44 protein-coding genes and 1 tRNA gene are annotated in these 49,721 nt (G+C 58.8%); 27 read left to right on the top strand and 18 right to left on the bottom strand.

The features are described from left to right. Positions 1 to 329: 329 nt before the first annotated feature. The 5 genes from HMPREF3039_RS09665 to HMPREF3039_RS09645 form a co-directional block, all read right to left on the bottom strand. Positions 330 to 788, bottom strand: a complete 459-nt coding sequence (locus HMPREF3039_RS09665) for an ExbD/TolR family protein (protein ID WP_067570962.1) — start codon at positions 786 to 788, stop codon at positions 330 to 332. A 12-nt stretch (positions 789 to 800) separates the two neighbouring features. Further along, entirely contained in the window at positions 801 to 1,307 is a 507-nt protein-coding gene (locus tag HMPREF3039_RS09660; protein WP_067570964.1) for an ExbD/TolR family protein, read from the bottom strand. 80 nt (positions 1,308 to 1,387) lie between these two features. Next, positions 1,388 to 2,176, bottom strand: coding sequence for a MotA/TolQ/ExbB proton channel family protein (locus HMPREF3039_RS09655; RefSeq protein WP_067570966.1), 789 nt, complete (start codon positions 2,174 to 2,176; stop codon positions 1,388 to 1,390). 92 nt (positions 2,177 to 2,268) lie between these two features. Beyond that, positions 2,269 to 2,907 (bottom strand): endonuclease III domain-containing protein, encoded by a 639-nt coding sequence (gene nth, locus HMPREF3039_RS09650; RefSeq protein ID WP_067571049.1) that lies wholly within the window; start codon positions 2,905 to 2,907, stop codon positions 2,269 to 2,271. 98 nt (positions 2,908 to 3,005) lie between these two features. Then, positions 3,006 to 3,680, bottom strand: coding sequence for a 3D domain-containing protein (locus HMPREF3039_RS09645; protein WP_082770104.1), 675 nt, complete (start codon positions 3,678 to 3,680; stop codon positions 3,006 to 3,008). 518 nt (positions 3,681 to 4,198) lie between these two features. On the opposite strand from HMPREF3039_RS09645, the gene HMPREF3039_RS09640 reads away from it, so the two are divergent. From HMPREF3039_RS09640 to HMPREF3039_RS09630, 3 genes are all read left to right on the top strand, one after another. Further along, positions 4,199 to 5,170 (top strand): uracil-DNA glycosylase, encoded by a 972-nt coding sequence (locus HMPREF3039_RS09640; RefSeq protein WP_067570970.1) that lies wholly within the window; start codon positions 4,199 to 4,201, stop codon positions 5,168 to 5,170. Positions 5,171 to 5,173: 3 nt separating this feature from the next. Next, positions 5,174 to 5,959: a beta/alpha barrel domain-containing protein gene (locus HMPREF3039_RS09635; protein WP_067570972.1), complete on the top strand. Its 786-nt coding sequence runs from the start codon at positions 5,174 to 5,176 to the stop codon at positions 5,957 to 5,959. 153 nt (positions 5,960 to 6,112) lie between these two features. Then, positions 6,113 to 8,368 carry a copper-transporting P-type ATPase gene (locus HMPREF3039_RS09630; RefSeq protein WP_067571051.1) on the top strand — a complete coding sequence of 752 codons (2,256 nt, stop codon included), beginning with the start codon at positions 6,113 to 6,115 and terminating at the stop codon, positions 8,366 to 8,368. Here the strand turns inward: HMPREF3039_RS09630 and HMPREF3039_RS13360 are convergent. The 5 genes from HMPREF3039_RS13360 to rpsN all read right to left on the bottom strand — a co-directional run bounded on the left by HMPREF3039_RS13360 (position 8,363) and on the right by rpsN (position 11,458). Continuing rightward, entirely contained in the window at positions 8,363 to 8,788 is a 426-nt protein-coding gene (locus HMPREF3039_RS13360; RefSeq protein ID WP_197457133.1) for a YraN family protein, read from the bottom strand. The genes HMPREF3039_RS09630 and HMPREF3039_RS13360 overlap by 6 nt on opposite strands. Then, a complete protein-coding gene (locus HMPREF3039_RS09620) occupies positions 8,748 to 9,386 on the bottom strand; it encodes a ribonuclease HII (protein ID WP_067570974.1) in 639 nt (212 codons plus the stop codon). Before HMPREF3039_RS09620 ends, HMPREF3039_RS13360 begins: the two co-directional genes overlap by 41 nt. A 4-nt stretch (positions 9,387 to 9,390) precedes the next feature. After that, the gene (locus HMPREF3039_RS09615) at positions 9,391 to 10,803 is read right to left on the bottom strand and encodes a hemolysin family protein (RefSeq protein WP_082770103.1); all 1,413 of its coding nucleotides are present in this window, start codon (positions 10,801 to 10,803) and stop codon (positions 9,391 to 9,393) included. Between the two features lie 53 nt (positions 10,804 to 10,856). After that, complete coding sequence (locus HMPREF3039_RS09610; protein WP_067570978.1) at positions 10,857 to 11,117, bottom strand: FmdB family zinc ribbon protein; 261 nt, start codon at positions 11,115 to 11,117, stop codon at positions 10,857 to 10,859. A gap of 71 nt (positions 11,118 to 11,188) precedes the next feature. Continuing rightward, positions 11,189 to 11,458 carry a 30S ribosomal protein S14 gene (gene rpsN / locus HMPREF3039_RS09605; protein WP_067570980.1) on the bottom strand — a complete coding sequence of 90 codons (270 nt, stop codon included), beginning with the start codon at positions 11,456 to 11,458 and terminating at the stop codon, positions 11,189 to 11,191. A gap of 449 nt (positions 11,459 to 11,907) precedes the next feature. Here rpsN and HMPREF3039_RS09595 point away from each other — a divergent pair, with 449 nt between their 5' ends. The 9 genes from HMPREF3039_RS09595 (at position 11,908) to HMPREF3039_RS09550 (ending at position 22,810) form a co-directional block, all read left to right on the top strand. After that, positions 11,908 to 13,200, top strand: coding sequence for an argininosuccinate synthase (locus HMPREF3039_RS09595; protein ID WP_067570984.1), 1,293 nt, complete (start codon positions 11,908 to 11,910; stop codon positions 13,198 to 13,200). 92 nt (positions 13,201 to 13,292) lie between these two features. Beyond that, positions 13,293 to 14,861, top strand: a complete 1,569-nt coding sequence (locus tag HMPREF3039_RS09590) for a sulfatase-like hydrolase/transferase (RefSeq protein ID WP_067570987.1) — start codon at positions 13,293 to 13,295, stop codon at positions 14,859 to 14,861. Between the two features lie 83 nt (positions 14,862 to 14,944). Continuing rightward, positions 14,945 to 16,183 carry an RsmB/NOP family class I SAM-dependent RNA methyltransferase gene (locus tag HMPREF3039_RS09585; protein ID WP_067570989.1) on the top strand — a complete coding sequence of 413 codons (1,239 nt, stop codon included), beginning with the start codon at positions 14,945 to 14,947 and terminating at the stop codon, positions 16,181 to 16,183. A 52-nt stretch (positions 16,184 to 16,235) separates the two neighbouring features. Further along, positions 16,236 to 17,000, top strand: coding sequence for a triose-phosphate isomerase (gene tpiA, locus HMPREF3039_RS09580; RefSeq protein WP_067570991.1), 765 nt, complete (start codon positions 16,236 to 16,238; stop codon positions 16,998 to 17,000). 507 nt (positions 17,001 to 17,507) lie between these two features. Then, entirely contained in the window at positions 17,508 to 18,191 is a 684-nt protein-coding gene (locus tag HMPREF3039_RS09570) for a type II secretion system protein (protein ID WP_067982024.1), read from the top strand. A 162-nt stretch (positions 18,192 to 18,353) separates the two neighbouring features. After that, positions 18,354 to 18,926, top strand: coding sequence for a hypothetical protein (locus tag HMPREF3039_RS09565; RefSeq protein WP_147549687.1), 573 nt, complete (start codon positions 18,354 to 18,356; stop codon positions 18,924 to 18,926). A gap of 286 nt (positions 18,927 to 19,212) precedes the next feature. After that, positions 19,213 to 20,799, top strand: coding sequence for a sulfatase-like hydrolase/transferase (locus tag HMPREF3039_RS09560; RefSeq protein ID WP_231863901.1), 1,587 nt, complete (start codon positions 19,213 to 19,215; stop codon positions 20,797 to 20,799). Between the two features lie 692 nt (positions 20,800 to 21,491). Next, positions 21,492 to 21,644, top strand: coding sequence for a hypothetical protein (locus HMPREF3039_RS13860; protein ID WP_156469850.1), 153 nt, complete (start codon positions 21,492 to 21,494; stop codon positions 21,642 to 21,644). A 263-nt stretch (positions 21,645 to 21,907) separates the two neighbouring features. Beyond that, the gene (locus HMPREF3039_RS09550; RefSeq protein ID WP_067571003.1) at positions 21,908 to 22,810 is read left to right on the top strand and encodes a hypothetical protein; all 903 of its coding nucleotides are present in this window, start codon (positions 21,908 to 21,910) and stop codon (positions 22,808 to 22,810) included. A gap of 130 nt (positions 22,811 to 22,940) precedes the next feature. On the opposite strand, the gene HMPREF3039_RS09545 is transcribed toward HMPREF3039_RS09550, so the two are convergent. The 4 genes from HMPREF3039_RS09545 to HMPREF3039_RS09530 all read right to left on the bottom strand — a co-directional run bounded on the left by HMPREF3039_RS09545 (position 22,941) and on the right by HMPREF3039_RS09530 (position 24,657). After that, positions 22,941 to 23,016 (bottom strand) — tRNA-Lys (locus HMPREF3039_RS09545). Positions 23,017 to 23,103: 87 nt separating this feature from the next. Next, the gene (locus tag HMPREF3039_RS09540; protein WP_067571005.1) at positions 23,104 to 23,526 is read right to left on the bottom strand and encodes an acyl-CoA thioesterase; all 423 of its coding nucleotides are present in this window, start codon (positions 23,524 to 23,526) and stop codon (positions 23,104 to 23,106) included. 47 nt (positions 23,527 to 23,573) lie between these two features. After that, the gene (locus tag HMPREF3039_RS09535; protein ID WP_067571007.1) at positions 23,574 to 24,323 is read right to left on the bottom strand and encodes a ComF family protein; all 750 of its coding nucleotides are present in this window, start codon (positions 24,321 to 24,323) and stop codon (positions 23,574 to 23,576) included. Positions 24,324 to 24,357: 34 nt separating this feature from the next. Then, positions 24,358 to 24,657 (bottom strand): hypothetical protein, encoded by a 300-nt coding sequence (locus HMPREF3039_RS09530; RefSeq protein ID WP_067571009.1) that lies wholly within the window; start codon positions 24,655 to 24,657, stop codon positions 24,358 to 24,360. Positions 24,658 to 24,744: 87 nt separating this feature from the next. Between HMPREF3039_RS09530 and mazG the strand changes: the two genes are divergently transcribed. Next, complete coding sequence (mazG, locus tag HMPREF3039_RS09525) at positions 24,745 to 25,554, top strand: nucleoside triphosphate pyrophosphohydrolase (protein ID WP_067571055.1); 810 nt, start codon at positions 24,745 to 24,747, stop codon at positions 25,552 to 25,554. A 117-nt stretch (positions 25,555 to 25,671) separates the two neighbouring features. Here mazG and HMPREF3039_RS09520 read toward each other — a convergent pair whose 3' ends face one another. Next, positions 25,672 to 32,205, bottom strand: a complete 6,534-nt coding sequence (locus HMPREF3039_RS09520; RefSeq protein WP_197457896.1) for an autotransporter-associated beta strand repeat-containing protein — start codon at positions 32,203 to 32,205, stop codon at positions 25,672 to 25,674. A gap of 488 nt (positions 32,206 to 32,693) precedes the next feature. Between HMPREF3039_RS09520 and HMPREF3039_RS13855 the strand changes: the two genes are divergently transcribed. Then, complete coding sequence (locus tag HMPREF3039_RS13855) at positions 32,694 to 33,044, top strand: hypothetical protein (protein ID WP_147549681.1); 351 nt, start codon at positions 32,694 to 32,696, stop codon at positions 33,042 to 33,044. Positions 33,045 to 33,133: 89 nt separating this feature from the next. On the opposite strand, the gene HMPREF3039_RS09510 is transcribed toward HMPREF3039_RS13855, so the two are convergent. Further along, positions 33,134 to 33,463 carry a hypothetical protein gene (locus HMPREF3039_RS09510; RefSeq protein ID WP_067571014.1) on the bottom strand — a complete coding sequence of 110 codons (330 nt, stop codon included), beginning with the start codon at positions 33,461 to 33,463 and terminating at the stop codon, positions 33,134 to 33,136. Positions 33,464 to 33,588: 125 nt separating this feature from the next. On the opposite strand from HMPREF3039_RS09510, the gene HMPREF3039_RS09505 reads away from it, so the two are divergent. From HMPREF3039_RS09505 to HMPREF3039_RS13355, 11 genes are all read left to right on the top strand, one after another. After that, a complete protein-coding gene (locus HMPREF3039_RS09505) occupies positions 33,589 to 34,647 on the top strand; it encodes a ribonuclease D (protein ID WP_067571016.1) in 1,059 nt (352 codons plus the stop codon). Positions 34,648 to 34,851: 204 nt separating this feature from the next. Next, the gene (locus HMPREF3039_RS09500; RefSeq protein WP_067571018.1) at positions 34,852 to 36,159 is read left to right on the top strand and encodes a carbohydrate porin; all 1,308 of its coding nucleotides are present in this window, start codon (positions 34,852 to 34,854) and stop codon (positions 36,157 to 36,159) included. Between the two features lie 42 nt (positions 36,160 to 36,201). Then, entirely contained in the window at positions 36,202 to 36,585 is a 384-nt protein-coding gene (locus HMPREF3039_RS09495; protein ID WP_067571020.1) for a hypothetical protein, read from the top strand. A gap of 88 nt (positions 36,586 to 36,673) precedes the next feature. Further along, the gene (locus tag HMPREF3039_RS09490; protein WP_167506738.1) at positions 36,674 to 37,423 is read left to right on the top strand and encodes a zinc ribbon domain-containing protein; all 750 of its coding nucleotides are present in this window, start codon (positions 36,674 to 36,676) and stop codon (positions 37,421 to 37,423) included. A 30-nt stretch (positions 37,424 to 37,453) separates the two neighbouring features. Then, entirely contained in the window at positions 37,454 to 38,659 is a 1,206-nt protein-coding gene (gene lpxK / locus HMPREF3039_RS09485) for a tetraacyldisaccharide 4'-kinase (RefSeq protein WP_067571024.1), read from the top strand. A gap of 107 nt (positions 38,660 to 38,766) precedes the next feature. Next, positions 38,767 to 43,194 (top strand): M16 family metallopeptidase, encoded by a 4,428-nt coding sequence (locus tag HMPREF3039_RS09480; protein ID WP_067571026.1) that lies wholly within the window; start codon positions 38,767 to 38,769, stop codon positions 43,192 to 43,194. Between the two features lie 128 nt (positions 43,195 to 43,322). Beyond that, entirely contained in the window at positions 43,323 to 43,856 is a 534-nt protein-coding gene (locus HMPREF3039_RS09475; protein WP_067571028.1) for an NfeD family protein, read from the top strand. Between the two features lie 33 nt (positions 43,857 to 43,889). Continuing rightward, positions 43,890 to 45,395 (top strand): flotillin family protein, encoded by a 1,506-nt coding sequence (locus tag HMPREF3039_RS09470; protein ID WP_067571030.1) that lies wholly within the window; start codon positions 43,890 to 43,892, stop codon positions 45,393 to 45,395. 7 nt (positions 45,396 to 45,402) lie between these two features. After that, positions 45,403 to 46,005 carry a DUF4126 domain-containing protein gene (locus HMPREF3039_RS09465; protein ID WP_067952098.1) on the top strand — a complete coding sequence of 201 codons (603 nt, stop codon included), beginning with the start codon at positions 45,403 to 45,405 and terminating at the stop codon, positions 46,003 to 46,005. Positions 46,006 to 46,054: 49 nt separating this feature from the next. Continuing rightward, positions 46,055 to 46,177, top strand: coding sequence for a hypothetical protein (locus HMPREF3039_RS14510; protein ID WP_269447935.1), 123 nt, complete (start codon positions 46,055 to 46,057; stop codon positions 46,175 to 46,177). A 36-nt stretch (positions 46,178 to 46,213) separates the two neighbouring features. Next, positions 46,214 to 46,363, top strand: coding sequence for an entericidin (locus HMPREF3039_RS13355; protein WP_082770100.1), 150 nt, complete (start codon positions 46,214 to 46,216; stop codon positions 46,361 to 46,363). 159 nt (positions 46,364 to 46,522) lie between these two features. Here HMPREF3039_RS13355 and HMPREF3039_RS13350 read toward each other — a convergent pair whose 3' ends face one another. Next, positions 46,523 to 46,669, bottom strand: a complete 147-nt coding sequence (locus tag HMPREF3039_RS13350) for an entericidin (RefSeq protein ID WP_231863900.1) — start codon at positions 46,667 to 46,669, stop codon at positions 46,523 to 46,525. A gap of 204 nt (positions 46,670 to 46,873) precedes the next feature. On the opposite strand from HMPREF3039_RS13350, the gene HMPREF3039_RS09460 reads away from it, so the two are divergent. Beyond that, positions 46,874 to 47,755 carry a diaminopimelate dehydrogenase gene (locus tag HMPREF3039_RS09460; protein WP_067571032.1) on the top strand — a complete coding sequence of 294 codons (882 nt, stop codon included), beginning with the start codon at positions 46,874 to 46,876 and terminating at the stop codon, positions 47,753 to 47,755. 266 nt (positions 47,756 to 48,021) lie between these two features. On the opposite strand, the gene HMPREF3039_RS09455 is transcribed toward HMPREF3039_RS09460, so the two are convergent. Further along, positions 48,022 to 48,774: a L,D-transpeptidase family protein gene (locus HMPREF3039_RS09455; protein ID WP_067571033.1), complete on the bottom strand. Its 753-nt coding sequence runs from the start codon at positions 48,772 to 48,774 to the stop codon at positions 48,022 to 48,024. A 227-nt stretch (positions 48,775 to 49,001) separates the two neighbouring features. Here HMPREF3039_RS09455 and HMPREF3039_RS09450 point away from each other — a divergent pair, with 227 nt between their 5' ends. After that, a complete protein-coding gene (locus tag HMPREF3039_RS09450) occupies positions 49,002 to 49,571 on the top strand; it encodes a YdeI/OmpD-associated family protein (protein ID WP_067571035.1) in 570 nt (189 codons plus the stop codon). Positions 49,572 to 49,721 lie beyond the last annotated feature (150 nt).

The raw sequence follows: 49,721 nt of genomic DNA, 5'->3' as shown, positions 1-49,721 counted from the left end.
AAAAGCATGAAATATGCCTGCCTGTAATGGATTGTTTTATTCTAACAAGATAGGGCAAAGTCTAAAGCAGAAAGTCCGTCTTTTAGTCATCCGCACAAGAAGCCGCATGCGCTCCGCGGCTATTTATTCCCTCCTCCCTGCCGGACTTCTGCGGTACCCCCCCAAAGGACCTTACGGAAAATCTCCCGCCCGTTCCGGAGTATGAGGACCGGAACGTGAGGAAGAAGGGGATAAACGGTCCTTCCCGGCATCGGGCCTTCCGCTCCATAAAAAAGCTCCCGGAAACCACGAAGGCCCGGGAGCTGAAAAATCAGTCAGGGATTCCGCCTTTAATCGTCCTTGAGGTCGGTCAGGGCCACCGTTGTGATCCCGGCTTCCGTCAAGGCGTTCATGACGTCAATGACGCGCTGGTGGGGAACTTCGCCCTCCACCCACAACTGAACGACGGGCTTGGTGCCCACGGCGCTGGCTTCCTGCTTCTTGGCTTCCAGCTGCTGCACGAGCGTCGACAGGTTGTGGTTGTTCATGTCATTGTCGATCATCAGGCTGTTGTCCTTGCCCCAGTAAATGGTACCGTCCTTGATGATGCGGATCAGAGCGGGTTCGATCTGGGCGGCCGTATCGCTCGGAGCGCTGCCGGGCATGGACATGTCCAGCTTGCGTTCCTGAATCAGGGAGGTCGCCACGATGAAGTAAATCAGCAGAAGGAAGCACACGTCGATCAGGGACGAGATATCCAGCTTGGGATCTTCATCCTCAATCGCTTCTAATTTCTTGTGTCTGGCCATGATGCGTGATGGTTAGTCTTCCCGGCTTGCGGGGGCGGAGTTCTTGGCGGGCAGCACGGCAAAGACCACTTTGGTCACTCCGCATTCCGCCGCCACGCGAATAACTTCGCGGGAGCCTTTGAACAGGGCCTTCTGGTCGCCGCGCAGATAAAGACGCGTTTCAAAATCCTGCTTGTCCTTGAAGCGTTCCGCAAGGTTCTTGATGTATTCCTTCAATTCTTCCGGAGAATTGAGTGGGGCGCTGACATCGGAAGCCCAGCGCACGTCATTGCTCATGCCGTCGGGCCGCTTGCCTTCCCCTTCCCCGTACACATTCACCACGATACAGCCGTTGGCGGACTTCACTTCGCCGGAACTGGTGGCCGTAGGCATCTGAATGTTCTTATCCTTTTTAACGGTAATGGCCGTAGCGTTCACCACGAAGAAGATCAACAGGAGGAACACCATGTCAATCATGGGGGACATATCCATTTCCCCGGTTTCTTCACTGGAAGCTATATTGGCTTTTTTCTTCCCCATAAGCTAATTTCGTTAAGATTCTCCGGCCCGTCTCCGCCTGGGGCGGAAGTTTCCGGGCCGGACCATAGGCTCGCCTGCGATCAGGCCAAGCCTTCGGGAATGCGGGCAAGCTGGGCTTCAGCGTTCACCACGTTGATGGAGGTATTCACCATTTCCTGCAGCGTTCCCACGCATTCGGCAACATGGGCGTTGGCAATGCCCTTCTGGAAGAAGAAGAATGGCGTGGCTATAATGGCGTTGATCAGCCCCCAGAACGTCGTCAGCAGGGCCACGGAAATGTCACCGGCAAGCTGGGTGGGGTCCGCCTGGCCCGCAGTGGCCAGCGTACCGAACGCACCCACCATCCCCTGCACCGTACCAAAGAGGCCGAGCATCGGAGAAATCTGCGCGCAAAGGGCAAGCATGTTGATCCACTTGAACACGGAACGGCTTTCATTGGCCGTAAAGTCGGCAATGGCGTCTTCGATGGCGTCCTTGCCAAGGTCTTCCGGACGGGTGGCGTCCACGTTCGGCAGGGCGTAGGCAACCAGGCGGCCCAGATAGGTGGGGCTGCCGGCAGCCACCTCAATGGCGGAGCGGATGCGGCATTCGGCCATCAGTTGAAGAAGGGTGACTTTCAGGTCTTCCGGGCAGAACTTGTCCTTTTTCAGGGCAACCATGTTGTAAATCACCAGGAAGACGATGAAGGCTTCCACCAGCATGATCGGAATCATGGTCCAACCACCGGCGATGATCCACTTGTCAAGCATGGTCTTTTCCTGCGGGCCGGCGGCTGCCGCATCCTGGGCAAAAGCCGACGTGGAAAATGCAGCCATCAGCACAGTAGCGAATGCAGCGAAACGGAAACCCAGTCTAAAAAGGTTCTTCATAATGTAAGTTATATGGTTGTTCGAAAAGATACTGGTGTATTAAAGCACGCAAATTCAGACTTGCAAGCATTCATTTTGGACTCTGTCAAAATTCAAACATCTGTAAACCCCTCCGTCCGGTTCAGCCGGCTGCAGATGGGACAGCTCCCTCCGCACCCTCTGGCGGGGCAGTATTCCCGGCCGTACAGCACGATGCGCAAATGGAGGTCCCCCCATGTGTTTTCAGGGTAAAGAGCTTTCAGATCGCGCTCCACGGCCTCCACCGTTTTCCCGCTGCTCAGCCCCCACAGGCGCGACAGGCGGAAGATGTGGGTATCCACCGGAAACGCCGGAACGCCGAACGCCTGCGCCATGACAACGGAAGCCGTCTTATGACCCACGCCGGGCAGTGATTCCAGCGCCTGGAAGTCGCAGGGGACCTGTCCGCCGTACTGCTCCGCCAGAATCCTGCTCAGGTTCACGATGGCGGAAGCCTTCCTCTCCGAAAGGCCGCAGGGGCGCACGATTTCACGCACGGCCTCCACATCCTGCCGGGCCATTTCCTCCGGCGTGGAAGCCAGGGCAAACAGGGCCGGAGTAACCAGGTTCACGCGCTTGTCCGTACACTGCGCGGACAAAAGAACGGCAACCAGCAGGGTATAGGGGTCATGGTGGGTAAGGGGAATGGGCGGATTTTCATACAGCCTCATCAATTCCTCCTGCACGACGGAGGCCCGTTCTTTCTTGTCCATGCCGCCAGAATACCATTCCGCGAACGCAGCGGAAAACAAAAAAACGCTCCGCCATCCATCGGGACGGCGGAGCGGCATGAAAGCGTTTTTGCGCGGAATTACTTGTCGGCCTTGGCGTACAGGCCCTTGGACACGCGGTGCTGAAGGGCGGCGTACATGGTGCGGCAGTGCTTGTAGCCCCGGCGGCTGCTGAGGACTTCCAGGCTGTTGGCCGGGTCTCCCCAGCGCACGATGGTCAGTTCCACGTAGCGGCGTCCCCAATCCTTCATCAGCTTTTTGCTGGGCTGGTAAATGTCAATGGTGCCCGTGCCCACCAGAGCGCTGCCGTAGTCGTCAACAACGTAGAGGTAGGGCTGGCCCTTGATGCGGAACGTGGTCCCCAGCGGATAGACGGACCAGTCCGCCGCCGCGCTGCGCACGGAAGACGTGTACTTCAGGGACGTGCCCACCGCATTGCGGGGGCCGTACGCCAAATGGTCGCGTTCGGAATGCGTGTAAGCCGTCGTGCGCACTACGCGGGTACGCTGGGACGGATGGTAAAACGGCATCTTGTGCTTGTCGCGCCCCAGTTTGGGCAGGCTGGAAGAGGGCATCGCCGAGCGGCTGGGCGCCAGAGGCTGAACAAATCCCGGCGATTTTTCACTTACGCGGGCCAGGACAAGAGTATCACTATCGGATTTCCCCGTGCCGGTGACGGCACCGTTTGTCGCACAGCTGCTGACAAACATCGCCATAACGGCGCAAGACAGGGTGGCAATTATTCGTAGATTCATGTGGTACGTGGTTAAAGCGCCACACACGCGGCAATCACGCCTGAAAAAAACCTTCTGGCCGCGTGCGGTGCCGACAAAAATCGGCAACGGCGGCTCTTGGTTACGAAATAATTTCAGCCTTGGCAAACTTTTTTTCTATACCACCTCTTGTAAACACAAAAAAATCCTTACCGCAACACATTAAAAATCAACAATATAAAAAACATGCCGCATTTTTGTCATATCATGACAAATAATATACTTCACGAATTCTCTTTTTCTATCATAGTACGACACACTTTTTTATTTTACATTAAATCCTTTTACAGTGAATGCGTTATTTACACAAAAAGCATTCAACCCTTCAAAAGTTTCCATAAAAAAGTTCAAGGGGGAAAGAGGCGGGAACTCCTGCATTGCTTAAAAACAGTGAACGAAATGCTGTATTCCCTTCCTGCAAATTCCCCTTCCGGCGAAGCGGCCGCATACCCAATGGGCTGTTGCATCCACAGGGAAATAGACTACAATTCCGGCCAAACATGTCCGCCGGCCTGCCCCAACACCTCACCCTTGACTATCTGCGCTCTTTGTTATCCAGGGGCGTGGAGCACGCGCCCGTGACGGAAGAGGCCCGGAAAGTCCTGAGGCAGTGGGTGATTGAGGCGCGCCGGCTGGCCCGGGGAGACATTCCCGCCTCCGCTCCGCCCGTTTCCGGAACGGAACATCCCCATCCTGCCGACATTCCGGAGAACTCCCAACCCGCTTCCGTGGATGAAATCTCCTTCGGCAACGAACTCAGAGCCATCCTCAACGGCGTGCATCCCGGAGGGACGGAAGAGGAACCCGCCGTTCCGCGCCACGTGGCCTTTGACCTGGAAGGGGAAACGGAAGAAGAAAAACTTGCCTCCCTCCGCGAACTGGTGTTGCACTGGCCCCCGCTCAAAAACCTGAATTCCCTGCGGGACACCCCCGTCTTTTCCTCCGGCAATCCCCGGGCGGACATCATGATGGTGACGGACGCTCCCGGACTGTATGAAGAAAAGCTGGGCAGGCCCCTGGCGGGACCGTCCGGGGAAAAGCTGGACGCCATGCTCCAGGCCATGGGCCTTACCCGTTCGGACATTTACCTGACCCACCTGGTCAAATTCCGTCCCTCCCTGCCCCGGCAGCTCACCAACAACCGCCCCCCCACCGACCGGGAAATAGAAATTTCCCGCCCCATCCTCCGGGAGGAAATCATGCTGGTGCGTCCGAAAGTGGTCGTCGCCCTGGGCGCCATCGCCGCCAGGGGAATCCTCCAATCCGGGGAAACGCCGCTTTCCGCGCTGCGGGGAACCTTCCACACGGCTTTCGACACACCCGTGCGCGTCACCTACAACCCCAGCTACCTGCTGCGGACGGAAGATATTTCGGAAAAGCGAAAGGTCTGGGAAGACATGCTGTGCGTCATGGAACGGGCGGGGCTCCCCATCTCCGACAAACAGCGTTCCTATTTCCTACCCAGAAAGTAACATATGGATTATTTAAACGCCATTCTGGAGCGCAAACGCGCCGACTTGAAAAAAATCCTTCCCCTGGAAGGCAAATTGCGGGCCTCCGCCATCCTGAGGAACGACTATGCGGGATTCAGGACCGCCGTGGACCTGGGCGAAGACCGCCTCTCCGTCATTCCGGAAATCTCCCGGGCCTATCCCGAGCAGGGGCTCCCGCATATGGACATGGACATCAGGCGCCAGTACTCCATGTTCGTGCAGGGCGGCGCGCAAGGCGTCTCCATAGCGGTGGAACCGCAGGTGTACGGCGGGTCCTGGGACATGGTATCCGCGATTTCCAAAATAAGTTCCATTCCCGTCATGGCGCGCGACGTCTTCATTCACCCGGTTCAAATCTGCCAAGCCATCGTCACCGGGGCGGACGCCGTCAACCTTCTCGTGGCGGCCGTTCCGGAAAAGGAGCTGGAACCCCTGTACCGCATGGCCACCGGCCTGGGGCTGGACGTGATGATGGAAGTCCATACCCTGAAAGAGCTTGAAGCCGCCATGGATATGGAAGCCGACTTCGTCTGCATCAACAATGCGGACCCGCACACCCTTCAGGCCAATCCGGCAGTCACGGAAAGGCTGATTGAAGAACTCCCCGCCTCCGTCACCGTTCTTTCCGCCGGCGGAATCCGCACCGTGGAAGACGCCCGCCGGATGCTGGATGCCGGTGCGAACGGAGTCATTCTCCAGGACGAACTGGCGCACCTGGACATTCCCCAGGAATTCATGGAAGCCATCCTGGCCCTGAGGGCGGAATAGCCCTTCCGGCCCTTTCCTGCACTATATATAATATAGTGTGGCGGATTCATGCCCGTTCTGGAAAAACCGCGGGCATGGATCCTTTTCGTTATCCCAATCATGCCCCATTTGAAACGGAACGGGACCGCGTCCTGTCTCACTTTTCGTATGGACATGACGAACTGCTCACATTGCCGGCATGATTCCGGCAAAAACGAGGCCCCGGAACAGGCTCTTACCCATTCTTCCTCACCCCACGGGAGCATGAATATGAAGGGAATGGACATGCCTCATTCCTCCCCTGGCCCTGCGGACCCAGGCCCCTCCCCTTCCGGCGCCGTTTACACCTGCCCCATGCATCCCCAAATCCGGCAGAACCATCCCGGTTCGTGCCCCATCTGCGGCATGACGCTTGAACCCGTTCTTCCTTCCGCCGCCCCGCAGGACAACAGGGAACTGGACGACTTCCGCAGGCGCTTCTACATTTCCCTCCCGCTGGTGATCGTGCTCTTTGCCATTTCCATGGGCGGCCACATCGCCGCATGGCTGAATCCGGGGGTGCAGAACTGGGTGGAACTGCTGCTGGCCGCCCCCGTAGTCCTGTGGGCGGGCAAGCCTCTGCTGATCCGTGGCTGGGAATCCGTTAAAACGCGCAATCCCAATATGTGGACGCTGATCGGAGCCGGAACTTCCGTCGCCTTCCTATACAGTCTGGCGGCTACGGTCGTGCCCGGATGGTTTCCCGCGGTCTTCGCCCGCGACGGCCACGTACCCGTGTATTATGAAGCGGCGGCCATCATCATCTCCCTGAGCCTGCTCGGGCAGGTCCTGGAATTGAAGGCCAGGTCCCGCACGGCGGAAGCCATCAGGTCGCTGATGAACCTGGCCCCCTCCACGGCGCACCTCGTGCTGCCCAACGGCGTGGAGAGCGACATTCCCCTGAAGGAAGTCCAGCCCGGCGACGTGCTGAGGGTGAAACCGGGAGAAAAGATTCCCGTGGACGGCATCCTGAAGGACGGAGGGAGCGATGTGGACGAATCCATGCTCACGGGGGAACCCATTCCCGTCACCCACGTTCCCGGAGACACCTTGATCGGCGCCACGCTGAACACCACGGGCACCTTCACCATGACGGCTCGGGAAGTGGGGGACGGCACCGTACTGGCACGCATCGTCAGCCTGGTGGCCCAGGCCCAGAGGACGAAGGCCCCCATGCAGCGGCTGGCGGACAAGGTGGCGCGCTACTTTGTCCTTGCCGTGGCGGCGGTCGCCATACTCACATTCTTCGTCTGGGGATTCTGGGGACCGCAGCCGAGCTGGCCGCACGGGCTGGTGAACGCCGTGGCCGTCCTGATTGTGGCATGCCCGTGCGCACTGGGACTGGCTACCCCCATGTCCATGATGGTGGCCTCCGGAAAGGCGGCCTCCCTGGGCATCCTGTTCCGGGACGCGGCTTCCCTGGAAACCATGCACAAGGTGGACACCCTGGTCATGGACAAAACCGGAACCCTCACGGAAGGCAGCCCCTCCCTCGTCAACGTCACCACGGCAGGCGGCATGAATATGGACAAGCTGCTTGCCCAATGTGCCTCCCTGGAACAAGGCAGCGAACATCCCATTGCGCGCGCCTTCGTCCAGAGGGCGCGGGATGAAAAACTCCCCTTGGACTCCGTTGCGGACTTCCAGTCCTTCCCCGGCGGGGGTGTGGCCGGAACCATCCAGGGCAGCAAGGTATCCCTGGGTACCGGGGACATGATGCAGAAACAGGGCGTGGACATCTCCTCCCTGGCTCCGTGGGTGGATGAACAGCGCCGGCAGGGCCGCGTGACCGTTTTTGCCGCGCTGGACGGACAGGCGGCGGGGGCGTTCTCCCTGGCGGACAAAATCCGCGACAACACGCGCAGGGCTCTTGCGGACCTGAAGGCGCGCGGAATCCGCATCATCATCGCCTCCGGAGACGCGCCGGCAACGGTGGAAGCCGTGGCGCAGGAACTGGAAATTCCCGAATACCACGGAGGCATGTCCCCGGCGGACAAGCAATCCCTGGTCTCCAGCCTCAAAAAGCAGGGAAGCGTGGTTGCCATGGCCGGCGACGGCGTGAACGATGCCCCCGCGCTGGCGGAGGCGGACGTGGGCATCGCCATGGGAACGGGATCGGACGTAGCCATGCAGAGCTGCGGCGTCACGCTGGTGAAGGGGAACCTGCTGGTCATCTCCAAGGCCTTCGCCCTTTCCACCGCCACCGTGAACAACATGAAGTCCAACCTGGGCTTTGCCTTCATATACAACGCACTGGGCATCCCCATAGCCGCGGGCGCCCTTTATCCCTTCTGGGGCATCCTGCTCTCCCCGGTCATTGCGGCGGCGGCCATGTGCCTGAGTTCCGTTTCCGTCATTCTCAACGCCCTGCGCCTGCGGCATTTTTCATGACGCCGCCAAGTCCCGCTCTCCAAACGCTCCGCAAAGGCGCGTGATTTCCGGAACTTCACCTTCCCGGTACAGCACTTCCACAATATCGTAGCGGAAGGGAACCGTGTCCGGAAGCTGGCGCAGCCATTCAGCCGCTCCCTGGCGGATCAGGGCGCGCTTGCGGGCATTCACGGCCCGGCGCGCTCCCCCGTAGCCGCCATGCGTGCGCGTCTTCACCTCCACAAAGACAAGACAGGCTCCGTCACGGCACACCAAATCAATTTCACCTCCGCGGACGGGACGCCAGTTCCTCCGTAAAACGGAACAGCCAGCCGCGCGCAGGAAGGAGGCCGCAGCCAGCTCCCCGTAAGCGCCCAGCCAGTCCGTCCCACGCCCCTCCCTATTCAGGCAGGGACAATTCCATCTGTGAAACAGGCGCAAACGAGCGGCGATGCAGCGGACAAGGCCCATGCTTCCGCAGGGCCTCCATGTGAACCTTGGTGCCATACCCCTTGTGTTTTGCAAAACCGTACTGCGGAAACTCGGCGTCCGCCTCCGTCATCATCCGGTCCCGCGTTACCTTGGCCAGCACGCTGGCGGCGGCGATGGACAGGCTTCTGCCGTCCCCCTTCACAATGGCGCGGTGCGGCACGGGCAGTCCCTTCACGGGGAGGCCGTCCACCAGGCAGAAATCCGGCCGCAGGGAAAGCCCCTCCACGGCACGGGCCATCGCCAGATGAGTGGCGCGCAGAATATTGAGCCGGTCGATCTCCTCCGTGGAGGCACTGCCCACGGAGCAATGCACGTCCGCACGTTCCAGCAGGGCGGCAAACAGGGCCTCCCGTTTGGCGGCGGTAAGCTGCTTGGAATCGTTCAGGCCGGGAAGGCCTTCCAGATGCTCCGGCAGAATCACGGCGCCGGCCACCACGGGACCGGCCAGCGGGCCGCGTCCGGCCTCGTCCACCCCGGCCACGTGCAGAAAGCCGGAAGCCCGCGCCTCCGTTTCAAAGCTCATGTCCGGGTGTGATCTTTCCGCCATGGGATTATTTCTCCTCCTGTTCCTCCGGCAGCCTGGTCAGCAGAATCTGCGTGATCCTTCTGCCGTCCGATCCCGTCACCACAGCCCGGTAACGGCCTATCTTCAATTCCTCCCCTTCCTCCGGAATATGCCCCAGCTGGCTGATCATGTAGCCGCCCAGCGTGGTCACGCCCGGACAATCCAGGTCCATTTCCGGCAGGTAGTCCGCCAGGTCAAACAGGGTGACGGCGCCGTTCACGGCATAAGTATCCTTGCCCGTCTTGACGAATTCCCGCATTTCCTCCCGGTCAAACTCGTCCTGAATGTCATCGCCCACGATCTGTTCCAGAATGTCGTCCAGGAACACGAGGCCGATGGAATCCCCGAACTCGTCCACCACCAGGGCAAAATGGGCGTGCTCCTTCAAAAAGAAAGTCAGCAGGCTGTCCAGGGGCATCGTATCCGGCACCACGCGCAATTCCCGCTTCACGCTCATCAGGTCCGGATTATCCTGGCCCACGAGCTTGAGCAGGTCCTTCACGTGCACCCACCCCTTCACCTCGTCCAGATGGTCTCCTTCCACCAGCGGAAAGCGGGTATGCCATGATTCCCGCGCCAGGGCCCAGTTCTCCTCAAAGGGAGCCGTCAGGTCCATGACGTCCACTTCGGAACGCGGCGTCATGACGTCCTTCACGCACATATCGTTCAATTCAAGGGCGTTCTTGGAGATTTCCGCCTCCTGCCGGGTCAGTTCGCGGGAGCGTTCGCTCTCCTCCACCAGGTACATCAGTTCATCCGTGCTGTGCACGGTGCACGCCGCCGCGCCGGGATCAATTCCGAGCAGGTATTTCATGATAAACCGGGCGATTCCGTTGGTCAGGCCGAGAATGCCCGTATATTTGAACACCCCATAAAAGGAATACAGCAGGGGGGCCACCGCCATGACAGACTTGCCGGGATGCCGGACCGCCATGCACTTAGGAAGAAATTCCCCCAGAACCACATGGCAGCAGGCAAAGAAAAGGAAGGTGAGAACCAGGGCCGCCCAGTAAACGGGTGCGGAGGCTTCCAGGCCCAGGGAGTACAGAAAGGGTGCCGTCAGCTCCGCCACGAACGGAGCGCCCAAAAAGCCCAGGGCCAGGGAGGAAAGCGTGATGCCTATCTGGCAGGCGGACAAATACAGGTCCAGGTGCCTGACCGCCTTTTTAGCGAGGACCAGCTTCCTCCTCGTCCGCGCCGTGGCGCCTTCCTCAGCGTGCAGCTGGCTTTCGCGGACTTTCATCAGGGCGAACTCGCTCGCCACGAAAAACGCATTCAATAATAAGAAAAGGACAAGGCCGGCCACTGCCAGCGCTATCCCACCCAGCGCCGGTTCAATAACCGGCACTTCAGCGGCCCCGGAGGCCGCAAGAATACTCAGAGGGTCTGGATCACTCATTCCGTTGGATTTAAAATACGGGAAAAACCGTTCTCATGCACACGCTTTGTACGTCACAATTTTTCATAAACACCCTTGTCCCGTTTTTCCAGCACGGTAAAGCCGGCGGCCTTGGCGTCGGAAACGGACAGGGGCTTGGTGATTTCCGGGACGTTCACCCGGCTGATCACCTTGCGCACCGGGTGCTTGCATACCAGGCACTTTTCGAGCGGCGCACGGTCCACGGGCCTCCGCAATTCGAAACCGCGGCGGCACACCGGACAGGACTGTCCGGGATCGTCGGGGTGTTCGGAAATGTACTCGTATATGGGCATAGCAAAACGCTAGGCTAAATAAAAATCAGCCTAGCGTCAAAATCTTTGTAAGGCTGCAACCTTTTCCCCTCTTACCAGCTGGACTTGGTCACACCGGGGATCATGCCGGCGTTGGCCAGTTCGCGGAAGGAAATACGGGAAAGCTTGAAGCGGCGGATGAATGCACGGCGGCGGCCCGAAACAAGGCAGCGGTTGACCATACGGGTCGGGCTTGCATTGCGGGGCAACATGGTTAAACCGATATAATCCTTCTCAGCCTTCAATTGCTCGCGCAGCTCTGCGTAGCGCTTGACGGTGTCAGCCTTTTTCTTGTCTCTTGCTATCCAGCTCTTCTTAGCCATAAGTTCGGCGGAATAAGTAGAGGCCCCACGGTGAAAAATCAAGCGCTTTTTTTCAATTTCATCAAATTCAAGCTGTTTTCAATGTCATCCGGCCTTTTCCCGTCCATGCATCTATGACCCTGAATGCCTGCTTCTTCCATAAACGTACCGCGTAACACGCCGGCGGGGAACCCCTTCCGGGAAAGGACTCCCGGAATTGCTTAACACTTCCTAACCATCTCCGGAACTCCCGCTTCCCCGCCCTTCCGGGAAACCTTCCTTCTTCTTCTTTTCTCTTCCTGTTCCCTCCCCGGCCCCACCCTGGCGGACCAGGGCAAAAACTCCGCCCATCCCCTCCCGCCCCTTCCGGAAGGGAATATTGAAAAAAGGACGCCGTACAAGACGATTTTGTCCTTTCCACCGGAAAGGGAATGGGGCATCATGGCGGCGCACACTAATCACTGACGTACATGAAAATCGTAGTTGCATACTCTGGCGGCCTTGACACCTCCGTTCTTCTGAAGTGGCTCAAGGAAAAGTACAATGCCGAAATCATCGCATACTGCGCGGACGTAGGCCAGGCCGAAGAACTTGACGGCCTGGAAGAAAAAGCCCTTGCGACGGGCGCCTCCAAATGTTTCATCGGCGACCTCAAGGAAGATTTCGCCACCAATTACATCTTCCCGATGATGCAGGCCAACGCCCTGTACGAAGGCCGCTACCTGCTGGGCACCTCCATAGCGCGCCCCTGCATCTCCAAGGACATGGTGGACCTGGCCATCCGGGAAGGAGCGGACGCCATCGCCCACGGCGCCACCGGCAAGGGCAACGACCAGGTGCGCTTTGAACTGGCCGTGAACGCCCTGGCACCCAACATCAAGGTCATCGCCCCGTGGCGCGACCCCGAATTCCGCAAGCAGTTCCCGGGCCGCACGGAAATGATCGCCTATGCGGAATCCCACGGCATTCCGATCCGCCAGTCCCTGAAAAAACCGTACTCCATGGACCGCAACCTGCTTCACATCTCCTTTGAAGCGGGCATGCTGGAAGACACCTGGTACGACGGCACCACCCCGGCCGACCGTGAAATGTACAAGCTTTCCGTCTCTCCGGAAGACGCCCCGGACCAGGCCGAATACATCCAGCTCCTCTATGAAAAGGGCGACGTGGTCGGCATTCAGTACGACGGACTCGCCGGCCTGCTGAAAGAACTGGACGTCACCCCCCGCGGCGAACGCGACGGCTACACCCTGCTCAGCCCGCTGGGCGTCATGTACGTGCTCAACGCCCTGGGCGGCAAGCACGGCATCGGCCGTGTGGACATTGTGGAAAACCGCTTTGTGGGCATGAAAAGCCGCGGCATTTATGAAACGCCCGGCGGCACCATCCTGCTGGCGGCCCACCGCGACATTGAGACCATCACCATGGACCGCGAAGTGCAGAAAGTGCGCGACTCCCTCATTCCGGAATACGCCACGCTGGTGTACAACGGCTTCTGGTTCGCGCCGGAACGCGAGGCCATCCAGGCCCTGGTCACCAAATCCCAGGAAACCGTCAACGGCGAAGTGCGCCTGAAACTCTACAAGGGCAACGTCATGTACGCCGGACGCCGTTCTCCGCAGTCCCTGTACTCCGAAGAAATCGCCACCATGGAAGGCGGTCACGAAGAACTGTACAACCAGGACGACGCCGAAGGCTTCATCCACCTCAACGGACTGCGCCTGAAGCAATTCAGCCGCGTCAACAAACCTTACGGGCACTAAAGCCCCCGGCATCTTGCCAGCCGCCTGGAAAAGCATTTTTCCGGGCGGCTTTTTATTTATTGATAGAGGAAATTGTCCCTGCCGTACTATTCATGATGCACACTTTCCTGCGACTCTTCCTGCAGACGGCCCTTTTGATGACCGCCGGCCTATCCCAGGCAGCCGTAACCCCGCCCAAACCCAACATCATCCTCATTTATGCGGACGACATGGGCATGGGGCTGCTGGGATGCTACGGCGAGAGCCTCGTCAAAACACCCAACATCGACCGTCTTGCCGAACAGGGCATCATGTTCACCAGGTGCTACAGCAGCCAGTACTGCTGCCCGGCGCGCGCCTCCCTGCTCATGGGCGTGCATGACAGCCACTCCAAATCCTACTCGGAAACTCCCGGCGGCCTGGTCATCACGGCGGAAAAACAAGGCTGGAGCAATGAGGAATTTGAACAAAAGGCCGCCCAGAGGGCAGGCATCAAGCCCACCCCGCAGGAAGTATTCCTCCCGGAAATGCTGAAAAAGGCCGGCTACGTCACAGCCCAGTTCGGAAAACTGGACTGGGGCTTCACCACCTGGCACGGGGAATTGCAGCGCCACGGCTGGGACCACTACGTAGGCTACATGGACCATGTGCGCGCCCACGGCTACTATCCCTCCTTCCTCTGGAAAAACGGAGAACGCCTGCCGCTGGAAGGAAACACGCACGCCGATGCGGGAAAAACTCCGGAAAACTACTCCCAGGGTGCTACGGAAAAACGCCGCGGCAACCGTGAGGGCAAAGTCACCTACGCCCCGGACGTCATGCTGCGGGAAACCCTCAAATTCATGGAGGAAAACCGCAAAAAGCCCATGTTCATCTTCTTCTCCACCAACCTTCCCCACGGACCGGTGGACATCCCCCCCGCGGAAAACGTCTATGCCGGGAACCCTGAAATACGCAAGGCCTACGCCAACGCCTCCGGCGGCAACAAGGAATGCGGCGCGGCGGCGGAGGAATACGCCTCCATGGTGGACAAGCTGGACAGGCAGGTGGGGGCCATCGTCGCCCAGGTGCACAAGCTGGGCCTGGAGAAACGCACCATGATCATCTTCGCTTCCGACAACGGGCATGAAATCTACTACCGCACGGACAAGGGCCGCGGCCGCGGCCTCGACTACCACGGCGGGATAGTGGATAAAAACGGGGAACTGCTGGACGTCTTCCGCGGCAACCGCGGGAAAGTGGGCCTGAAAAATGCCATGGTCAACTTGGCGGGACTCAAATGGACCAACCACGAAGGAGGCATCCGCGTTCCCATGATCGTTTCCTGGCCGGGAACCCTCCCGCACGGAAAAGTCTGCCACAGCCTGGTGGCCAATTACGACCACATGGCCACCTTTGCCGACCTGGCCGGAGTCCGCATGCCTGAGGGCAAGGATGCCGTCTCCTACAAAAACATGCTGCTGGGCAAACCGGGCAAATTGAGGGACTACATCGTCATCGACCACACGGTCATCACCGGAGACGGCTGGAAACTGACCATGAAAAACGGCCAGTGGCTCCTGTTCCAGATCAGCAGGGACCCGGAAGAAAGGAACAATCTGGCGGAAAAACAGCCAAAACAACTGGAACGGCTCCAGGCCATTTACAAAAAGGAAGTGGGCAGTCCGCGGAAAGACAGGTAATAGGGAGAAATCTCCGCGGCTTTCCATTCCTTTCCGCTTTTTTGCTGGTTGAAACTTCCCCATTCCGCAGGTAGAGTGCCCCGGTGAACAGCAACCTCTCCAACTCGCGCCAGGCCGCCCTGGCCTGCCTGACGCGCTGGCATGAAGGCCGCGCCTTTGCGGAAACCCTGGTGGACCGGGAATGTTCGCGGCTCTCCCTGTCCCCGGCGGACAGGCATCTGGTCCAGGCCCTGGTCTTCGGCGTTCTGCGCAACCAGAGCTGGCTGGACCACGTGATCGGCACGTTGCGCCAGGGCAGGCTGGACATGAACGTGCGGCTCATTCTCCAACTGGGACTGTGCCAGCTCTTTCTGCTGGGCATGGCGGACCATGCCGCCGTGTATGAAACCGTCAATCTGGCGCCGTCCCGCCTGCGGGGGCTGGTCAACGCCATTCTGCGCAATGCGCTGCGGAAGGAAAAAGCCATTCTGGCGGAACGGGAAAAACTCCCCCTCCACATCCTTTATTCCACCCCGCGATGGCTTGTGGAAAAATGGACGGCCCAGTTCGGGCCGGAAGCCGCCCGGAAGCTCCTTCAATGGAACAACACCACGCCGCGGCTCTACGTGCGCGCCAATTCCCTCATTCCCTTGAATGGCCCCCCGGAGGGCCTCGTCCCGCTCGGCGGCGCTCCCGGCTGGTTCTCCGTGGAAGGCCTCCTGCCGCTGAAAGACATCAACTCCGGCGCCCTGTACGTAGCGGACCCCTCCACCCGCTACGCCATCGACCTGCTGGCGCCGCAGCCGGATGAGGAAATCCTGGACGCCTGCGCCGCCCCCGGAGGAAAATCCGCAGCCATCATCGCCGCCACCGGAGGAAAAGCGCGCCTCACCGCCACGGATCTTCACGAACACCGTCTGCCTGTCCTGCGGGAAAATCTGGCAAGGTACGGTTCCCCCTCCGTGACCACGGCCCAGGCGGACTGGGCCCAGCCCTGCCCTCCGGAATGGGAAAAGCGTTTCGACGCCGTGCTGCTGGACGTTCCCTGCTCCAACACGGGCGTCATCCAGCGGCGCGTGGACGTACGCTGGCGCCTGAATCCGGAGGAAATCCGGCGGCTGGCCGCCCTCCAGCGGACCATTCTGGAAAACGCCTCCCGCGCCGTCAGACCGGGAGGAAGGCTTGTTTATTCCACCTGTTCCATTGACGCGGAGGAAGACGGACTGCTGGTCCGGGAATTTCTGAAGGACCACCCGGAATGGACCCTGAAGGAAGAAAAACTCGTCCTTCCGCAGGAGGAAAAATCGGACGGAGCATATGCGGCCCTCTTGATCTGTGCTTGACCTCGGCCCCGATTTGTCAACAATGCCTGCTCCTGATTAATTCATTCCATTTATGTCCCGCAAACCAATTATTGCCGCCAACTGGAAGATGAACATCGGCCCCGCTGAAGGCGCCCAATTCATCGAAAGCTTCAAAACCATCCTCAAGGGGAAGGACGTCGCCTGCGACACCGTGATCGTTCCCCCCTTCACCACCATCCCCTCCGTGCTGAACGCCCTGGGCGGCTGCGGATGCATCGCCATCGGCGCCCAGAACGTGTCCCAGTATGACAACGGAGCCTACACCGGTGAAATCTCCACCAGCATGCTCCAGGAGCTGGGCCTCAAGTACGTGGTGCTCGGCCACAGCGAACGCCGCCAGTACTTCGGTGAAACGGACGCCATCATCAACGCCAAGATCAAGAAGGCCATCGCCGCCGGAATCACCCCGATCTTTTGCATCGGAGAAACCAAGGACGAACGCCTGGGAGGCATTCTGGAACCCGTGCTGGAAATCCAGCTCAAGGGCGGTCTCAAGGACCTGACGCCGGAAGAAGTCGCCAACCTGGTCATTGCCTATGAACCCGTCTGGGCCATCGGCACCGGCCTGACCGCCACTTCCAAGGAAGCCCAGGAAGCGCACGCCTTCATCCGCAAGGTCGTTGCGGACGTCTTCGGCGCGGACACCGCCGCCAGGGTACGCATCCAGTACGGCGGTTCGGTGAAGCCGGAAAACGTGGAAGAACTCATGGCCCAGCCGGACATCGACGGCGCCCTGGTGGGCGGCGCGTCCCTGAAGCCGGAATCCTTCGCCGCGCTGGTCACAGCCGCCAAATAAGCGGCGTCGCACCATTCCTTTTTACCACCAGGCCGGTCCCTCCGGGGGCCGGCCTTTTCCGTTTCCGGGGAACATGCCCCCGCCGTCTCCGTCCCGGATGCACGGTTTGGCAAAAGGCTCCTGAGCGGCGCGGTGCCCATGCCTTACACGGGCAGAATGCACCGGCCTCCCTGCGGACAGGCACGTTCCTGGGGAGGGACGGGAACCACGTCTTTCCGGAAAAAAGGCGTTCCTCATCGTCATCGCGGCCCATAAAAAGGCGGAATCACGGCGGCGGCGCTGGCGGGGGCCTGAGGCATCCGCTCCGTGAAGCCGGTATCCCGCCTTTCCCTGTGTCATATCCGGGGACGGGTTCCCGGTAATATCCGTCGGAATATTTCATAAGACACTCACATGCCATCAGGACAGCCGCCCATGCCGCCGATTGGAAACAGGCGCGGCTTTTCACCGGCGGAAACAGTTTCTGGCTTTTCAAGCGGCGGCAATCATGTACAATGGCAGGAAATCATGAAAGCCCGCTCATTTACCTCACGCAGCAAAGGTTTCACGCTCATTGAAGTTCTCGTGGTCATCGCCATCCTCGCCCTGCTGTCGGGCATTTCCTACACGGTATATTCCCACGCCACGGAAACGGCGGCACGGACGCGCTGCACGGACAACCTTCACAGGCTGAGCGACTTGGGCAAGGAATTCGCGGCCCAGAACGGGGGCAAGCTTCCCTCCAGCGGCATGAAGGACAGCCTCCTGAGCGCCAAGGCCTGCCGCAACTGGTGGGACGCCCTGGCCCCCATCGTCAACGCCGGCCAGCCGGACCTGATCCCCCTCACGGACAAGGAGCCCCACATGCTCCCGGACACCTTCCGCTGCAAGAATGACAAGCACCTTACTCACTTCAACTCCAGCGACCCCAACCAGCCCGCCGGACCGGACACCGTCTCCTATACCAGCTGGCTGGACAACCGGAAGGGCCGCCCCATGAACGTAGCCCGCGGCCAGGCCCTGAGGAACAAGCCGTGGCTCAGCGACGGCAACCCCATTGACGGCCGCAGCGTCATCACCTCGCAGGACTTTGATGAAATCGTGGTTCCTGCTCTGGAACGCCACCAGGGAGCTATCATGGTACTTTACGCAGACGGAAAAATAGCGCCCGTTGAGGACCCCACGTTTGAAAAAGTCACCAAGGACTCGTAAGAAACTCTTCTCCCCTCCCGGAAGGCCCGTTCTGCGGTCCGGAAGCCGGAAAGTGATGGAATTTTCTTCCTTCTCCCGCTGATTCGCCTTTACGAATACGGGATAATCATTAAGGTTAGCGTTCAGATGAACCCGTATACCCCCTTTGAGCATCCGTATGAAATGATACCGTTGCATGTGGCGGGGTACATCCTGGGTTCCGTTCTGCTGCTCGGCCATCTGTTCGCCCTGGTGAAAAGACAGCAAACGCAGGCGTTCCTGCTGGCTTCTCCGCGCAACCATCTGCTCGCCCAGATTCTGCTGGCGGTGGGCCTGTTCTGGTTCTTCCTGCTGGTGGCTCCCCAGGGACTGGGAATCCTGAGTTCCCTCCGCGTGGATCTGGCGGAATTCGAGGGCATCCGGTGGCTGCTCCAGCTTGCGTGCCCCGTCTTTCTGGTTCTGATGATCACCCAGGTGAAAAACCTTCTCTTCCCGCGGGCTCTCGGCCTCTTCGGGCTGATGGTGGCCTCCCCCCTCCTCTTTGCCGCCTATCTGAAAGATCCGGTCACGCGCCTGCTCATCCCCGTCTGGTGCTACATCGTTATCTTCCTCTCCCTCCTCTGGATAGGAAAACCCTATCTCTACCGGGACATGGTCAACAAAATCTGTTCCAAACCCTCCTGGTGGACTCCCCTTTGCCTGGGCGGCATGGCCTATGGAGCCGCCATCCTGCTCTGCGCCATTCTGTGGTGGTAGTACGGACTGAATCCTGACGCCGGATCCGGCACTTTTCACCGCCGGAATCCTCATGGTTCCCGCGGAAAACAAGATTCCGGGGAAAGCGGGCTGATGACCGGGAACGGCGGCAACACCCTTCGGAAAAAAGGAAAAACGGAATATCCGGCATACTCTCATACAGCCATGCCATGGACAGCAAACGCCCTGCATGTTTTTCCCGTTCCGGCGCACCGCCGGCATGCTCCGGCTGTTCCTTCTCGAGCCGCTTAAAGAAGGCTGGCAGAAAATGCTTTTATTCTCTCACATGATTTCCTATACCTCCCTTATGCGCTGTTCAATCCGGCTTATCTCCTGCCTGGCAATAGCCTTTGCTTCCCTGCAAGCCGGCCACGCCGCCCGGCCCAACATTGTCCTCATCCTGGCCGACGACATGGGCTGGTCCGATCTGGGCTGCTACGGTTCTGAAATACCCACCCCCAGCATCGACTCCCTCGCCAGGCAGGGCATGCAGGCCACAAGGTGCTACACGGCTTCCCGCTGCTCCCCCTCCCGCGCCTCCATCATGACCGGGTGCGAGCCCCACAAGGTGGACGTGGGCCTGCTGGATGACGACAGCGGCCGCCCCGGCTACCGGGGACGCCTGAAGCCGGACATTCCCACCCTGCCGGAACTGCTGAAAAAAGCCGGCTACCGCACCTACCTGTCCGGAAAATGGCATCTGGGGAAAGTCCGGGGGACCTACCCCTGGGACCGCGGCTTCGACCGCTACCGCGGCCTTCTGGGCGGCGCGGCGGACTATTACAGGCCCATGCCGGACCGTCCCTTCGGAGAAGACGGCAGACTGCTCAAGCCGGAAGACCTGCCCGATGACTTCTACATGACGGAGGACATCACCAAGACCGCCCTGGCATACATTGACGATGCCGCCAGGGCCAAGGCTCCCTTCTTCCTTTATGTGGCCTACACGGCTCCGCATACACCCCTCCAGGCCCCCAGGGGGGAAATAGAAAAAATGCTGCCCCTGTATGAAGGCAAATCTCCCGGCTCCATTGCCGCCAAACGGCTGGAAAACCAGAAACGCCTGGGCATCGTCCCCCCTTCCGCCAAGCTGGGGATGCACAACAAATTCAATCCGGCCGGCTATGAAAAAACTTCTGCGGAACGCAAGGAATACATAGCCGAATGCATGGCCACCTACGCCGCGCAAATCTCCATCATGGACCGGGGCGTCGGGAAAATTCTGGAATCCCTGGACCGCCACCATCTCAGCGGTAACACAATCGTCATGTTCCTGTCGGACAACGGAGCGACGGCGGAAATGCCGCAAAACAACAAAAACAAAAAAACCGCGCTGCCCATCGGCCCGCTGGGGGAAGTCGGCTGCCGGGACGGCTACGGCCCCATGTGGGCGGCCGTATCCAACACGCCCTACCGCCAGTACAAGATTGAAACCTTTGACGGCGGTCTCTCCGCCCCCTTCATCATCCGCTATCCCAAGGTCCTGCGTTCCGGAACACGCTATCACTCCCCGTTCCTGCTCCAGGACATCGCCCCCACCTGCCTCACCTGGGCCAAACTGCCCGTCCCCGGCCACATGGACGGCAAGCCGCTCAACTCCTATTGGTCCAAACCCGCTTCCATTCCGCCGGAAAAGGTATGGGACAGCATTCCCAACACCTGCCCTCCCCGCACCATCTTCTGGGAGCACCAGAGAAACCGCGCCGCCCTGACGGACAAATTCAAGCTGGTGGCTCCCAACCGGGGTCCCTGGCAGGTTTACGATATCAGGGACAGGACGGAACAGAACAATCTGGCTCCCCGACACAAGGCTCTGGTGGAACAACTCTCCGGGCAGTACAGGAAGTGGGCGCAGGAAACGCATGCCGAATAATCCCCCCACTCCCGCAAGTCAGGAAAAACCTGCCAGGACCGGAACACCTCCTTTCTCCGGCCTCCCCGGTTGAAACGCCTCTTGCGGGAAAATCGTGATTGATCCGGAGCTATCCCCCTTTCGGACAGTCCTTACTGGAAACTCTCCGGAAACCGTTTCTCCGGACACCCGGAATACATCCAGAGGAAGTTCCCGTTAAAAAAAGGCATTATTAAACAAGTCTCCGGGGCTTCCTCCATTCACCGGAAAACGCAGAGACGGGCTTTCCCAAAAGCGCGGTTCCTCCGGGAAAAACACCGCCCCCGTTTGAACGTTCATGCAAGCGTTATCTTCCCCGGAACAACAGATGTACAGGACTCCAAGGAAGAAGAAACAGCGCAAAAATACCTTTCTCGTTACTTTATCAAAATAAAAATTCACGGAATAGTGAATAATTTGCAGAAAACGAAATTTATTCGCGGTTCCATGAAAAGCAGCCCATTCCTCCTTGCAAGACGGTGTGCACCTCTGTCTTTATTCTCCCGACTTTTCGGGAGATACTGTCCACCTGACAAGATTTCCTCACTGGCCGGAGACATGAAAAAAGAAAGGAAAAAAGCACATGCCGGATCAGTAATTCCTCCGTGATGTTATCATCCCTTATATTTTCATTCTCAATAATTCTCACAAAAAGCCCCCTTGGACCGGAATTCATGAAAAAACTGCTGTTCCGTCAAGTGTGCATCGCGCAGTTTCCCTTGGCAAACAGCCTGCCGATCTTCTTCCCTTCCCTTGCAAAAGTTGCAAGGATGAGACCTGTTTTTACCGCTGCGTTTCCAAAACCGACAATTCTTCCTTTTTTCTAACAATTATTGAAACTACAGAAGCATTCCGTTTCAAGATGACATAGTATTAGAATACTTCTAAATTAAGAAAAACTCATTGATTATAAATACAGTTTAATTAAACTTTCATGAGTCTTCTTTCAGATGAATGCTTCATTCTTCATATTCAAATCTTAAATTATTTTTACAATATGGAATATTTTTGAAATATAAGCACCAAAGATTTTTTTAAATGTATTTTGTGCAGAATGCCCCCCTGAATTTCCTCTCTCCTGCATGTCGCCATGTCTAAAGAAACCAATAACTCTTTCCTCAAAAAAGCGAACATATTCCAGCCCATTCTGGTGGTCTTCATCTCCATCGTCGGCGGCACGCCGATAGAAAACGGCCATACCGGGAAAATCATTATTCTCATCATTCTGGGTCTTGCTTTCATCGTCTGGCATGTGGAATGCCAGCTCATGCTCAATAAAAAAGGGGATGAAGAAGAACAGTCCTGTATCCGCAAACGCCAGACTGCGGCCCTCTATGAAAAGGCATGTACCGCCCTCAGCAAAGAATATGAAAACTTTGCCAACAAATTGGACGGCTCACGGGAGATGCCCTGGGACTTCAGCCAGGGGAGCGGGTTCCTGTGCTCCACGATTGCCGCGGCATTGGCGGAATATAAAAAATCCCTCATTTTCGAAGTGCTTTACATCAAGGCGGAAAAGACGGGAGATCAGACTCTGCTCAGCGTAGCTGGATACGCCCAGGGAGACCATAATGACGGCACTCCGTCCATTCTGGCACAACTGCCGCGGCCGGTCACCAATACCCCTTCCATGCTGGATGAACAGCTATTCCTGGAACACCGTCTCAATCCCCTGGTTCTCTCCACGCCTCGCCAGGTGGCGCGCTTTTTCTTCCGCAAGCGCAACCAGCCTCCGGAGAAAAAATATCTGCAATACATTGCCGTTCCCGTGGTGTGCCACAGGAATGAAATCGTGGGCCTGATTGAAGTGGCCGTGAAGAAAACCCCGCTTCTGTCTCCGCCCGTGGTTCTGGAAGACCATGAACTGGCCGTTGTCAAATCATGGCTGTACCACCTGAAAAACCACTTTCTGCTGTTTCATAAAATAGAAAAAAGCCTGGCCGGAAAGGCAAGCCGCCCGAACTTTCCGAAAGACCGGGATTCCTGCGCCTGACGCCCGGTTCCCCCGGTTCATTCAGAAAACAGGGCCTTGAGGAACATTTTCATAAGCCTTCCGGCCCGTATAACCGATAAAAAAACTCCGCGGGGAATGATTCCCGCGGAGTTTCGATTTGGAAAAGAGGTGGTACTTGGACCGGGACTCGAACCCGGGACCAATAGATTAAAAGTCTACTGCTCTACCAACTGAGCTACCCAAGCACTTTACCCTTGCTGGAAGGGCGGGAGCAGTAAACACCACCTTTCTGCACATGGCAAGAGCAAAATGGGGCACGGAATGAAAAAAAATCAGGACTCCATGCAGGCCTGCCACCGGGTGCGCCATTCCGCCGGAATGCGTACGGGACGGCCCTGGGGCATCTGCACGAAGGCGAGCTTCTGATGCGCTCTTACCAGCAAATCGTCGTTGGAAGCGCGGCGCATCTCGAAATCACACCAGAAACTGGCCCTTTCCACCGACTCAAGCCACCCCGTCGTCACAATCGTATCCCCCAGCACGGCAGGCCGAACATAGTCGATTTCATGACGCACCACCACGGTGAACTGCTGGAGGTCGCCCATGATTTTATAGTCCATGCCCAGCTTTACCCCCAGCTTGGTACGGCAGGCTTCAATCATGCGCAGATAGGCCAGGTTGTGGACCACGCCTCCGCAATCCGTATCATAAAACATGACCTCGTCTTTCGTTTGAAACGCCAGCTCCGGATTCATGGTCTCATTGTAGGAAGGATGAAGAGGTCTTGAAAGAAAATTCCGGTTCAGCCATGCCATGCGTGATGCGTGCGCGCCAGGGTCAGAACGCAGACGGAAGAGGCTCCGGCGCGGAGCAGCAGGCGGGAGCACGCGTCCGCCGTGGCCCCGGTGGTGAACACATCGTCCACCAGAAGAATGTCCCGCCCCCTGACGGGACGGCGTTTCAACCTGCTTTCATGCACGGCGTATATTTTCCGGGCGTGCCTGAGGCGCTGCTCCCGTGCCAGGCTTGCCTGGGGCATCCGGTCCGGCAGGCGTTTCAACACACGGCTGACGGCCCAGCCAAGCTCCTTCCCCAGCAGCACGGCCAGTTCCTCCGCCTGGTTGTATCCCCTCCGGACAAGTTTGAGCCGGTGCATGGGGACCGGGACCAGCAGGCACTCCCTCCCTCCGAACCAGTGGCGGTTTTCGCGCACGGCTTCCGCCATTATCCCGGCAAAAGTCCCGGCCAGGTGCAGGGCTCCGGCATATTTGAAGGAAAGGAGCAGCTCTCTCAGTTCTCCGTCATTGACGTACACGGCGCGCGCCTCCCCAAAGGAGGGGGCGTCCCCGGCACAGCGGGAACACATCCCGCCGGGAATGAAGGAACCCTCCGCCGGCTCCCCGCAAACGGCGCAGAAGGGCGGCTCTATGGGAATAAAACGCTTCCGGCATGCCGGGCAGACGTACCTTCCGTCCGGACTGCCGCAACCGCATAGCTCACAGACAAAGGGATATACCCAGGAAGACCATTCCCTGAATATTCCCGCCAGCATACCCCCACGTATCAAAAGCTCCCGGGAAAACCCGCTATTCATTCTCCTCATCCGGAGAGACGGCGGATTCTTCCTCCGGCATGTCTTCCAGAAGCTTGTCAATGGCCTCAATCAGACGCCACGGGCAGCGCTTGCGCTGGTATTTGCGCCACAGCAGGTCGCGCAGAGTAATCCAGAGGTCACGCGTAAATTCCACCTGTTCCCATTCCACATCGTCACGTTCCGCACGGCCCACCTTGGGGGCGCATTCCAGCTTCCACTTGTTGGCGTGGTGGCATGCCCTGTACACCAGGGTTCCTTCATCCGTGCGTTCTTTCCACGTGTGAACTTCCATGCGGGCGAGTGTGCAGGGAGATTCCTTCCGGGTAAAGCGGAATTTTTGCTAGTCATCCGCCCCCGCGGGATTAGTATGGCCCCTGTCATGAACGACACTGAAATGATTGAATGCCACGAGCCTGCCCTCCAGATGCAACGCCTCATCTCCATCATGAAGCGCCTCCGCGCGCCGCAAGGCTGCCCCTGGGACGCTGAACAGACACACAAGTCACTGATCACCAACATGATTGAGGAAGCGTACGAGGCTGTGGACACAATCCAAAGGGACGACTGGCAACAAATGCGGGAGGAACTGGGCGACGTGCTGCTTCAGGTCGTTTTTCACGCAGAAATCGCCCAGGAAAACGGACGGTTCGATTTCAATGACGTGGCCGCCGAAGTCAGTGAGAAGCTCATCCGACGCCACCCCCACGTATTCGCCAGCTCCCGGGCGGATACGACGGACGCCGTCCTGACCCAGTGGGACAAAATCAAAAGACAGGAAAAAGGGGCGGAATCCACCCCCTACCTGCACGGCACGGGCAAGGGGCTGCCCGCCCTTCTCCGGGCCTGGAAACTTCAGAAAAAAGCCGCGAAAGCCGGGTTTGACTGGCCGGACGCCCAGGGAGCCCTGGACAAGGTGAAGGAAGAAACGGCTGAATGCGAGGAGATACTGCCCCTGCCGGAAGAAGACCCGCGCATCACGGAAGAACTGGGAGACCTGCTGTTTTCCGTGGTGAACCTGTGCCGCAAAAAGGGAATAGACCCGGAAGTGGCCATGGCGGGCGCCAACAAAAAGTTCGAACGGCGTTTCAATGAAATGGAACGCCTGCTGGCCAGGGACGGCCTCACACTGGACCAGGCGGACCTGGACACCATGGAAGCTCGCTGGCAGCAGGCGAAATCCGCCGAATAACGGAGTTCCCAGCTATTTCTCTTCCGGAAATCGCGTTTCTCTCCGCGGTTCCCGGATTTTTTATGCGCCGCTCTCCCGGCCCTGAATTCAGAGAGGAACAGGAAGCACGGCGGCCGCTCAATGCCTGCGGCGGCGCAGCAAAAGCACCCCCAGTCCCAGGAGGCCCAGCGCGGCGGAGGCGGGTTCGGGAACCGGACGCACCAGCGTAACCACACCGTCATTCATCCAGGTGCCTTCATTGTCCAGCACGAAACCGGCATTTTTCAGGGCGGTATCGTACAACACGCAGACCGTGGAGAAATCGACGTTGGAAGCGCTGCCCAAAAGGTCTCTGTCACACAGGACAAAGTCGATAGTGCTCACCCGGGAGGCCGTCAACTGGTCAATCAGGCTGCCGCTGCATTCCGTAAGCAGCAGATTCACCCCTCCGGAAAAGTCCAGGGCTGCCTGTCCCGTTCCGGTGATCAGCGCATTGGTCGTCCAGGTGGAGGCATTCGTCATGGAGAAATTGCCGTCTGCATAGCTGATGTTCAGGCCGGGAACGGAAGAGGCCGCGGAAGAAACGGTGAGGGAGGAAAGTTCCCCCATCCTGATGCCGGAGTCCGCAGCATGAATCAGCATGTCGGTGATGACGGCCTGCTGCCCCGCGGCGACATCCAGCAGAGACCCGGAAAACTCCGTATGGGAGAGGGCGGCACCGGTCCTGACATCCACCTTCACGCCATGGAACAGGGCGCGGTCCGCGGAACTTCCGCCCCGGACAATGCCGTACCCGCCGGAGGACCCGAACGAAGCCCCGGCCACGGAGGAGGAACCCGCCCCGGTCCGCGCCGTCACCGTCACGGAGGCATCCGCCGGGGAAGAAGAGTTCAGCGTATTGACAGAGGCCCCGATCCCCTTCAGCTCCACGGAACTGACGTAGGAAACAACCCCGGCCTTGACGTCCAGCCGGGAGTCCGTCCCTTGCAGAACAACTCCGGCCTTCGTGTTGAGGGCTTCCGCATGGGCCAGTTCCAGGGCGGCATGGTCCGTCACGCGGAAAGTGCCGTCCCAGGTATTGGCGCCTCCCAGCACCACGCGGCCATTCCGTCCGGCGTTGTCGTTCCTGATGCTGATGGTCCCGGAGGTTTTGCCGGGCTTAATTTCCCCGTTGAAGGTCATCACATGGCTGTCCCCGGACGCGGTCATGGTGTCCGGATCATATCCGGTCGTGTCCAGTACGAAGTCCGCGCTCCCGGCGTCCACCACCATTTCATAAGTGGTGCTCCAGTCGGCATCCAGCATGCCCAACGTGCCCCCGCCATTCAGAAGAATCATGTTGCCGACCCTGGCAACGCCGTTTTCCGTATAAGCCGTTCCGGACAGGGAGCCGAACCCGCTGCCCAGCCGCAGCACGCCTCCGTCATTTACCTGCAAGTCATAATCATACACGTTTTTGGAACTTCCGCCCCCTACGACCAGATTGCCGTTTTCAGAAACATTCAATTTCCCCGTCAGGAAAAGCGTCTTCGCCACCCTGATGATCCCCTCCTGAATGTCCAGGCCTGCCAGGCGGGCGTTCCCGACAGTCTGGGAGAACGTTCCCGTCTTGATCAGGCTGATATAGCCGGAATCGTTCATCAGGCCGTTGTCGTACATATCCACATACCGCCCGAATCCCATGTCGCCATTGTAAACGCGGTCCTGCCTCTGGGTGGACAAATGCAGCGTGACGGAGGAATCCCTTCCGGCGCTTTTCTCCGCCGTAATGGCGGATTCCTCATCCATCCCCGCTACTCCGGCCAGGCTCCATTCATGGCCCTCATCCATGGGATAGAGGTGAAGCACCGTCGTTTTCGCTCCGTTCAAGCTCAGGTCAAAGGAGGCATGGTTCCACTTGTTCTGCGCCAGGGAGGCCTGCACCACCCCGCTGGCCCCGGCAGCCGCTCCCATGCTGACGGTTCCGGAAAAGCCGGAGCCGTCGTCCAGCCGGAAAACGCTATTGGCATGGTCGGTGGAATCCTGCAAAAACAGGTTGGCGGCAGCACCGCCCTGAACCCGGGAAATCACGGCGCCGATCACCCTGTCCGTATGAGTCACCGTTACGCGGGAATCCTCAGCAACCGTCAACAGGTTGTTCAGGGCCGCCACCTGCTGGACAAATCCGGAACTGGCATAATCCAGAGCCAGGGAAGTTCCGTCAAACATGCGTATTTCCCCCGTTCCCAGCGCGGAGGAGTCACGCATGACGATCCTGCCGCCATTGACTTCCGTTCCTCCGGAATAGGTGTTCGCCGTCTCTATCAGGAGCGTTCCCTTTCCATCCTTGGTCAGAATGGTTTTCCAGTCACTGCTTCCGTAATCGTCCGGCAGCGGGCCGTCGGCAATCATGCCTCCTCCGGCATGGGCCCGGAAAATGTAATTGACGTCGTCCTTGACCCGGATGGATGCGGGCCGCACCGTTCCCCTGATCTGCACGACGTTATATTCCTCTCCTCCGTCCATTTCCACAGCCCCCGTCTTTCCATCTCCCTCCCCGCCGAAAGCGACGTGATAGGAATCCCTGTAAAAACCGTTCACTCCCAGGTTCTTGTCCAGCCCCTCCAGCCAGTGGTCCCGGTCCGTTCCCTGGCCCTCCGCCTCCGTATTGGCAAACCAGACATTGTCCGTAGCTGCCACGGCCTCGTCATTTTCCCCGCTTTCCCCATTGTACCAGGTGCGGGTGGGGGTATTGGTGACGGTCATCACCAGATTCATGGAATCCTCCGTAATCTTGATGATGCCGAAATAGCCGCCGCCCACGGAAATCGTACGCGTCTGGAATCCTCCCAGGCTGCCGTTGACAAAAATGCCGTTTTCCGTGGTTACCAGGTAGTATTCCTTGTCAATCGTGCTCGCGCCGCTGAAGTTATATCCGGAAAAGCGCACCAGCACATCTCCGTCCAGATTCAGGCGGCCGGAATCCGCTATCCCCTCCACGCCCGTAATGGACAGCAGCGGATATTCCGCCTGTTCCACCGGAAGAATGTCACAGTCAAAATACAGGTAGGCCGAGTCGGAAATTGAAACGGAACCGTTCACCACGGCGGTTTCCGGCACTTGAATCACGCCGTCCCCGGCGGCCACTTCCCTGGAAGCGGAAGTGACGATGTGAAGAGCGTACCCGGAATTGATTGTCATGTTCCCCATCCCTGCGCCCCAGTCCTGCACAACGCCTCCGGAAGCCACGCCTTCCGTCACGCCCAGTTTCAGCGTAGTTCCTCCATGCAGGACGGCACTCGTATTTACCTTGAGATTGTTGAATCCGAGCGTTCCCTCCTGGAGGGTCAGATGGCGGACGGTGGCCGTGTGGATATATTGCGACCCTTTCCCCGCCTTGACCAGAGACAGCGTCTCCTTGCCGGCCGCAGTGACCTTCCCTGAAGAAGTGGAACCGTATGCGGAAGCCGTCCCGAAAACGCCGGCAAAATACAGTTCATCCGCCTCTCCCACATCAAGCGTCAGCGTACTGGTGGAATTGGTCAGAACGCGCAGGGTGTCCACTTCTCCGGCGATGGAATAGGCGCCGCCGTAGTATTCCGTGTCCTGCGTCTTGCCGATCAGGTCTCCCTGCAATCCCGCCAGGACGGAATCCGACCGGACCAGGAGAATGTGGTAAAGGTCCATGCGCTCCTTGCCTTCAAAGGCGGTTCCGTTGTCGGAGGCATTCACCGCATGCCCGCGCGTCAGGTCCACCCTGGCGTTCCTCAGAGCGTCGTCTTCTATGGAAAGCTGAACCGCTCCCGGCTTGCGGACGTCAAGGCGGTCGTTGTTGGCATTGGCATTGGCAGAGGATTTGGCCGTGGAATACAGGATGTAGTTGTCCAGCTTCACCGTGCCGCTGAAATCGGATTTTTCCCCTTCCGGCAGATTTTCGTCGCTTATGTGGAACATGCTCGCCCATTTGTCCGCCCCGTTGGACGTAGTGGAGGTATAGCCCATCAGCGTCAGCTCCCCATACCCGCTCAGCCTTCCTGTCAGGCTCAGGGTGCGCCAGTGGCGGGAAGTCAGGTAGTCCCACTGGTAGCCGGAGTTGTTTTCCGAGTTTTCATCCCGTTCCGCCAGGGACATCGGAGAATAGCCGATGATAATCCGGGCCGAGTCCTTGGAGGAGGCGCCTATCTGAATGTCGTTGGAAATTGTCGGATTGCGGTAGGAGCTGTCCAGTTCGTTCGCGAACGGGTAATTGATGTAGAGCTGCGTCCCGTCCGCCATGCGGATGCTGCCGGAGCCAAGCGCTCCTTCACGCGCCGCAAGAATGCTGCCCTCCAGGATCTCCGTGCCTCCGGAAAACGTATTGCAGGTAGCCAGCGTCAGCATTCCCTGCCCCTCCTTGCGCAGACGGCCCGGAGCATCCGCCCCGGCATCCGCAATGCAGCCGCCGCCTTCCGTCACCGCATGAAACCGGTAGCCCAGGCCGTCATTCGCCGCCTTGTCCACCGTTACCGTCATGCTGGAGATGCCCACCGTGCCGTCGATGTAAACGTCAAAGCTGTTGATGTCCTTTCCGGACAAGTCCTTCATGCCGAAGCAGACTTCCCGGTCTCCATTCCGAAACGTCAGGCCGCCCTCCCACGGGCTGCTGCCGGAAGAGCCGTCCGTCCATATATTGCCTTCCGTGGAGCCGGCGGCATTTCCCTGCCAGACGTAATAGGTGAATTTGTCCGTATCGAAAAAGGTCCCGGTCAGCGAGGAGGAATCCAGCCCGGTCAGCAGCATCTGCCATCTGTCGCTGCCCTGAACGTTCAGCGTAATGCCGCCGTACACGTCGATGTCCCGGTAAATCCGGTTGCCGTCCGCATCCTTCCCCTCGGCATACCGGATTATTTCCTTGTGCACTCCTTCGGAAAGGGACAGCGCATGCCCGTCAGTCACGGAAACCAGCTTCCGGGAGATTCCGGATTCCGCGTCCGGTCCGGGGGCATTCACCGTCAGCATGCTTCCATGGGAAAATTGGACGGAGGAATCCAGCTCCAGCGTTCCCTCCATGTCCATGACCAGCTCATGGCCGAACGTGATTGTTCCGGAGGATTGAATGGACATCAGGGCCAGTTCGGACGCACGGGCGCTTCCGTTCAGGGTCAGAGAAGCGCCGGAGGCGATGTCCAGCCGTGCGCCGGAAGACATGGAAAAACCGTCTTTCAGCGTGATGCCGCCGCCTTCCCCTATGCGGAGCGTTCCGTTCCGAATATCCAGGCTGCCCAGATGGGCCGCATAAAGAGTCTGGGTGCCGGTTCCCTTCTTGACCAGGTTGATGATTCCGGTTCCGTCCGCTTCAATAACCTTTCCGGTGGTGTAGCTGTCCCTGTCCGCAGTGCCCGCATGGTAGGCTCCGTCCGCTCCTGCTCCTCCGATGATTCCCTTGAATTCATGGTCTTCCGCATTATCGACCGTCAGGGTAGCGGTCTTTCCGTTGCCGACCGTGACGCGGGAGGAGCCGCCTGCCGTGTCCCCTTCAAGTCCGGCGATGCTCAAATCCCCTTCCAGCTTCAGCACCACATAGGCGGGCGTGCCGACTCCGGACGTCAGCCAGTTGTCCAGGCCGCCCGGATTCGTTCCTCCCTGGCGGATCAGGGAGAGGTCCACCACGGTAGAGTGCATGTCGCCCGCTGCCTGGACCTGGACGGGAGTGTTGTAATTGCCGTTGCCGTCCATTTTGGAACGGGGAGCCGCCGTTTCCAGCGTTCCGCTGAAACCGCTCATATCCGCCCCGGTCAGGTCAAAGATGGAAACGCGGGCGCGGCTGGTGTTTTCCAGCACCAGGGTTCCGGTTCCCGCAATCCTGCCCTGCAGGAAGGCCGTACGGGCCGTGGAATTGGAAAATCCCAGGTAAACCCTGGAATCCGCTCCACCTGCCAGATTGATGTCCATCCGGTAATATTTATCCTTGTTTCCGGCGTCGCTCACGTTGGAACTTTCCAGGAAAATGTCTCCGTAACCCTCCATCGTTACGGCGCCGTCGTAACCCTCTTCCGGACGGGCCGCCCCACCTGACGGCACCACAATGTCCGCCCCGGCGGCCAAAGGTTCCGCGGCATTCCTCCAGGTTCCCGCCGCCGAACAGGCCGGGACCTCCTGCCGGAGGGGTTCCTGTTCCGGCCCGTCCGCATCTCCCTGTTCCTCCTCATCCTGTTCCTTGTCTTTCCCGGACGACGGCCTGGAGCCGTCCTTTCCCGCATCCGCATAATGGGGAGGCGGAGAAGACGGGTGCGGATGGTTTCCAGTGGAAGGAACAGGCATCATCGGACGGCTGTTCCCTGAAACCAGGGCATTTGCCAGCACGCCGTGAACCAGTTTGACCGCGGCGTCATTGTCGTCCTGGAACGTGTACTCCTGTCCAATATGGGAAACCGCCACTTTCCCGTTGAAAAGCTCATCGGAACGCAGTTCCCGCCTGAGATGCCATTCCTCTCCCGGTTTCAGCGGAAAAGAAGGGGAAATCCTCACCAAATGCACCGCTTCCCCGGTTCCGGAATGGCCGTCCGCAGATTCCAATACGGCGTCCACTTTTCTTCCCGTCCTGTTTTCAAAGTAAAAAGTAACGCCCTCCCATAATTTCTTCTGCCGGGCCGAGTATTGCACCAGCAGCCCTCCCTTTTCCTTCAATTCCTTGTAATCATTAACAGTCAACATATATTCACCATCCGACAGCACGGCTGCATCACGTTGACCTGCGGGAGTGTTTCCGGACAGAACCGGAGAATCTTCTGCAAAGGATTTATCAAGAAATGTTGATAAAATTCCAGCGCAGCAGATAAGAAAGGCAATGTTTTTCATGGTTATTAGTTTATCCTTATGCAAGGCTCAGGCAAAAGTGCGCGCCATATACACCCGGCTTTCACGGCTGTCAATAAGAACGGCGATGGCCGCCCATGCAGGAAAAGACATGCCCCGGAACCCGGGCGCATCACGGAAACTTTTTCATTTTTCAATGAAGTCGTCATCGGCGGGGCAATGAATACCGGATTTGCAATCCGGAAAGTCCCTGCGGCAGAAACAATCCGGCTTTCCTCCGGCTTGATTCAGTCCCCATAATCCGGAAAACCAGCACATCCGCTTCCATTCTCCACCCGGCTCAACCCACTATCACTAAGCGTCTCCCGTTCCTAATAAAACTCCGAATGGCGGAAAAGAAAGGAGAATTCCTCTCCGGGCTGCTGCGGGCGTCATTGATCCGGGAAAACCGGGAAACTGCTGTTCCCGGTAGAGAGAACATCTGGATAAACGGGTGTAAATTTGGCTCAAACGTCTTTTCCTCAAAATTACAGGTTGACCCCGGATTGCAAATCCGCGGCAGAAGCCAAGGCCCTCATTATTATTTATCGACCGTTCCCATTGGCGTTGAAAACTCCGCGCGAAGATGGGGGCTGATGAAAAAAGGCTTTTCCGCAAACCTTTTTTCCAAAAAAAAGTCATATCAAGGAATAGGAAATAAGGAATCCCCCTCTCTCCAATTCCCTGGAACCAAATGAAAAAACAACAGTCGGGAGAAACTGCCGGACAGAAGGCATGAACGTGCAAAAAATGGAGATTCCCGGACTTGTGCAGCGGAAAAGGAACCTCAGGCCATCATGTTCAGGTTCGGGTCCTTCCAGAGGGGATCATACCCCTTGGCGTAATTGAACACGTGCTTGTGCATGTACTCGAAGTATTGCTCCTTCTGTACCGGAGTAAGCTTTTCCCAAATGGCCACGTTCAGGGCGCGGCACACCTTCTGCATCATTTTCAGCGTCAGCTGCCGCCCCTGGCGGGCCTTCTGGACCTGCTTGTGGGTGAGCTGCTCCGTGGAAATGGCGACCAGATCATGGTTGGTCAGATTCCAGCGTTTCATCAGTTCTTCCAGGGGCTGTTCCCCGTGGTTGCGTTCGGCGCCTGCTGCTTCCTCTTCCATACGCCTTTCTTCGTGCCTTATTTTCGGGGAATAGGCAACACATCATTGTCCCATCGTCACTTTTTTTGCATTTCCAGTTGCCCCCAGTCCGGATACATGGTTCAATTCCGCCCGGTTACAACAAAATGATCAGCGAGAAAGAGGAACTACTGGAATGGCGCAAACGCGCTGCCGCACAACCCAAGGGACGGGTTGTCCTGGACCTGGAAGCCGACAGCCTGCACCGCTATCAGGAAAAAATCTGCCTGATCCAGTATGCCGACGAAACGGGCTCCTGCCTGATCGACCCCCTCGCCATTGAAGACATGAGCCCGTTTTACAACTGGCTGCGGGATACGGAAGTATGGATGCACGGCGCCGATTATGACATGTGCCTGTTTCAGCGCGCCTGGGAAACGCTGCCCGCCATGATCTGGGACACCCAGACGGCGGCGCGCCTGCTGGGATTCCGCCAGTTCGGGCTGGCAGCCCTGGTGGAACACTTCCACGGCGTCACGCTGAGCAAGTCCTCCCAGAAGGCGGACTGGGCCCGGCGCCCCCTTTCCCCTACAATGGTCACCTACGCCCTGAACGACGTCAATTACATGCTGGACATGGCGGACAAGCTGATGGCGGCCCTCCGGGAAAAAGGCCGCGTGGGCTGGTTTGAGGAGATTTGCCGCCATTCCATGGAACGCGCGCGGGAACGCTACCTGACCGGTCATCCGGACCCCTGGCGCATCCAGGGCAGCGGCAAGCTGAACAGGAAGGGGCTGGCCGCCCTCCGGGAATTGTGGGCCTGGCGGGATTCCGAAGCCAAAAGCTGGGACAGGCCCTCCTTCATGGTCTGTTCCAATGCGGACCTGATCCAGTGGAGCGTGGCCCTTCAGGAACAAAGGCCCGTTTCCCCCTCCCCCCGCTTCCACGCCCACAGGCGCAACCGGTTCACGGACGCCGTGCAGAAATTCTACCTGCTGGACGAAGACGACTATCCGTGCCGTCCCCACATCCAGCGCCGCCAGCATTCCGAACAGTTTGAAGCCAACCTGGCCCGCCTCTGCAAGATAAGGGATGAAAAGGCGGAAGAACTGGACATTGAAGGCTCCTTCCTGATTACCCGCGCCTCCCTGGAAGCCATCGCCGAAGACAAGGAAAAAGGCATGGCCACGCTGCTGAACTGGCAGAAGGAAGCCCTCGGCCTCTGACGGAGCATCCGCGCGCGTTTCGCCGCGTTTTTTTTCTTCAGCGCCCGGAGCTGGAACACCTTGTTTACGGGAGAAATCTCTCCCTGTGTCATGACTCAAACGGCGGGATTTGTTTCTTTTCCTCCGGAGGGAATTTCCCGTAGGATGTGCAGGCTCCGTTCACACTGCCGCTCTCTTTCCTCACATGAAACTCTATCAACAACCATGCACCGAACACTCATCATTCTCAGCCTTTTGGGCGCTCTTGCCGCCCAGGGGAGACAGGCCGGCACGGACATGCTCCAATCTTCCGAACCGGAACCCCAGGGGCAGCTTCTGGCGGACATCAACCTGCTGGGCGCGGATTACGGGGACGAAACCGCTCCCATTCCCGACGACGCCCTCACGCGCACCCTGGGCGGGCTGCACACCCGCGCCTACAAGGCGGGGCTGGAATTCCTGGTGGAAAACGCCTTTTCCTACAATTCCATCCACAACCCGGCGCCCGGCAAGCCCGGCACCCAGCTCTGGTACCTGCTGCACGCCCATGCCAACTACCGCCTCGTCAAGTCCCCGCGGCAGGAGGATACCTGGCTGAAACTGGAGCTTTCAGGCTCCGCCGCCCTGAACGGCCGCACCTGGCGGGGCGGCAACATGAACGACGCCATCGGTCTGACGGGAGACACCCATACGGATATTTTCGGGGAAAGAATCTTCTTTCTGCCGGAAATAGCGCTGCTCCAATCCTTCAACCGGGGAAAAAGCGTCCTGGTGGCCGGAGTGGTGAACCAGACGAATTATTTCGATACCAACAGCTACGCCAATTCCTCATTCGGGCAGTTCTGCGCGTCGCCCTTCGTCAACAACCAGACTATCCCGATGGCGGACTCCAACCTGGGGCTGGTCCTCCAGCACCAGTTCCACGACCAGTGGTACGCCATGCTGGGCGGCAGCTTCACCAGCTGCCCCCAAAACGCGTCTCCCCTGAAACGAACGGACGGCAAGAATTTCAACCTGCTGGCGGAACTCGGATGGGTGCATGATTCCGGAGCCGTCAAGCTGACTCCCTTTGTCGCGCGGATCAATGAATTGCCGGAAAATGAGGAACGGAAGAATCTACATACCGTGGCCGGAATAGCTATCAACGCGGAACAACAACTGGGTTCCAGCCCCTGGAAAGTTTTCTGCCGCGCGGGCTGGAGCGACTCCACGCGGGACAACGCCTGCGGCGCGGCCGTCCAGTGGTCCGGCGGCTTCATATGTAGCCAGCCCCTCCAGCATCTGGGAATTTGTCCGGAAGGGGAAGCCAACCAGTTCGGCATGGCGCTGGCGGTCACCCGCCCGGACGACGGGAGCATGGCGGAAGGCCGGCCCAGGAATAAAAAGGAAGTGGTGATGGAGTGCCATTACAACATTTCCGTTACTCCCTATTTCCTGATCCAGCCCTCCCTGCTGTGGATTTCCAACCCGGCTGGCAGGAACGACACCGGCAATGCCAGCGTCTTCCGCGTGCAGACCATCCTGACGTTCTAAGATTTTTTCACTTTTTCCGTTGAGCGGAAGCCGCTCCTCCCTATGCTGGAGAGCACCCTCCCCTTTTTCATGCCTCCCCGCAGCCATTCCTTCATCCTCTTTCTGGCGGTTGTCCTGCTGATACCCGCCTTCTGTCTTCTTACCTCATGGCAGCGCCGCCAGAAGGAGGATAAAATCGCCGGGCAGTTTGCGGAACTGGCCGCCTCCCGTCCCCGGACGGGCAGCACTCCGGAGCAGCAGAGGGCTCTTCTGGAAGCACTCGGCCGCCTGCATCCGGGCACCGCTTCCCTTCGCAGCGCTCCGTGCATCAGTATTCCTCTCTGTTCTCCGGAAAACGGTCCCTGCCGCCCTCTTCCGGAGGTCTTCCGCCTTTTTCCGGACGGCCGCTTTCTGATTGTTCCGCAGGAACCGGGCGAAAGTCCGTGATTTCCATGGGAACGGCGGCCATCCGCGCCTTTCCGGACGGCGCGGACGTTCAAATCCGGAGGCATGTATGCCCGGCCTCCCGGCATCCGTGAAAAAATCTTTTCCGCTCCCTCTCCGCATGGTAGGCTGGCAGGCGATGAATCATGCCGACTTAGACCAGTTGCTGATCCTGCAGGAAAAGGATGCGCGCATTGCCAGGCTCCGCAAGGAACTGGCCGCCCTGCCGGAACAAAGAACGCGCCTTCTCCGGCAAATGGAGGCCATCAAGCAGAAGGCTCTGGACGCCAAGAAGGAGGTCGCCGGCCTTGAAAAGGATATCCGGGACGTGGAGGGGACGATTGAAAACAAGCGTTCCTACATCGGCAAGATGAAGACCCTCCAGTCCAATACCCGCAAGAATGAGGAATATCAGAAGTGCATTCAGGAGGTGGAAAAGACGGAAGCGGCCATTGACGAACTGGAAAACGCGGAACTGGAACTGATGGAGCGCCTGGAAACGGCCAAAGAGAGCCTGGCGCAAAAAATCCTCAAGGTGCAGGATTCCCAGAAGGAAATGGAAGAGATTCTGGCGCGCTTCGACCGGACGGCGGAAACGGACAAGCAGCTTCTGGACAATCTGACCGCCGAACGCGCGGACCTGGCCGCCGCCATTCCCGAGAATTCCCTGGGAGAATATGAGCGGATGACCAAGAGCAAGGGCGTCCCGGTCATCGTGCCCATGGATGAAAAAGGCCACTGCGGCGGATGCCACATGGTCGTTACGGACAACGCCCGCATGAAAGTGCTCGGCGGCCATGAAACCGTTTACTGCGACAATTGCCACCGCATCCTTCACTGACGGACTCCGCGCACACGCCGCCGGCATATCATGAAATCCAGATCGGAAGAGTTTGAAGAGTGGGGGACGGAAGTCATTTTCGGCCGGGCCAGGGGATTCCGCGCCACGATGATGCGCATGGTGCTGAGAGGCGCCTCCTGGCTGTTCAAGCTGGTGGTGCTGATGCGCCTGTACCTGTTCCATTCCAGCATTGCCAGGCAGGCCAGGCTGGGAACGCTCGTCGTCAGCGTAGGCAATATTACCGTGGGCGGCACGGGTAAAACGCCCGTGGTGGAACTGCTGGCGCGCACGCTCACGGAACGCGGCCGCAAGGTGGCCATTCTTACCCGCGGCTACAAAAGCGCGGAACTGGACGAAACCCAGGAATGGAAGGACAAGGACGGAAAGCAGGTGGAAAACCTGCCTAAAATCGCCAGCGACGGCCGCACCCGCTTTCTCAGCCCCCTGTATTCCGGGGACGAACCGTTCATGCTGGCCAAGAATCTGGACGGCGTGGCGGTGCTGGTGGACAAAAACCGCATCAAGTCCGGCATTTTCGCCATCGAACATCTGGGCTGCGACACCCTCCTGCTGGACGACGGGATGCAGTACCTGAAACTGGCCCACGAACTGGACATCGTGCTAGTGGACTGCGGCGCCCCCTTCGGCACCGGGGCCATGCTGCCGCGCGGCACCATGCGGGAGCCCAAAAGCAGCCTGGCGCGCGCCAGCTACATCGTGCTGACCAAATGCGGCGGCAAGCCGCAGGACGAGCTGATTGCCAAAATCCGGCGCTATAACCCCGTGGCGGAAATCATCGTCAGCGACCACGGCCCCAAGTACCTGGAAAACGTCTTCACCGGGGAACGCCTGCCGCTGGAAGTGCTCAAGGGAAAATGGGTGGCCTGCCTCAGCGGCATCGCCCGGCCGGAAAGCTTTGAGGATTCCCTGCGCTCCCTGGGCGCCAATGTGGAAATCTGCCGCAGATTTCCGGACCACCACTGGTTTGAACAGTCGGAACTGGAAGAATTTTACGACAGGTGCGCGGACCGTGCCATGGATATGATCGTGACCACGGAAAAAGATGCCGTGCGGCTGGAAAAGCCGGAGGAAGACCCGGAAGTCCCCATCTACTTCCTCCGCATTGAAGTAGAGATCTATCAGGGACAGGAAGCCTGGGACCGCTGCGTGGACCGCATCTGCGGCATTTCCGAACCCCGGCCGCGGGACGAATGGACTCCCTCCTCTTCCTTTTGAAAAGACTTTCGTTTTCCCGGCAGACCGGAAATTTCACCTCCTTCATGCAGGAAAGCCCGCTTGACTTGCCCGGAAAACCATGTGAAACATGACAACAACATTCTCCCATGAAGGCATTCACCATTACTTCCATTCTGGCCGCGGCATGCGTCCTGGCGGCGGCTTCCCCGGCCGCAGAATCCCAGGCACTGGCCAAGGCTCCAGCCCAGGCGGCAGCCGGCATTCCTAAGCAGGACCCGCAATTGATCAAGGGGCAGCTCCCCAACGGGCTCACCTATTTCATCCGCCCTAATGCGGAACCCAAGGGACGTTTCAGCATACGCCTGCGCGTCAATACCGGCTCCTTGAATGAAACGGACGACATCCAGGGCATTTCCCACTTCCTGGAACACATGGTGTTCAACGGCAGCAAGCACTTCAAGCGCGGAGAAATGATCCCCGCCATGCAGAAGGAAGGCCTGGGGCTGGGCGGTGACGCCAACGCCTACACCTCGTTTGACGAAACCGTGTACACGATGGACGTTCCCAGCATGAAGGAATCCACCGTGAACCTGGCCTTCACCATCATGCGCGACTTTGCGGACGGCGCCCTGCTGGAGGAAAGCGCCGTCAATGCCGAACGCGGCATCATCACCAGCGAATACAAGGCGCGCGACTCCGCCGGCTACCGGGTCATGAAGGAAGTATTCTCCATCATGCTGGACGGCACCAAGATTCCCCACCGCTACCCCATCGGCACGCTAGAAGTGATTCAGAACGCCCCGCGGGAAAAGTTCGTGAACTATTACCAGACCCATTACGTTCCCAGCCAGATGCAGCTTGTCATCGCCGGGGACATCACCCCGGAACAGGGAAAGGAATGGGTGGAAAAATACTTCGGCTCCATGAAGAAGGACGACTATTCCTTCAAGGCCGACCGGGGAACCCTCAAGACGGCAACGGAGGCCACCAGCCACTGGATCACCAACAAGGAGGCCACCGCCACGGAAATCAGCATCAACCTCGTGCGGCCCTATGAAAAGAAGCCGGATACCATCGCCAACCGCACCAGGGACATTCCGCTGAACATGGCTTACGCCATGCTGAACCGCCGCTTGGAAAAGATGGCGAAAAACACGGATTGCCCCTTCATTTCCGCGGAGGCTGGCCGCATGGAACTGCTGGAAACAGCGGAGGTGGATGCCATCCAGGCCCGGGCGGACTACAAGAACTGGAAGACGGCTCTGACCACCATGGAGCAGGAACTGCGCCGCGCCGTGGAATTCGGCTTCAACAAGGAAGAGCTGGCGGAAGCCCGCAGCAACAGCATTTCCGCCGCGGAAAACGCCATCAAATCCTGGCCTACGGCCAAGTCCGAGGACCTGGCTTCCGCCATCGCCCAGAGCGCGGCGCAAGACATGGTCTTCACGACGCCTGAGGAAGACTGGTCCATCTCCAGGGAAGTCATTGAAAACCTGACTCCGGAACAATGCCGGGCCGCCCTGGAAAAAGCCTGGAGCAACGCCCATCCCCGCGTAATCGTCACGTCGAACAAGGAAAACGCCCAGGGCTCCGCCGAGGCCATGAAGATCTACCGGGAAGCCCAGGCCGCCAAGGTGGAACCCTACAGGGTGGACGAGCAGAAGGCATTCTCCTACAAGTTCGGAGAACCCGGCAAGGTAACGGCCAGCAAGGAAGCCGCTGACCTGGGAGTCACGCAGCTCACCCTTTCCAACGGCGTGCGCGTCAACCTGAAGCCTACGGAATTCGACAAGGATTCCATCAACATCACCTTTGCCGTGGACGGCGGTGAGTTGAGCAGGCCGGAGAAAGCCGCCGGGCTGGAAATCTTTACGGGCGCCGTGATGAACGGCGGCGGCCTGACCAACCACTCCAATGACGACCTGGCCGCCGTCATGGCAGGCAAAAAAGTCGGCGTGGGCTTTTCCATGACGGACCGCTCCTTCGTGCTGGCGGGCAACACCAACCGGAAGGACCTGGAAACCCAGCTCCAGCTTCAGACGGCCTACCTGATGTACCCCGGCTACCGCGAGGACGGCGTCGTCCAGCTCCGCCGCGCCATCCCCATGCTTTACAACAAGCTGGCTCACGAAGCGCAGGGAGCCATGAAGACGCAGGTACCGGCCATCCTGTACAAGAACAATCCCCGCTTCACCTTCCCCACGCAGAAACAGCTGGAATCCTACCAGATCAAGGAAGTACGGGACTGGGTGGACGCCCCCCTGAAGAACAACTACATGGAAGTGACCGTCACCGGCGACTTCAAGCCGGAGGACATCATCCCCATGCTGGAACGCACGGTAGGCGCCCTCCCCAAGCGAGCGGACGCTCCGGCGGCGCTGGACGAAAAACTGCGCCATCCGGCCATGGCGGACTTCAACTTCTCCAGGGATCTGGAGTACGACTCCTCCATTGACAAGACGCTGGTCTGCCTCTTCTGGAAAACGCCCGGCGGGGAAGACAAAAAGCTGGCCCGCAGGCTGAACATGCTCAAGGCCGTCTTTTACGACCGCGTCTTCAAGGGCATCCGTGAAGACATGGGAGAAACCTATTCCCCCTTCACCGGCATCAACATCAGCGAAACCTACCCGGACGACGGCTACATCTTCACCATCAGCTCCGGCGTCATGCGCAACAAGGACGCTGTCCGCAACGCCATTGCCAAAATCGCGGCCGAGCTCGGCAAGGGGAACATAACACAGGAGGAACTGGACCGGGCGCGCAACCCCATCCTCAATTCCATGGAGCGCGCCCAGCGCGACAACGGCTACTGGACGGGCCTCCTGAAGGATTCCCAGGCCAGACCGGACCGCCTCGTCCAGCAGAGGGAAAGCATTCCGGACGTCAAGGCCATCACGGTGGATGAAGTGAACAAGCTTGCCAGGGACATCTTCGGCAAGGGGGACCACCTCAACCTGAACATTCTGCCGGATCATCCGGCCGCGGAAGCTCCGCCTGCCGAAAAGCAGGCGGACAAATCCGAAAAAGCCCCGGCCGCCGTCTCCACGGCGGCTTTTTGCATTCACGCCACTGCCGCAAACGTCGCTAAAAAGGAGGCAAACGCCAGGAATGACTACGCCATCATTATCTCGGAGGAAACCGCGGCCATGCCGGAATGGAAAGCCGTGGCGGACAAGCTGGCGGAAAGGCACGGCGGCGCCATCGTCACCGTGAAGGATTCCATGTTCGCCAAACTGGACACCCTCAAGAAAATGGCTCCCCGCTTCCTGGCCGTCGTCGCGCGCCCGGAGGAGATAGACAGAACCGTGGTCAATGACCTGCACCGCCTCACGCGCCGCCTGGACGACGACCCCTACGGGGACTGCATCTGGGGCATCGTCACGGGGTACGCGCCGGAAGACGCCATGCGCATAGCCTCCGCGGAATCCCCCCTTGTCATGACCCGCGCCATGGGCACCACCAACATCGACTCCGGACGGTTCAGCGAAAGCATGTGCATTCTGGACTGGCAGCCTTTCCAGTATGCGGAACAGCGCGGATACAAGGAAAAAGTGACGCCGTCCTTTTACACGCGCGGCCTGCGCGAACAGGAAAAGGGAGACCAGGATTCCCTGGGTGTGACGCCCAAGCTCACGCAATACTGGGAGAAAAACGACCCCCAGTTCTTCGCCACTGCGTCCCATGCCACCCAGTTCAATCTGGAAATGCCCTTCGGCAAGGGAATCATCGTATCCGGGAACAACCAGTTTCATGTGCTGGACAAAAAGCAGTTCCGGGAATTCACCACCTTCCTGCGCGGCGTGCTGTTCAACGGAAAGGAAGACGATCTGATGGCCTTCATTGAACGGAGCAAGGCTCCCGTGATCAAGCCCGGCCCGGGCCCCGCCGTCTGGCTGGCCGCTGGCAACTGCCTGGTGGGAGACGTGATGAAAACGAAAAACTCCATGGCCGTCACCGCCCTGAGCCGCTACGGCTTCAACCAGCTTGTGGGCTACACCGTTCCTTCCTGGTACGGCAAGGGCGGCTGGGGAACCCTGGGCATGCTTTTCAGCAACCATGACAATTCCAGCCTGGCGGAGGCCTGGTACCTGAACAACCAGTTCATTCTGGACGAAACCATGACCCGCTTTCCCAAGCTCATGGACGTGCACTTCAATTCTCCGGACATCAGCGGCATCAAGGACGACCCCGAATTTTCCAAGGGCATGGCCGCAGCCGGCTACGGCATGGGCAAGGACCAGATGGGGCTGATTCATGACCGGGATACGGTAGCCTTTTACGGAGACCCCGCCTGGGTCGCCCGCCTGGACGAATCCCACGCCAAGTCCCCGTGGCACATCACCTGGAACGATCCGGAGGACGCCGCCAAGGGATTCACCGTCACGGCCAACAAGGATGCCAAGGGAAGGCTGGGCGTCTGGTTTCCCAACAGAATCAGCGCCAAAACGGCCACCGTCACGGTGGGAGACGCCGCCACCCCCGTGGACAAGATGGGGCTGCTGACCAACGACTTTCTTCTGCTCCGGGAACTGGAACTCAAAAAAGGGGAAAAAGCCGTCGTGGAAATGAAATGACGGAATTTCCGGACATGCCGAAGCCAGGCGGAAGGGCGCTTCCCTCCCGGCGGGAATCCCGCATGCCCGTCTTTTTCCATAGACAAGCGGGCCGCAAATATGGATACTCCCCTTAATCAATCCACCCTATGACTGATTACTCCATCTTTTTCATCATCGCCATTGCCGCGACAGGCATAGGCGCGCTGTTGTTTCTTTTGTCCCTCTTCGGTCTTGGAGAACATGACCTGGACTTTGACGCGGACTCCGGAGGCGCCGATGTAGGGCTGCTCTCCGTCAAATCCGGCATAGGCTTCTTCCTGGGCTTCGGCTGGGGCGGCGTGCTGGCCCAGGGTCTGGGCTGGGGCATGGCCACCTCCATAGCCGCCGCCGCTTTCACGGGCATCCTGATGTTCCTGATCATCGGCCTGTCCATGCGTTTCATCATGAGCCTCAAGTCCGACGGGACCCTGAACTATGAAACGCTCAAGGGCATGACCGGCTCCGTGTACATCAGCATTCCCGGCGGCCGCCAGCGCGGCGGCCAGGTGACAATCGCCCACCCCAGCCAGCTTCTGTACCTCCCGGCCATTCAGGAGGGGGAGGAAACGCTTCCGGCCGGAACGCAGGTGGAGGTGGTTTCCGTCGCCGCCGGCGTAGTCACCGTAAAACCTCTTCATTAACAACCCCAAACATACCACCCATATTACAACACCATGGATAAGATAATCCCCATTGCCATTCTGGTTCTCTTCATCATCCTGACGGCCTCCTGGCTGTTCAGCCGCTACCGCATGTGTCCGCCGGACAAAATCCTCATCGTCTTCGGCAAGGTGGGCACGGGGCAGCCCGCCAAATGCTACCACGGCGGCTCCACCTTCGTGCTGCCGGTGCTCCAGTCATACAGCTACCTGGACCTGAACCCGATCAACATTGACGTGCCCCTGCAGGGCGCCCTGTCCTCCCAGAACATCCGCGTGGACGTTCCCTCCTCCTTCATCGTGGGCATCTCCACCCTGCCGGAAATCATGCAGAATGCCGCCGCCCGCCTGCTGGGCCGCACCCGGGAGGAAATCCGCAACCTGGCCGCGGAAATCATCATGGGCCAGATGCGCGTGGTGATCGCCTCCATGACCATTGAGGAAATCAACTCCGACCGCGAAAAACTCATCAAGGGCATTACGGAAGGCGTGGACGTGGAACTGCACAAGGTGGGCCTCCACCTCATCAACGCCAACATCACGGATATTCAGGACGCCTCCGGCTACATCAACGCCCTGGGCAAGGAAGCCGCCGCGCGCGCCATCAATGACGCCACCATCAAGGTGGCGGAAGAAACCCGCCGCGGTGAAATCGGCAAGGCGGAAGCGGAAAAGGACCAGACCGTCCAGGTGGCCAACGCCCGCGCCGTCGCCATTGAAGGGCAGAACGAGGCCCAGATCAAGATTGCGGAATCCGCCGCCAAGCTGCAAGTGAAGCAGGCGGAAGCCAAAAAGCTGGCGGAAGTGGCCCAGAAGGTGCAGGAAGCCAAGACCCTGGAAGAAGCCTACCAGGCTGAAAAGGAAGCGGAATTGAAGCGTGCCGAACGTGAGCGCGCCACCCAGGAAGCCAACATCCTGGTATCCGCCCAAATCGAAAAGAGCCAGAGGGAAGTACAGGCCCAGGCCACTGCGGAAGTGCTCAAACTGGAACAGGAAGGCAAGGCCCAGGCCCTGCTCATCCAGCGCAAGGCGGAGGCGGAAGCCATCCGCCAGCTTGCAGAGGGCGAGGCCCAGGCCACCCTGCTCAAGAAAAAGGCGGAAGGGGAAGGCATGGAAATGGTGGGCCGCGGTGAAGCCGCCGCCATTGAAGCCGTGCTGGCCGGGAAGGCCAGCGGTTTCCGGCAGATTGTACAAGCAGCCGGTTCTTCCGACGCCGCCTCCAACCTCCTGGTGACGGAACAGCTCACCAGAATCGTGGAACTCCAGTCCGGAGCCGTCAAGGGTCTGAAATTCGACAAGGTCATCGTGATGGGCAACGGCGGAGACTCCTCCGTGGGCGGATTCGTCCAGAATCTGGTGAAAGACACACTGCCCCTGCATGAACTGGGCAAAAGCGTAGGGCTGGAACTGCCCTCCTTCCTGGGCAAATCCACGGACGGGAAAAAGGCCCCTGCTCCCGCCCCAGCCCCTGCCGCTACGGTTCAGGCCGGGACCACGGAAACCACCGTCAAACTAAGCTGATTTTCAGATGAATATGGAAGCCGTCATGGGCGTTTTGCTCGGCATCGGGCTGGGAGCGGCCTGCGGCTTCCGTATCTTCGTGCCCCTGCTGGTGGCCTCCATCGCCATCCACGGGGGCTTTCTGACCGTTACTCCGGAATTCGCGTGGCTGGGCGGCACCCCCGCCCTCATCACGCTTTCCATAGCTACCCTGCTGGAAATAGCAGGGTACTACCTTCCTGTCATTGACAATACGCTGGACGTGCTGGGAGCGCCCGCGGCCGTTATCGCGGGCACCATCCTGGCCGCCGGATTCATCGGCCACATGGATTCCATGCTCCAGTGGGGACTGGCCGCCATTGCGGGCGGAGGAGCGGCGGGCGTCATTCATGGCGGCATGGCGGCCATTCGTGCGGCGGCCTCCGCCGCTACGGGAGGACTGGGCAATTCCGCGGTCTCCACGGCGGAAACGGTATCCGCCTCCCTCGTCTCCATCCTGGCCTGCGTGCTGCCCGTTCTGGCCGTCCTCCTGCTGGGAGCGGCCATTTACCTGCTGGTCAGGTTCGTCATCTCCCTGAAAAGGAAACTGGCACAGGCCGGCACTCCGGACAAAGTGGAAGTTCAGGACTGAAGCGGAGTGCCATGTTTCCCCCGCGAGGAGGGAAAAACCCTCTCCAACCATGAATGCAGTGCCTCCGGAAAACCGGCATTCCGCCCGGCTTCAATACCGGGAGGCGCGTTCCGGTTCCCTTCTGTTCCTTTCAACCATTCGACCCATTGACAAGGAAACGGAAGCGGGATAACATGCGGCCTTCAACATTTCATTCCATTCTACCGCCATGAACATCAAACTCATTCTTCTGACCGCCGCAACGGCTCTCGGCCTTGCCTCCTGCAACACCATCAGCGGCATCGGAAAGGACGTGGAATCCATGGGCAGCAAAATAGACAGCGCTTCCCAGGCCACAAGCCGCTCCATGCAGCAATAAAAAGCCGCCCGGCTTTCGGAACTCCACTCCGGAACACTTCCCGTTCCGGCGCACACCCCCTGGAATGCGATCCAGGGGGAAAGGCCCATCTTTTCCGCAAAAAGAGCCGCTTCTCTCTTTCCGGAGAAGCGGCTTCTGAATATTCAGCGGTTAGCCGTCCTACATGGCACGGCTTGTAGCCCGGGCGGCGGAATTGATATCGTTGCCGACGGATTCCACATCCCTGCCCACACCGCCGATCGTATGGCAGGAAACGCACCCAAGAAGGGTGGCGACGCCTAAAATAATTAATTTGGTTTTCATCATTTCATTGGAAGAGTTTCCGAGGATTCAGACTGCCTCCAGAGCTTTCCCGTTCAAATAACACACAATGATGCCGCACAGCTCCCCCTGTCATTCTCCGCTCTTGCCATACCCCGGAGACAAAGCTTAAATGACAGCCGTCAACGGGAGGGAAACACTCCGGCAGATACCCTGCCCCCGGCTCCCTGAACCATACCATTTACCAAGATGATCAAAGTAGCCATCGTAGGATACGGCAACATCGGGAAGTACTCCGTGGACGCCTTGCGCGCCGCTCCCGATATGGAACTGGTCGGCATTGTGCGCCGCCCCGGCAGCGAACCCGTCCACGGCATCAGAACCGTGGCGGACATTGAGGAGCTGGGGCACGTGGACGTCGCCCTGCTGTGTACCCCCACCCGCAGCGTGGAAGAAACGGCCCTGCCCCTGCTCGCCCGCGGCATCAACACGGTGGACAGCTTCGACATTCACGACAAGATCGTGGACCTGCGCCGCTCCCTGGGCGCCCAGGCCATCAAGCACGACTCCGTCGCGGTCATTTCCGCCGGATGGGATCCGGGCACCGATTCCGTGATGCGTTCCATGATGCTGGCCATGGCGCCCAAGGGCATCACGTACACCAACTTTGGCCCCGGCATGAGCATGGGCCACAGCGTGGTGGCGCGTTCCAAGGAAGGCGTGGAAGACGCCCTTTCCCTCACTATCCCCACCGGTTCCGGCGTCCACCGCCGCATGGTGTACGTGGTGCTGAAAGAGGGCGCGAAGTTTTCCGACGTCGAACTTGCCATCAAGTCCGATTCCTACTTCAGCCATGACGACACCCGCGTGCAGCAGGTGTCGGACATCGACGCGCTGAAGGACATGGGCCACGGCGTACTGATGGAGCGCAAAGGCGTTTCCGGAACCACGCAGAACCAGATGTTCAAATTTGAAATGCGCATCAACAATCCGGCCCTGACCGCCCAGGTCATGGTGGCCTCCGCACGCGCCAGCATGAAGCTGGGCGCCGGGTGCTACACATTGCCGGAAATCGCCCCCATGGACTTCCTGCCGGGCGACCGCGAAGAACTGATCGCGCAACTGGTTTAACGGATGGCGCGCCCTGCACGGAGAAGATTTCTCCGCGTGGACGGTCTTTCCATATGCCCCGGAATGGATTCCTGCCGTTCCGGGGCTTTTTTCCGCCCTTGTTCCTTCAAATGGCAGCCCGGCAGAGCCATTCCGCCGTTATTCACCATTCCATGCAGGAAGCGCCCGGGCAATGCTTGGCAGGCACACCCTTAAAACAGCTTGTCCGCACCCGTCCGAAGAATCGCCTCATCCGCAATTCATGGATTCCCTGGCCCCTCATCAGGTCATGACCCGGAACACGGGACGTCACTATCCAAAACCAGGCTGCCGTCCCTGAACACCACCGGAGCCGGGGCGTGGCGGGTTTCCGTCCAATTCCACGCGCGGGCCAGCAGGGACCAGAATGCCGCATGGGGAGAATCCTTCTCCCGCATCAGCCGCGCCGGAGTAGGCACAAAGGGGTATATCTGCACGGGCACGCTCTTCTGGCCGGCCGCCATGGCTTGTTCCACCATCGTATAAAGTTCCTCAATGCCCGGATCCGTCATCGCCAGGCAGCCGATGGAAACGTCCCTGCCATGCACCATGATCAGACTTCCCGTCCTGTTCAGGAAACGGTCGTAGGAATTGGGATAGCCGATGTTGAAAGACAGATGGTAATTGCTGCACGAATTCAATCCGGAGGGAACCACCTCATAAAATCCCTCCGGCGTCTGTCTGTCCCCTTCCTTCTGCTTGGGGCCGAGCTCTCCGGACCATGCGGCAATGGGATAGCGTTTGACGAGTACGTAGCGCTTTCCCTTGTCCGGCTTTACCCAGAGTTCCAGCAGGGAATCCTCCTTCACGGCACGCAGGAACACGGGAGACCCCACCCTGGCTCCGCAGGGACCCAGAAAGGAATTCAGGACGGGCGTTACCCGTTCGCGGGCGGCGGAGGCCCGACTGTCTGTATCATTGGCACACGCCATCCTGGAAACCATAACCGCACAAACTGCCAGAACCAGCCCCAGCCCGGTCAGCAGCACGTTTTTCTTCATGAAACACGTATAACTTTCCTATCTGTTTTTGCAAGGAGAAAACAACTGATTCTTTTAATGTTGTAAAGACCATTCCAAAAAAGGCGCTCCCTTCCCCTCCGATTGGCATTGACTTGTTCCATAGCCGGGCTTACACAGCCGGAATAGCCGCAACGGCCTTTTCCAGGGAAAACACACCGGAAACGTGTACGGCCTCAGAATGATTCTCCCCCTTCACCTCATGCGATATGGACATTGACCAGTTGCTTCCCATCACCACGCGCGGAGAATTGAGGGAATGGCTGGAACAATACCACCGCACCGCCTCATCCTGCTGGATTCCGATCACCCGCAAACCCTCTCCGCACGCCGTTCTTTACCTGGATGCCGTGGAGGAGGCCCTCTGCTTCGGCTGGATTGACAGCACGCGCAAAAAGACGCCGGAGGGGCATTTGGTTCAGCGTCTTTCTCCGAGGGCCAAAGGAAGCAAGTGGTCGGAACTGAACAAGGAACGCGTCCGCCGCCTGCTCAGAATGGGATTGATGACGCCGCGGGGAATGGATTGTTTGCCGGACATGGACCCGGAAGCTTTCCAAATAGATTCCGAAATCCTGGACGTCCTGCGCCGGGAACCGGAAACATACGCCCACTTTCTGAACTTCCCGCGTCTGTACCGCCATGTGCGCATTGATACCATTCAGATCAAGAAAAACCAGCCGGACCTGTTTAAAAGCCGCCTGGAAAAGCTTCTGGAACATACCCGCGCCAACAGGATGTACGGAGAATGGCATGACGGAGGCAGACTGTTAGAAGAATAAAAAACGGAATAGTTTTTTAAGCTGTTTTTTCTCTGCAGAGTTTTTTCCTTGCCGGTGTTCATAGGGGTTATAGGGGTTATAGGGACCATTAAGTCCACCTTGTCCATTGAGTCCATTTCCTTCCCTTTTCTTTGCACAGCCAGGGCCGCT

The organism is Akkermansia sp. KLE1798 (genome assembly GCF_001580195.1).
In the GTDB taxonomy this organism is placed as follows: Bacteria; Verrucomicrobiota; Verrucomicrobiia; order Verrucomicrobiales; family Akkermansiaceae; genus Akkermansia; species Akkermansia biwaensis.
Note: the sequence above shows the minus strand (reverse complement) of the source record. Positions and strands in the feature narration are given on the sequence as shown.

Bases quoted from the DNA above. Each gene is read 5' to 3' on its own strand.
- HMPREF3039_RS09665 (WP_067570962.1), bottom strand. From the start codon at position 788: ATGGCCAGACACAAGAAATTAGAAGCGATTGAGGATGAAGATCCCAAG.
- HMPREF3039_RS09660 (WP_067570964.1), bottom strand. From the start codon at position 1,307: ATGGGGAAGAAAAAAGCCAATATAGCTTCCAGTGAAGAAACCGGGGAA.
- HMPREF3039_RS09655 (WP_067570966.1), bottom strand. From the start codon at position 2,176: ATGAAGAACCTTTTTAGACTGGGTTTCCGTTTCGCTGCATTCGCTACT.
- nth (WP_067571049.1), bottom strand. From the start codon at position 2,907: ATGGACAAGAAAGAACGGGCCTCCGTCGTGCAGGAGGAATTGATGAGG.
- HMPREF3039_RS09645 (WP_082770104.1), bottom strand. From the start codon at position 3,680: ATGAATCTACGAATAATTGCCACCCTGTCTTGCGCCGTTATGGCGATG.
- HMPREF3039_RS09640 (WP_067570970.1), top strand. From the start codon at position 4,199: ATGTCCGCCGGCCTGCCCCAACACCTCACCCTTGACTATCTGCGCTCT.
- HMPREF3039_RS09635 (WP_067570972.1), top strand. From the start codon at position 5,174: ATGGATTATTTAAACGCCATTCTGGAGCGCAAACGCGCCGACTTGAAA.
- HMPREF3039_RS09630 (WP_067571051.1), top strand. From the start codon at position 6,113: ATGACGAACTGCTCACATTGCCGGCATGATTCCGGCAAAAACGAGGCC.
- HMPREF3039_RS09620 (WP_067570974.1), bottom strand. From the start codon at position 9,386: ATGGCGGAAAGATCACACCCGGACATGAGCTTTGAAACGGAGGCGCGG.
- HMPREF3039_RS09615 (WP_082770103.1), bottom strand. From the start codon at position 10,803: ATGAGTGATCCAGACCCTCTGAGTATTCTTGCGGCCTCCGGGGCCGCT.
- HMPREF3039_RS09610 (WP_067570978.1), bottom strand. From the start codon at position 11,117: ATGCCCATATACGAGTACATTTCCGAACACCCCGACGATCCCGGACAG.
- rpsN (WP_067570980.1), bottom strand. From the start codon at position 11,458: ATGGCTAAGAAGAGCTGGATAGCAAGAGACAAGAAAAAGGCTGACACC.
- HMPREF3039_RS09595 (WP_067570984.1), top strand. From the start codon at position 11,908: ATGAAAATCGTAGTTGCATACTCTGGCGGCCTTGACACCTCCGTTCTT.
- HMPREF3039_RS09590 (WP_067570987.1), top strand. From the start codon at position 13,293: ATGATGCACACTTTCCTGCGACTCTTCCTGCAGACGGCCCTTTTGATG.
- tpiA (WP_067570991.1), top strand. From the start codon at position 16,236: ATGTCCCGCAAACCAATTATTGCCGCCAACTGGAAGATGAACATCGGC.
- HMPREF3039_RS09570 (WP_067982024.1), top strand. From the start codon at position 17,508: ATGAAAGCCCGCTCATTTACCTCACGCAGCAAAGGTTTCACGCTCATT.
- HMPREF3039_RS09565 (WP_147549687.1), top strand. From the start codon at position 18,354: ATGATACCGTTGCATGTGGCGGGGTACATCCTGGGTTCCGTTCTGCTG.
- HMPREF3039_RS09560 (WP_231863901.1), top strand. From the start codon at position 19,213: ATGATTTCCTATACCTCCCTTATGCGCTGTTCAATCCGGCTTATCTCC.
- HMPREF3039_RS13860 (WP_156469850.1), top strand. From the start codon at position 21,492: ATGAAAAAACTGCTGTTCCGTCAAGTGTGCATCGCGCAGTTTCCCTTG.
- HMPREF3039_RS09550 (WP_067571003.1), top strand. From the start codon at position 21,908: ATGTCTAAAGAAACCAATAACTCTTTCCTCAAAAAAGCGAACATATTC.
- HMPREF3039_RS09540 (WP_067571005.1), bottom strand. From the start codon at position 23,526: ATGAATCCGGAGCTGGCGTTTCAAACGAAAGACGAGGTCATGTTTTAT.
- HMPREF3039_RS09535 (WP_067571007.1), bottom strand. From the start codon at position 24,323: ATGCTGGCGGGAATATTCAGGGAATGGTCTTCCTGGGTATATCCCTTT.
- HMPREF3039_RS09530 (WP_067571009.1), bottom strand. From the start codon at position 24,657: ATGGAAGTTCACACGTGGAAAGAACGCACGGATGAAGGAACCCTGGTG.
- mazG (WP_067571055.1), top strand. From the start codon at position 24,745: ATGAACGACACTGAAATGATTGAATGCCACGAGCCTGCCCTCCAGATG.
- HMPREF3039_RS09520 (WP_197457896.1), bottom strand. From the start codon at position 32,205: ATGTTGACTGTTAATGATTACAAGGAATTGAAGGAAAAGGGAGGGCTG.
- HMPREF3039_RS13855 (WP_147549681.1), top strand. From the start codon at position 32,694: ATGGCGGAAAAGAAAGGAGAATTCCTCTCCGGGCTGCTGCGGGCGTCA.
- HMPREF3039_RS09510 (WP_067571014.1), bottom strand. From the start codon at position 33,463: ATGGAAGAGGAAGCAGCAGGCGCCGAACGCAACCACGGGGAACAGCCC.
- HMPREF3039_RS09505 (WP_067571016.1), top strand. From the start codon at position 33,589: ATGATCAGCGAGAAAGAGGAACTACTGGAATGGCGCAAACGCGCTGCC.
- HMPREF3039_RS09500 (WP_067571018.1), top strand. From the start codon at position 34,852: ATGCACCGAACACTCATCATTCTCAGCCTTTTGGGCGCTCTTGCCGCC.
- HMPREF3039_RS09495 (WP_067571020.1), top strand. From the start codon at position 36,202: ATGCTGGAGAGCACCCTCCCCTTTTTCATGCCTCCCCGCAGCCATTCC.
- lpxK (WP_067571024.1), top strand. From the start codon at position 37,454: ATGAAATCCAGATCGGAAGAGTTTGAAGAGTGGGGGACGGAAGTCATT.
- HMPREF3039_RS09480 (WP_067571026.1), top strand. From the start codon at position 38,767: ATGAAGGCATTCACCATTACTTCCATTCTGGCCGCGGCATGCGTCCTG.
- HMPREF3039_RS09475 (WP_067571028.1), top strand. From the start codon at position 43,323: ATGACTGATTACTCCATCTTTTTCATCATCGCCATTGCCGCGACAGGC.
- HMPREF3039_RS09470 (WP_067571030.1), top strand. From the start codon at position 43,890: ATGGATAAGATAATCCCCATTGCCATTCTGGTTCTCTTCATCATCCTG.
- HMPREF3039_RS09465 (WP_067952098.1), top strand. From the start codon at position 45,403: ATGAATATGGAAGCCGTCATGGGCGTTTTGCTCGGCATCGGGCTGGGA.
- HMPREF3039_RS14510 (WP_269447935.1), top strand. From the start codon at position 46,055: ATGAATGCAGTGCCTCCGGAAAACCGGCATTCCGCCCGGCTTCAATAC.
- HMPREF3039_RS13355 (WP_082770100.1), top strand. From the start codon at position 46,214: ATGAACATCAAACTCATTCTTCTGACCGCCGCAACGGCTCTCGGCCTT.
- HMPREF3039_RS13350 (WP_231863900.1), bottom strand. From the start codon at position 46,669: ATGATGAAAACCAAATTAATTATTTTAGGCGTCGCCACCCTTCTTGGG.
- HMPREF3039_RS09460 (WP_067571032.1), top strand. From the start codon at position 46,874: ATGATCAAAGTAGCCATCGTAGGATACGGCAACATCGGGAAGTACTCC.
- HMPREF3039_RS09455 (WP_067571033.1), bottom strand. From the start codon at position 48,774: ATGAAGAAAAACGTGCTGCTGACCGGGCTGGGGCTGGTTCTGGCAGTT.
- HMPREF3039_RS09450 (WP_067571035.1), top strand. From the start codon at position 49,002: ATGGACATTGACCAGTTGCTTCCCATCACCACGCGCGGAGAATTGAGG.